We start from the raw sequence: 56,658 nt of genomic DNA, 5'->3' as shown, positions 1-56,658 counted from the left end.
CTACCGGTACATCGAGACGGACGTCCACGCCACGCGGGACGGCAAACTCGTCGCCTTCCACGACGCCACCCTGGACCGGGTGACGGACGGGACCGGCCGCATCGCGGACCTCACGTGGGAGCAGGTGCGCCGCGCGCGCGTGGCGGGCGTGGAGCCGGTGCCGCTCTTCGAGGAACTCCTGGAGACCTTCCCCCGGGTGCGCTGGAACATCGACGTGAAGGCGGAGCCGGCGCTGCTGCCGCTCCTGGACCTGATCGAGCGGACGGACACCTGGGACCGGATCTGCGTCGGCTCCTTCTCCGAGGCCCGCGTCGTCCGCGCCCAGCGCCTGGCCGGCCCGCGCCTGGCCACCTCGTACGGCACCCGGGGCGTCCTCGACCTGCGGCTGCGCTCCTGGGGCGTCCCGGCCGCGCCGCGCCGCTCTGCGGTGGCCGCACAGGTGCCCGAAGCCCAGTCGGGCATCCAGGTGGTGGATCACCGCTTCGTGCGCACCGCCCACGCGCGCGGGCTCCAGGTGCACGTCTGGACGGTGAACGACCCCGCCCGCATGCACCGGCTCCTCGACCTGGGCGTGGATGGCATCATGACCGATCACATCGACACACTGCGCAAGGTCATGGAGGACCGCGGCGTCTGGGTCTGAGACCGTCCGGGGACCGTCCGAGACCCGCCGAGCGGACCCCCGGGACGTCGCGCGTGCACGGGGAAGCGAGGGCACGGGTGGGCACCGACACCCTGCGGACGGACGAGGCCGACGGCGCCGACGACCGGCGACGCGAGCAGCGCGGCTGGTACTTCTACGACTGGGCGTGCTCCGTCTACTCGACGAGCGTGCTCACCGTGTTCCTGGGCCCCTATCTGACGTCGGTCGCCGAGTCGGCCGCGGATGCGGACGGGTACGTCCACCCGCTGGGCATACCCGTGCGGGCCGGGTCGTTCTTCGCGTACTCCGTGTCCCTCTCGGTGATCGCGGCGGTCCTGGTGATGCCCCTGGTGGGTGCCGCGGCCGACCGCTCGGGCCGCAAGAAGCCGCTGCTGGCCGCCGCCGCGTACACCGGAGCCGCGGCCACGACCGGCATGTTCTTCCTCGACGGCGACCGCTACCTGCTCGGCGGGCTGCTCCTGGTCGTCGCCAACGCCGCGCAGTCCGTCGCGATGATGCTCTACAACTCCTACCTGCCCCAGATCGCCCCGCCCGAGGAACGCGACGCGGTCTCCTCCCGCGGCTGGGCCTTCGGGTACGCGGCCGGGGCACTGGTCCTGATCGCGAACCTGGTCCTGTACACGGCCCACGACTCCTTCGGGCTGAGCGAGAGCGCGGCGGTCCGGGTCTGTCTGGCGTCGGCAGGCCTGTGGTGGGGCGCCTTCGCGCTCATCCCGCTGAGACGGCTGCGGGACCGCCGCGCTCCCGCGCGGGAGGCCACCCTGCCCGGGTTCCGGCAGCTCGCGGCGACCGTCCGCGACATGCGGCGCCGCCCGCTGACCCTGGCCTTCCTGCTGGCGTACCTCGTCTACAACGACGGCATCCAGACGGTGATCTCCCAGGCCTCGGTCTACGGCTCCGAGGAGCTGGGCCTCGGGCAGTCCACGCTCATCGTGGCCGTCCTGCTGGTCCAGTTGCTGGCGGTCGCGGGCGCACTGGCGCTGGGCCGGCTGGCGCGGACGTACGGGGCGAAGCGCACGATCCTCGGGTCGCTGGTCGCCTGGACGGTCACGCTCGCGGCCGGCTACTTCCTGCCGGCGGGAAAGCCGGCGTGGTTCTTCGTGCTGGCCGCCGGGATCGGACTCGTCCTGGGCGGCAGTCAGGCGCTGTCCCGCTCCCTGTTCTCCCACCTGGTCCCGCCCGGCAAGGAGGCGGAGTACTTCTCGGCGTACGAGCTGAGCGACCGCGGGATGAGCTGGCTCGGGCCGCTGCTGTTCGGGCTCACCTACCAGCTGACCGGGAGCTACCGCGACGCGATCATCTCGCTGGTGGCGTTCTTCGTCATCGGTTTCGTGCTGCTCGCGCGGGTCCCGGTACGGCGGGCCATCGGCGACGCGGGCAACCCGGTACCCGAAAGGATTTAGCACTTGGCGCGAAAGGCTGTAGTGTACGCGTTTGGCCTGCCAGGCGTACCGTTACTGCGCGTCAAAGGTGCCGAAACGCTATGCCACATCTGCTAGCAGAGGTGACAAACCGGACGTCGGCGGGTACTGCACTGGTTGCAAGGCTGCGACTGCGACGGCGACGCAGACGCCCGGAACGGGAGTCGGGACGGGAATCTTTACCGCCGCCCGGACGTTGACCGGATGACGACGACAGCGACACCTGTCCTGTGGGCGACAAGCCCGGGAGGCACGATTCATGAGTGAGCGAGCTCTTCGCGGCACGCGCCTCGTGGTGACCAGCTACGAGACGGACCGCGGCATCGACCTGGCCCCGCGCCAGGCCGTGGAGTACGCATGCGAGAAGGGGCATCGATTCGAGATGCCCTTCTCGGTCGAGGCGGAGATCCCGCCGGAGTGGGAGTGCAAGGTCTGCGGGGCCCAGGCACTCCTTGTGGACGGCGACGGCCCTGAGGAGAAGAAGGCCAAGCCCGCGCGTACGCACTGGGACATGCTGATGGAACGGCGCACCCGCGAGGAACTCGAAGAGGTCCTCGAGGAGCGACTGGCCGTTCTGCGCTCCGGCGCGATGAACATCGCGGTGCATCCGCGAGACAGTCGCAAGAGTGCGTAGCGGGAAACCGTAAGCAGCACAACCGAACACCGCGGGTGCCGTACGTGAAGTTCACGTACGGCACCCGCGGTTTTTGGCGGGTCCGGGTCGGCGGGAGCGGAGCTCAGCGCGTCAGCGGAGGACGCGGGTCCTGCGGTGCGCCGCCCGGGTCGTCCCGCACGACCTCGCCCTGGACGACCTTGCCGCCCGGCTGGTGCATGCGGGCCTGGCGGAACGCGTCGCCCAAGGTGCCGGGGCCGGCCTCGCGGAGCTTGCGTTCCACCGTCCGCTCCGCGTAGCGGCTCACGGCCTTCTGTACCGGGGGCAGCAGCATGAGCAGGCCCAGCGCGTCGGAGATCAGGCCGGGGAGTATCAGGAGGAGTCCACCCAGCATCATCAGGCCGTTGCCCTCGCTGTTCGGTCGGGCGGCCTCGGGCATCACGCCTGCCTGCTGCTGTTGCAGGGTCTCCGTGAGGTTCCTGAAGGCCCGGCGGCCCGCGCTCTTGATCACCACGGATCCGAGGACGATGCCCGCCACCAGCAGCAGGAAGACCACGAAGCCGCTGGAGGCGCCCGCGACCACGGTCAGCAGCCAGATCTCCAGCACGAGCCACGCGGCGATGCCCAGCGGCAGGAAGGTGCGCAGGCGGGAGCGCGGGGGCCGGGCGGGGGACCTGGGGGTCTGAGCGCCAGTCGTCATACCCCTAGTGTGCCTGGCCCCGGCTCAGCACGGCATAAGGGGACGATCAGGCGTTCTCGCCGGGCGTCTGTGTCGGCTTGTCGCCCGTCTCGGTCGCCTTCTCGGTCGCCTTCGCGGCAGACGGCGCAGCCGTCTCGGCAGAGCTCTCGGCCACCGTCCCGGCAGAGCCCTCAGCGACCTTCTCGGCAGAGTCTTCAGCCGCCTTCTCGGCCGGTTTGACGCCCGGCACGTCGTCCGGCGGCGCCTCGGCCGGTGCTCCGGTCGGCTTGCCGGCCGCCCTGCCCGGCTCTCTGCCGGGCTGCCTGTCGCGGCCCAGCACCTTGCCGACCCGCTCCCCCACACCCCAGGTGGTGACCCGCCAGAGCGCCTCCACCAGGATGTCGCGGCTCATCTTGGAGTCGCCGAATTCGCGCTCGACGAACGTGATCGGCACCTCGACGACGTGGTAGCCCGCCTTGATCGCCCGGCGGGCGAGGTCGACCTGGAAGCAGTAGCCCTGCGAGGAGACCTCGTCCAGGCCGAGCCCCTCCAGGGTCTCGCGGCGGAAGGCGCGGTAGCCACCGGTGACGTCGCGCAGCGGCAGGTCGAGCGCGAGGCGGGAGTACATGCTGCCGCCGCGGGAGATGAATTCGCGGGACCTGGGCCAGTTCACCACCCGGCCGCCGGGCACCCAGCGGGAGCCGAGCACCAGGTCGGCGCCCTTGAGGGCGGTCAGCAGACGGGGCAGTTCCTCGGGCTGGTGGGAGCCGTCGGCGTCCATCTCGATCAGTACGCCGTAGCCGTGCTCCAGGCCCCAGCGGAAGCCCGCGAGGTAGGCGGCGCCCAGGCCCTCCTTGCCCTTGCGGTGCAGGACCTGGACGTGGTCGTCCTCGGCGGCCAGTTCGTCGGCGAGCTTGCCGGTGCCGTCGGGGCTGTTGTCGTCGGCCACGAGAACGTGCGCCTGAGGGACCGCCTCGCGCACGCGCGCGACGATCGCCTTGATGTTCTCCGCCTCGTTGTAGGTCGGAACGATCACCAAGGCCGTGCCCAGGGGGCCGAACCGCCTCCCCCGCCCCGCTTCCGCGGGTGTCCCGTCGCCGTCGTTCACCGCTGCCCCTTCATGTCCGTACGCAGAGGACCACCATAATGGCCGCGGCCTGCGATGACGTGACAGGACGTTCGTATGGCGGTGTCATTTCCCGAGCATCGGGGTAGGGATGCACGGTTAAGGACCGTTTCCACTACGGATGGGGGCCCGGCGCCCTTCGGGCCGACCCGGGGCCCGCTGGCTGCGGGTCGACCGAAAGCCGTTGTCTACTGAGCGCCCGGGCCCCACCCGGGTCACACCTCCCGACCGGCCGGAATGTTCCCTCGTCGCGTCGCGAGCGCTGAGCCTGGCTCCCAGCGACGGTGCGCCGGTGCGGCACACCGTCCCTGACCCAGCGGCGCCGCGACGCGTGCGCGGAAGATTCCCCGGTCGGGCGTCCGGTGGTGGACCCGGCCGAACCTACCGGCCCCCCGCCGTCGCCTGTCAACAGTCGTTCGACCTGCGACTTCCATGTCAACGCGCAGGTCAGAGCGGAGGACGTGCAGGTGGCAGACGGAAGAAGATCATCGCTCCGTCGGCCGTGGAGATCACTCGCCCGGCCGTACGAACACCGTCCGTCCGCCCACCACGGTGCGCAGGCAGACGGGCAGGTCCCGGCCCGGAGTCAGATCGGGCAGGCCGGGGGTGCCGGAGCGCGGGTCGGTGGACCAGCGCGCGACCCGGTCGTCGGGGGCCTGGACGACGAGCTCGCCGGTGCGCCACACGGCGTAGTCAGCGGGTGCGCCCGGCACCAGGACGCCCGCGTCGTCGCGTCCGATCGCCCGCCAGCCGCCGCGCGTGTGCGCGGTGAAGGCCGCGCGTACGGAGACGCGGTGCTCGGGCGCACGGTGGAACGCTGCGGCCCGGACGGTACCCCACGGGTCGAGGGGCGTGACCGGGCTGTCGGAGCCGAAGGCGAGCGGGACGCCGGCCCGCAGCAGGGCCGCGAAGGGGTTGAGGGTGCGGGCCCGCTCGCCGCCCAGACGCTGGGCGTACATGCCGTCCTCGCCGCCCCACAGGGCGTCGAAGGCCGGCTGGACGGAGGCGGTCAGGCCCAGCTCGGCGAAGGCCGCGACGGTCTCGGGGGTGAGCATCTCGGCGTGCTCGACGCGGTGGCGGGCGGCGCGGACCCGGGCGAGGCCGAGCTCGTCGGCGGCGGCGCGCACTCCCTCCACCACGGCGGTCACGGCGGCGTCGCCGATGGCGTGGAAGCCCGCCTGGAGGCCGGCCTCGGTGCAGGCGACGACGTGGGCGGCGACGGCGGCGGCGTCCAGGTACGCGGTGCCGGTGTGGCCTGCGTCGGCGTACGGCTGGTGCAGGCAGGCGGTGTGCGAGCCGAGGGAGCCGTCGACGAAGAGGTCGCCCGCGGCACCTACGGCGCCCAGTTCCCTCGCCTTGTCGACGTCCTGTTCGGCCCAGTATCCGATCACTCGCGGGCCGCGCTCCCCTGCCGCGAGGCGCAGCAGGCCGGTGAGGTCGTCCTCGGAGGAGATCTCCGGGCCTGCGCACTCGTGAACGGTTCCGATGCCGAGGGAGGCCGCGTGCGCGAGGGCGGCACGCTGGGCCTCGGCGCGCTGGGCGGGGGCGACGGCCCCGAGTGCGGCGGCGCGTGCGGCGTGGTGGGCGTCGGCGGTGAGCGGGCCGTCCGGCCGGCCGACGCCTTGCGGGACCAGGTCGAGCAGGGCGGTGGTGACGACGGCCGAGTGGACGTCGATACGGCTGAGGTAGAGGGGGCGGCCGCCGGTGGCGTCGTCCAGCTCGGCGCGTGTCGGGGGCAGTCCGTCGGGCCAGCGGGAAGCGTCCCAGCCGTGGCCGAGGAGGACGCGGTCGTCCGGACGGGCCGCGGCGAAGTCCCGTACGAGGGCGAGGGCCGCCTCGCGGGTGGCGGCGCCGGACAGGTCGAGGCCGGTGAGGGCGAGGCCCGTGGACGTGGTGTGCACGTGTGCGTCGGTGAACGCCGGGGTCACCAGGGCGCCGTCCAGGTCGATCACCTCGTCCACGCTGTCCGCGAAGGCGTCCGCGGCACCCTCGGAGCCGACCCAGGCGACCTGGCCGCGTTCGACGACCATCGCCGTCGCGAAGGGGTCGGCGGGACTGTGGACCTCGCCGCGGCGCAGCAGGACGGTCGTGGACGGGGTGGTGGACTCACTCATGAACACCAGTCTCGCCCCTTGCCCGGACCACACGGCAGTCGGGGCGGCCGCGCCGGGCGTACGGGCGGTCGCGCCGGGCATGCGGGCGGTCGCGCCGGGCGTACGGGCGGTCGCGCCGGGCATGCGGGCGGCCGCGCCGGGCGTACGGGCGGTCGCGCCGGGCGTGCGGACAGGAGAGCCGGGCGCGCGGGGGAAAGCCGGGCGCCCGGGGAGAGACGGGCAGCTGAGCACGGACGTCACGGTGGCCGCCCGTCGTGCCACCGCACGCCGCGTGCGGGCCGAAGCCGGCCCCGGAAGACGTCGTTCCCGGCCGCCGACGGTGCCCCCGGCGCGGCGCGCCCCCGGGCGGCCCGTCGCCGCGCTCTCGACTCGTGCCTCCGCCCCGCAGCGGCCGGCCGTGCACCGCACGCCCCGACGCCCGAGGCGGCGCGGGGGCCCTGCCGACGGTCAGATCCGCGGCGGCCGGGACTCGTACGGCGTCGACAGCACCACGGTGGTCCGGGTCGACACCCCGGCGAGGGAGCGGACCCGGGCGAGCAGTTCCTCGAGCTCGTGCGGTGTGGACACGCGCACCTTGAGGATGTAGTTCTCGTCGCCCGCCACGCTGTGACAGGCTTCGATCTCGGGGACGACGGCCAAACGGTCGGCGATGTCGTCGGGGGCGCTGGGATCGAACGGTTTCACCGAGATGAAAGCGGTCATCGGCAGTCCGACGGCTTCCGGGTCGACGACCGCGGCGTAACCGCGGATGACGCCACGCTGCTCCAGCCGCCGCACCCGCTGGTGCACGGCCGACGTGGACAGGCCCGTGGCCTTGCCCAGGTCTGTGTAGCTCATCCGCCCGTCCTTGACGAGCAGCTGCACGATCTGTCGGTCCAGCTCCTCCATGGCGCAAGAACCTACAGGGCGGTTGATCTCCTCGGATACCTGAGCAGTCCAGGTCATGCCCGGTTCGTGATGTGACGGGGAGTCGGCCGACGGCCGAGAGGGGACAAATCCGCCGCACGGGGCACCTGCGAGCGGCATGTGACGAAGACCACATGCCTTGGACGGTCTCCGTGATGTTCTCGTGATTACCCCGCAAGGGGGACGGGAAGTGCTTGCTGTGGTCGAGGCCGCAGTGCCGTCACGGCCCAGCCCGAGGGGGAGAACCCAATGCAGAGTCTTAAGCGCCCTGGACGTACCACGCCCAAGCGGCAGCAGCCGGTCGTCGAGCTCGTATCGGAGGGCGTCGAACCCGACGCCTTCGACGAGGAGGAACTCGACACCTACGACACCTTCGAGATGTACCGGGTGATCTGCCCGGACTGCACGCAGCCCATCGCCCTGCTGGCGGACGAGGAGGTGCTGCCGGAGCACGCGCTGTGCGCCTCGCCGTGGGACCCGTTCGGCCTCTCGGTCTGCGCGGGCACCGGCCGCAGGGCCACCGAGGCCCGCCCCGCGGACGAGTCGTTCCAGCCCCTCGAGCAGGACACCGCCCTGCTGTTGACGCTCCCCCGGGGCCTCGACTGGCGGACCCAGCCCTTCTCCCACGTCGGCGGGCCGGGCTCGCGCCCGATGCGTGTGCCGAGGATGCGGCGCGAGGCGGCCTGAACCGCCCCGGGCGCCCACCGTCCGAGGCGGGGTGGCCCGAGTCCGTCGACCAGCCGTGCCACGGCTCACAGACCGCCGTGGCGCGGGGCGGCGTGTGCTGCTCCGGGGATCGTGCGGGCCGGTACGGGCGACGCCGTGTCAGGCCCGGCGCGGCAACGGTGACTCGGTGGCGGGCGTCCGCGAACTCACTCTCGATTCCGCGGGCCGGTGTCCTGTCCGCCTGTGCCGCGTTGCCCGGGTATGACCCCCACGTACTCGGCGGCCGGGCGTCGGCCCGGCATGTTCGTCCCGGTGCCCGCGGGACCGGTTCCGCAAGTCCCGGACCCGCCGATCTACCGTGAGCTGATGCGGACCTGGGCCGACCGCGGCCGCACCCTGCCCGGGCGCCACGACCCGGAGTGGGTCAGGCTCGCGGCGCCTCCGCGCGGGCAGGAGGACTTCTTCGCCACCGGTGACTTCCGCGTCACCGGCGGCTCCGGCGACTTCAGCGCCCCTCGGGCCCCGCGAGGTGACGGGCGATGACCATCCGCTGGATCTGGTTGGTGCCCTCGACGATCTGCAGCACCTTGGCCTCGCGCATGTACCGCTCCGCCGGGAAGTCCGCGGTGTAGCCGTACCCGCCGAGGATCTGCACGGCGTCGGTGGTGACCCGCATCGCCGTGTCGGTGCAGTGCAGTTTGGCCATGGCGGCCTGCTTGGCGAACGGCAGGCCGGCGTCGCGCAGCCGTGCCGCCGTCAGGTACAGCGCGCGGCCGGCCTCGATCTGGGTCGCCATGTCGGCGAGCATGAAGCGCAGCCCCTGGAAGTCGGAGATCGGCTTGCCGAACTGCCGTCGCTCGGCCGCGTAGGACACCGCCTCGTCCAGCGCCGCCTGGGCCACGCCGATCGCGCAGGCGGCGATGCCGAGCCGCCCGGAGTCGAGCGCGGACAGCGCGATCGCGAAGCCCTGGCCCTCCTCGCCGAGCCGCCGGGCGTCGGAGACCCGCACGCCGTCGAGGTGGACCTGTGCGGTGGGCGAGCCCTTGAGGCCCATCTTCTTCTCCGGCACCGCGGCGCTCAGCCCTTCGGCGTCGCCGGGGACCAGGAAGGCGGTGATCCCGCGCGGGCCGTCCTCACCGGTACGCGCCATCACGGTGTAGAAGTCGGCGATGCCGCCGTGCGTGATCCACGCCTTGGTCCCGGTGAGCACCCAGTCCTCCCCGGTCCCGGTCCCGGCTCCGCTCCGGCGGGAGGCGGCCCCGCCCTCGCGAACGGCTCTGGTGCGCAGGGACGCGGCGTCCGATCCCGAGGCGGGTTCGGAGAGGCAGTAGGCGCCGAGCAGGCCGCCGCCGAGCATCGCGGGCAGGTACTCGGCCTGCTGCTCCTTGGTGCCGTAGGCGGCGAGCGCGTAGGAGGCGAGCGTGTGCACGCTGACGCCGAGACCGACGGTGAGCCGGGCCGCGGCGAGCTCTTCGAGAACCTGGAGGTACACCTCGTACGGCTGCTCGCCGCCGCCGTACTCGGCGGCGTAGGGCAGACCGAGCAGGCCGGAGTCGGAGAGCAGGGTGAAGACCTCGCGCGGGAAGCGTCCGGCGTCCTCCTCCTCGGCCGCACTCGGGGCGATCTCACGCTGCGCGATGTCACGGACGAGCGAGATCAGATCCCGTGCCTCGTCCGTGGGCAGTTGCCGGTCCACCGGCTGCGGGGCGCGGTCGGGCATGGCGACGCTCTCCTCCCTGTCGGGCACATCGGCGGATGTGCGCCTTGGGTGGAGGCGGTTCCGCCGGGTCGTTCGGGCCTGGCCGATGCTCGCACTCCCGGGTCGCGGAAGCGGCTGACCAGCGGCTGTGCGCTGTGAGTATGCCCGATCGGAGGCATGGAGTCACCAGTTAACGACCGCTTACTTCGAGAAATGTTCCGGCCGGTGCCCGCGTGCCGGATCCGGCACGCGGGACCGCGAACGGTCCGGACCACTGCCCCTCGCCGCTCCGGTCCCCCTACGGTGGAGGACGCGCTCCGGGGCGCCCCCGCTCCGCGCTGTTTCCGCCGCCCCACCCGGTCGGCCCCGGCGGCGAGGATCCAGCACGGTCCGGCCGACACGTCCTTCTGGGAGCCGATCGGTGACCACACGAACGATGAGCCGATCCGTCGACCGGCCGACCCGGTGCGCGGAAACATGGGGGACGAAGGCGCCGAGGTCTGCTCGTGCCCTCCGTCGTCAGGCGTCCCGGCGGGCGGGGGCCGGGGCCGGGCAGGCGGGGTCGAGCTCCTCGATGGCGCGCAGGGTGCCACCGAGCGACTTCACCAGCAGGTCTCGCATGGTCTCGCGGGGCAGTTCGGGGCGGCCGATCCAGTCCAGGGTGGCGCCCTCGACGCTGCACACCCAGGAGAGCAGGCCCATACGGGCCAGTGGTCCGACGTCGGAACGCCCGTACGCCCCTTCGGCGATGGTGACGACGATCGCCTGGCGCACCCCGTCGCGGATGGCGTGCACCTCGGCGTCGAAGCCGACTCCGCCGCTGACGATCGTGCGATAGGCGGCCTGGTTGCGTTCGGCGTAGCGCAGGTAGCCGTCGACGGCGCGGTGGACACGGTCCACCTGCGGCAGGTCGCTGCCGCCCGCCGCGGTGGTGACGAGGTCGGCGACCGAGTCCTGGATGATCGCCAGGTAGTAGCCCCGCTTGGAACGGAAGTAGTAGTAGATCAGCCCTTTGGCGACCTGCGCCTGGCGGGCGATGTCATCCATCGAGAGAGCGTCGTACGACGTGTCGGCGAACAACCGCCGCCCGATGGTGATGAGTTCGGCGCGGCGGGTCAGCGAGCGCTCGGTGCCGCGCGCCCGGGGACGGGCGTCGGCACGCTGTTGACTGATATTCAATTTCGGCCCTGGTCTCCTGCGGGGGGGGGGGCGGGACATCCGCAGTATGGCAGGCCGGGTCGTGGGGCAGGTCACACGAGTGTCACGTCACAGCAGCCCCAACTGGACCACGAGCATCGCGACAACCACGACGAGGGTCCAGCCCATGACGTGCTCGAGGATCTTCGGGCCATCGTCCTTGGGGCCACCGGTACGGACACGGGTGGCGGTGGCGGTGTGTGCGCTCATGGCTTCTCACTGATCTCGACGTGCGTGGACTCCCCCGGCTCCCCCTGGCGGCAGCCGCCCTGTCCACCTTGCCACCGTGAGTGGCTTTTGCGGCGGAGACGTCGGTCACAGCGGGCCGGTGGGCCCCGGCGGACGGCCCCCGGGCCGCGGCCGCAGCGGACGGCCCCCGGGCCGCGGTGGAGCGGTGCCGGGGGCCGTCGCCGCGGTGCGGTGCGGTCAGCGCACGCCCACCGCGGCGAGGGCCTTGCGCTGGCGCGGGCTGGGGTGTGCCGGGAAGTACAGGTAGCAGACACCGCCGGTGCCGGAGGCGACCTTGCCACTGGCGTTGTACCGCTTGGTCCTGAGCCAGATGTTCTCCCACTCGCGCCGCTTGTAGACGCGGCGCACGGCCTCGTTGTCGTCCGAGGCAGGGTCGTTGGCGATCACGTCGCCGTCGGCGGTGAAGCCGATCACGGTCATCAGGTGGCCCGAGGTGCCGTAACCCGCCCCGGTCAGCTCCTCCTCCAGGAAGGACTGGGACGTGATGGCCGGAATGCCCGCCGCGATCAGCGTCTCCAGGTCGGTGAGGGAGCCGAGGCGGGTGACCACACCCTGGAGGCCCTCGAAGGTGGCCGCGTAGGCGGCGTTGAAGGGCCAGTTGCCGCAGCCCTCGTACTGGTGGTCGTACGTGTACCGGGCCGCGTGGCAGACCTGCGGGTCGGCGTAGGAGGGGTCGACCCAGGCGAGCTGCTCCTCGGTGAGCCGGCCGCCCCAGTACTCGATGATCATCTGCGAGGAGGTGGGGCTGCACCAGGCCTCGCCGCCGTTGTCGTACTCGGGGTACTGGCCCTTGTGGATCTCCTGCGAGTAGCGCGGGACGCGCAGTTCCTGGGCGAGCCCCGGGGTGGAGGCCGGGACGGTGAAGCGGTCGGGCACGTCGGAGCCCATCGCGCCGAGCCGCCATACGGTGGGGGTGGCCTTCGTCCCGGGGCGGCGGTACAGGGTGAGCCGGAGCCGGTAGGAGGCCAGGCGCAGGCCGGTGGAGGCGTCGTCGACGGCGAAGGTGTCCGTCCAGACACTGCTCCGGCCGTCGCCCTGGTCGTCGACCGAGGTCCGCTTGATGTCCTGGTCACCGGCCGCCCAGCGGCCCATCACGTACCAGGGAGTGTCCGTGCCGTCGGAGTAGGTGCCCTTGAGCTCGACCTGGAGCCAGGTGCCGCTCGGGGTGTGCGCGTTCCAGGATGCGACGACCTCCGTCGAGGGCACGGCGAGCCGGTGGACGGGCGAGGTCCAGGTCGCGTACTCCCAGGTCCCGGCCCTGCCGGTGTGCGGGTCGGTGTAGTCGGTGGTGCCGGCCGGGACGCCGATCGCGACACCGGGCCGGGCGCCGGCGACGGGGCGGGCCCCCCGCGCGGTGCCGCACCGCCAGTCGCGGAACGTGGTCCAGGCGTGGTAGTCGACCTGCCGGGCGGTCGCGCGGCCCGGCCCCGCGCCGTCTGCGTCCGTACCGGGTGCGGCTTCGGCGGTGGCCGGGATCGCGCTGCCCGCCACGGCGGCCGCGACGGCGGCGGCCAGGACGGTTCTGCGGGACGGCTGTTCGGCTCTGCTCATGGGCGGAAGACCCCCAGGTGTCCGAGTCGGGCGGGTCCGTTGCACGGTTGTGCGCCAACTATGGCCGCAGGCGCCCACTCCTGCCAGCACTTCCACGCACGCCGCGCCACGAATATTGGTGTCGACCAATGGCGTGGGAGGGAACCGGAACGGCGCGGCTAGAGTGCGGGGCGAACGCCGTCCGTCCCTTCGCGCCGCCCAGGACCCGCCATCGACGCCCTCGCAGCCCGGCTCCGCCGGCTTCCTCCCTCCTGCGGGCCCGTGCGCCTGATCGGCGTCGACGGGCACGCAGGCTCCGGCAAGTCCACGTTCGCCGGCCGGCTGGCCACCGAGCTGGGTGGCGCGCCGGTGCTGCACCTCGACGACATCGCCAGCCACGGCGAACTGTTCGACTGGACGGGGCGGCTGCTGAGCCAGGTGATCGAGCCCCTGCGGCGCGGCGACACCGCGCGGTACGCCCCCTACGACTGGCGCGCCCGGTCCTTCGGAGCACCCCGCCCACTGCCGCCGGCCCCGGTGGTCCTGCTGGAGGGGGTGGGCGCCGGCCGCGAGGCGCTGCGTCCGCACCTGGCCCAGCTGCTCTGGATGGAGCTCCCGCGCGAGGAGGCGTGGGCACGCGGACGGGCGCGCGACGGAGCGGAGCAGTGGGCGTTCTGGGACGGGTGGATCCCGGCGGAGCGCCGGCACTTCGCCGACGACCCCTCGCGCCCCTACGCGCACCTTCTGGTACGGCAGGGAGAGGAGGGGTACGAGGTACTCCCGGGACCCGCGGGAACCGCCTCCTCCGCCCACTTCCTCACGTAGGGTGACGGACCCTCCGCAATGTGCTGAACTCGTGAAGATCACTCCCCGACAGCCGGCCGGAGTGCCTCAACTCCGCTTGACCCGGGGGCCGTACAGGTCTTACGTTCTGAATGTGCGGCCGTGCGAAGCCGCCGACAGACGCGAAGCCCCCGGTTGTTCCCCCGTGATCGGGGGCTTCGTTCTGCCCTGAGCGCGTTTTCCTGCTGCTCCGTGACGCGATCCGCTCACTTTCGGTGACCGTCCCGCGTGTGCCCCGCTGCCCCCACCTCGCGGAACAGCCCGCCCCGGCACCCTTCGGAGGACAGACCGCCGCGGGTACGATGCCCTCGGTGCGACCTACGGGCGGTTGCCGCGCGCACCTTGCAACTCCGGTCCACGGCAAAGCCGTTGACCGAGGCGGTCGGCGGGCGACGGCTCGCCGGCATACCGACGGGGGCACGGTACGTGGGGGACGGGATGAATTTCGGCGCGCAGGGCCCGCAGGCCCCGGCCGACCTCGCCTGGCTGCGCGGCGTGGACGCCTACACCATGGGGGCCTATCCGCAGGCGGAGGAGGAGTTCCGGGCCGCGGTACGCATCGATCCGGCGATGGCCGACGGCTGGCTGGGGCTGCACGCGCTGCGCGTCGACACCACCAGCGCGCTGCTCAGGATGTTCCGGCACCGGGAGCGCTTCGGCGAGCAGCGCGCCCGCCACCGCCGCACGCTCAACTCCTGGTACTGGCTGGGCTGGTGGGTACAGCCGGTACTGGAGAGTCCCCGCGATCTGCTGCTGGCGCACGCCTCCCACTGGCTGGACGGCCGCCACGTGCCCGAACTGGACCGGGCGCTGGCCGGACTGCCGCCCGTGGACACCGACGCCCAGGTCCGTTTCCTGCACGCCTGCCGCGCCTACCTGGTCAAGGACTGGGAACAGCTCGTCCGGCACACCGACCCGCTGCTCGGCGATCCCCTGCTGGGCATCGAGGCCGGCCTGTTCAGCGGCATGGCCCGGGTACGCCTGGAGATGTACGGACAGGCCGAGCCGCTGCTGTCGGCGGCCCTCATGCGGTGCCGCAGCGAGCAGCCGCAGCGCAAGGAACTGCGGTACTGGCTGGCGCGGGCACACGAGGGAACGGGGCGCAGCGCCGCAGCGCTGCCGCTGTACCGGGCCGTGCACCGCGTCGACCCGGCCTTCATGGACACCTCGGCCCGGTTGGCGGCGATCGCCGAGAGCGACGGGTACGACGACTCCACCGACCTCGCGGGGCTCACGCAGGCCGGGACGGGAGTGGACGGCCTGGACGGCGCCGACGGACTCGACCCTCTGTTCGGCGCCGAGGAGCGCGGCCTCAAGCTGTCCGCCCCCGAGCCCCCGCTGACCACCCCGCTGCCCTCGCTGACCGGACCGCCGGTGCGCGAGAGGGCGGGCAGGCCGGACCCGTCCCTGCCCACCGGGCCCACCGACCCCGCGTTACTGGAGGAGGCACTCGCCGAGCTGGAGCGCATGGTGGGGCTGGATCCGGTGAAGCGGCAGGTCAAGGCCTTGTCCGCGCAGCTGAACATGGCGCGGTTGCGGGCCGGTCAGGGCCTGCCGGTCCAGCCGCCCAAACGGCACTTCGTCTTCTCCGGCCCCTCCGGCACCGGCAAGACCACCGTGGCCCGCATCCTGGGCCGCGTCTTCTACGCCCTCGGTCTGCTCGGCGGCGACCACCTCGTGGAGGCGCAGCGGGCCGACCTGGTCGGCGAGTACCTGGGCCAGACCGCCGTGAAGGCCAACGAACTGATCGACTCCGCACTCGGCGGCGTCCTCTTCGTCGACGAGGCGTACTCCCTGTCCAACTCCGGTTACGGCAAGGGCGACGCGTACGGCGACGAGGCACTCCAGGTGCTGCTGAAGCGGGCCGAGGACAACCGCGACCACCTGGTGGTGATCCTGGCCGGCTACCCGGAGGGCATGGACCGGCTGCTGGCCGCCAACCCGGGGCTGTCCTCCCGCTTCACCACACGGGTCGACTTCCCGTCGTACCGGCCGCTGGAGCTCACCGCGATCGGTGAGGTCCTCGCGGCCGAGAACGGGGACGCGTGGGACGAGGAGGCGCGCGACGAACTGCGCTCGATCGCCGGGCACGTGGTGGACCAGGGGTGGATCGACGAGCTGGGGAACGGTCGGTTCCTGCGGACGCTGTACGAGAAGAGCTGTGCGTACAGGGATCTGCGGTTGTCCGTGTGTCCCGGGGTGCTGACCCGGGACGACCTGGCGACGTTGCGGTTGCCGGATCTGATGCAGGCGTACGGCGAGGTGCTGTCGGGGAGGGGGCCACAGGACCCTGCGGGCTTGTGAGGCGCCGGCGTTCGAGGCCGGCGCCCCGGAGGGTCCGCTCGCCGCGCCGGCGGGTGGGCGCGGCCGGGGTCAGGGGGTGTCGTTCGGATCTTGCCGGGGTCGCGGGGTCCGATTGCAAGGCGCCGCTTCCCGGAGCCGACCTGATCCAAACGACACCCCCTACGTCGCCAGCGTCACCTCTCTGTGGGCCGGGTCCTTCACCTCGCCCACCAGCAGCTCCAGTACGTCCTCCAGGGCGACCAGTCCCAGCACCTTTCCGGACGCGTCCGCGACCTGGGCCAGGTGGGTCGCTGCCCGGCGCATCACGGTGAGGGCGTCGGAGAGCGGGAGTTCAGGGCGCAGAGTCGTCATCGGGCGCCAGAGGTGCTGCGGGACGGCCCGGTCGGATTCCTCCAGGTCGAGGACGTCCTTGACGTGGAGGTACCCCATGAACGCCCCCTCCCCCGCCGCGACCGGGAAGCGCGAGTACCCGGTGCGGGCCGTGAGCCCGACGACCTCGCCCGGTGTGGCCGAGGGGCTGACCGTGATCAGGGACTCACGCCCGAGGAGCACGTCGGTGACCGGGCGGGAGCCCAGTTCCAGGGCGTCCTCCAGGCGTTCCTGCTCCTCCGGGTCGAGCAGACCCGCCTGACCGGCGTCCTCCACCAGCCGGTTGAGCTGCTCGCTGGTGAAGACGGCCTCCACCTCGTCCTTGGGTTCGACGTGGAACAGCCGCAGGACGCCCTGGGCGCAGGCGCCGAGCGCGGCGGTGACCGGCCTGCAGAGGCGGGCGAAGGCGACCAGACCGGGGCTCAGCCACAGCGCGGCCTTCTCGGGGGCGGCCATCGCGAGGTTCTTCGGGACCATCTCGCCGATGACGAGGTGGCAGAAGACCACGGCGGCCAGCGCGATCACGTAGCCGAGGGGGTGGATGACGCCGTGCGGCAGGTGCATCCACGCGAAGACCGGCTCCAGCAGACGGGCGACCGTCGGCTCGGCGACCGCGCCGAGCGTCAGCGAGCAGACGGTGATGCCGAACTGGGCCGCGGCCATCATCTGCGGAAGCCGCTCCAGTCCGTACAGCACCTGCCGGGCCCGGGCGGTGCCGAGCGGTTCGATCTGGCTGCGGCGCACCGAGACGAGTGCGAACTCGGCGCCGACGAAGAAGCCGTTGGCCAGCACGAGCAGCGCGGCGAAGAGGAGTTGCAGGACGCTCATCGGGTGGCCTCCGGCACGGGCGCCGTCCGCACCAGGCGTATGCGCTCGGCGCGGTAGTGGCCGACCTGGCGGACGGAGAGCCGCCAGCCGGGCAGTTCCGCCCGGTCGCCGACGGCGGGGATGCGGCCGAGCAGGTCGGCGACGAGCCCGGCGACGGTCTCGTACGGCCCCTCGGGCGTCCGGAGGCCGATGCGCAGCAGGGCGTCGACGCGGCAGCTGCCGTCGACGTCCCAGGCGGGCCTGCCCTCCTCGGGCGGGGCGGGGGCCAGTTCGGGAAGGTCCAGGCCGTCGTGCTCGTCGCGGACCTCGCCGACGATCTCCTCGACGATGTCCTCCAGGGTGACGACGCCCGCCGTGCCGCCGTACTCGTCGACGACGACCGCGATGGGCTGCTCGCTGCGCAGGCGGGTGAGCAGCGGCCGGACGGGCAGTGTCTCGGGGACGAGCAGTGCCGGACGGGCGATCCGGCCGGCGGAGGTCCGCAGCCGGTCGTGCGCGGGGACCGCGAGGGCGTCCTTGAGGTGGACGATGCCGACGATCTCGTCGATCTTCTCCCGGTAGACGGGGAAGCGGGACAGGCCGGTGGCGCGGGTCAGGTTGACGACGTCCTGGGCGGTGGCCGAGGAGTGCAGTGCGCTGACCTTCACGCGCGGGGTCATGACGTGCTGCGCGGTCAGCCCGCCCAGCGACAGGGTCCGCACGAAGAGGTCGGCGGTGTCCTGTTCCAGGGCGCCGGCCCGGGCGGAGTGCCGGGCCAGAAAGACCAGTTCGCCGGGGGTGCGGGCGGAGGCCAGTTCTTCGGTGGGTTCGATGCCGAGAGCGCGGACGAGGCGGTTGGCCACGGCGTTCAGCGCGGCGATCACCGGGTGGAACAGCCGGGCGAAGGCGTGCTGCGGGCCCGCGACGAAGCGCGCGACCTGCAGGGGCCTGGACACCGCCCAGTTCTTGGGCACGAGCTCGCCGATCACCATCTGCACCGCCGAGGCCAGCAGCATGCCCACGACGACACAGACCCCGGGGACCGCGCCGTCGGGGATGCCGGTCGCCGTGAACGGGCCGTCCAGGAGCTGGGCGAGCGCCGGTTCGGCGAGCATGCCGACCACGAGGGAGGTGATGGTGATGCCGAGCTGGGTGCCGGAGAGCTGGAAGGACAGCTCCTTGAGGGACTCGACGACCCGGCGGGCACGCCGGTCGCCGTCGGCGGCGGCCCGCTCGGCGTCCGGCCGTTCGACGGTCACCAGACCGAACTCGGCGGCGACGAAGAACCCGTTGGCGAGAATCAGCAGGAACGCGGCTGCCAGGAGCAGCAGGGGGAGGGTCATGATGCCGCCGCCTGCGGGGTGTCACGGCAGGGGGCGGCGCAGGTACTGCAGGACGGTCCGTCCATCGCCGGAGGGAGTCACTCCTCGGGTAGCGGGAACCCCCGCGCACCGGGCGGAGCGACGGGGGCGAGGACGCGACGACCGCGTCCTCGTTCCCAGATTAATCACCAGGAGGGTGCCCGCGGCAGGGTCGCCGCACCCGCGTCAGGCGCGGGGCGCCTCGGGGGCGGCGGCGGAACGGGCCTCGACGAGCGCGCGCAGAGCGCGCGCGTCCTGGATGGCGCGCTTCCGGGCGATGCCCGGCTGGATCCCGAGCGCGGGCAGGCTGGTGCCGTCACTGAGGTCCAGGAAGGCCCAGGGGTCGCCCTGCCGGAGGTTGACCCGGAGAACCTCGGCCCAGGCGAGGCGCCGCTTGGTGGTGAGGTTGACGACGGTGACGCCCGCCTCGTCGGCGGTGACCCGGGGCCGGGCCAGCAGGAGCAGGACCCCGGCGAGGAGGAGGGCCGTCAGCACGAAGCTGAGGCGCTCCCCCGTGCCGAGGCCGCCCAACAGCATCCCGACCGCCGAGATGGTCACGAACGTGCCGGCGGCGAGGACGGACAGGACCACCCGGGTGCGGCCCGGCCGGAAGGTCACGGGCAGTGCGGGCAGGTCCGGTGTGGCGTCCGGCGTGGTGTCGGGCATGGCGTCGCTCCGGGTCGTGCTCAGAGATCAGAGACGGCAGGCGTGGATGGCGGTGGTCAGGATGGCCCGCGCGCCGATCTCGTACAGATCGTCCATGATCCGCTGGGCCTCCTTGGCCGGGACCATCGCCCGGACGGCGACCCAGCCCTCGTTGTGCAGCGGGGAGACGGTCGGGGACTCCAGGCCGGGCGTGAGCGCGACGGCCTTCTCCAACTGCTCCACACGGCAGTCGTAGTCCATCATCACGTACGTCCGGGCCACCAGGACACCCTGGAGGCGGCGCAGGAACTGCTGCACCTTGGGTTCCTCCGCGTCCGCGCCGGAGCTGGGGGCACCCCCGGACGAAGTCTGGGGGAGGATCACGATGGCCTCGGACTTCATGATGGGCTCGCCGAAGACCTCCAGGCCCGCGTTGCGCAGGGAGGTCCCGGTCTCGACGACGTCCGCGATGACCTCGGCGACGCCGAGCTCGATGGCGGTCTCGACGGCGCCGTCGAGGTGGACGACGGAGGCGTCGACGCCCCGGTCGGCCAGGTGCGCCGCGACGATGCCCTCGTAGGAGGTGGCGACGGTCCGGCCCTCCAGGTCCTCGATGCCGTTCGCGGTGCCCGGCTTGGCGGCGAAGCGGAAGGTGGAGCGGGCGAAGCCGAGCGGGAGGATCTCCTCGGCGTCGGCGCCGGAGTCGATCAGCAGGTCGCGGCCGGTGATGCCGATGTCGAGCTTGCCGGAGGAGACGTAGATCGCGATGTCGCGGGGGCGGAGGTAGAAGAACTCGACCTCGTTCGTCGGGTCGACGATCCGCAGTTCCTTGGACTCGCGGCGCTGCTGGTAGCCGGCCTCATGCAGCATCTCCCCCGCGGGGCCTGACAGGGAACCCTTGTTGGGGACGGCGATGCGCAGCATGAGGTCGGCTTCCTTTGTGTGAAGGGGTGAAGAAAAGGGGGGCTGGGCTTTACAGGTGGGCGTAGACGTCGTCCAGGGAGATCCCGCGGGCGACCATCATCACCTGGACGTGGTACAGCAGCTGGGAGATCTCCTCGGCCGCCGCCTCCTTGCCCTCGTACTCGGCGGCCATCCAGACCTCGGCGGCCTCCTCGACGACCTTCTTGCCGATGGCATGGACGCCCTTGTCGACCAGCTCGGCGGTGCGGGAGGTGGCGGGGTCGCCGTTGGCGGCCTTGTGCTGGAGCTCGGTGAAGAGCTCCTCGAAAGTCTTCTTGGACATGATGGCGCCCACTTTACGCGTAGTGCCGGGCGGGCTAACGCCACGGTTCGGATACCGAGCGGAGCGTGGCCGCCGTGGCGACGGCCGCGGTCACCGCCTCGTGGCCCTTGTCCTCGCTGGAACCCTCGATGCCGGCCCGGTCCAGGGCCTGCTCCTCGGTGTCGCAGGTGAGCACGCCGAAGCCGATGGGGACACCGGTGTCGACCGAGACCTGGGTGAGGCCCTGGGTCACTCCCTGGCACACGTAGTCGAAGTGGGGGGTGCCGCCGCGGATGACGACACCGAGGGCGACGATCGCGTCGTAGCCGCGGCCCGCGAGGACCTTGGCGACCACCGGGAGCTCGAAGCTGCCGGGGACCCGGAGCAGGGTCGGCTCGTCGATGCCCAGCTCGTGCAGGGCGCGCAGGGCGCCGTCCACGAGTCCGTCCATCACCTTGTCGTGCCACTGTGCCGCGATGACGGCGACCCTCAGGTCCCCCACGTTGCGTACGGACAGCTCCGGTGCACCCTTGCCGCTCACGTCTCTCCTCGGATCCCTTGCCTACGGGGTTTGCTGGGTTTGCTGGGTCTACTGCGTCTACTGGTTGCCGCAGGTGGACACGGGCGTCGCGTCCAGCCAGGGCAGGTCGTGTCCCATCCGGTCCCGCTTGGTGCGCAGGTAGCGGAGGTTGTGCTCGCCGGCCTGGACGGGCATCGGCTCGCGGCCGGTGACCTGGATGCCGTGCCGTTCGAGGGCGTCGCTCTTGTCCGGGTTGTTGGTCATCAGGCGGACGCCGCGGACGCCGAGGTCGGCGAGGATCTGCGCGCCGGCGCCGTAGTCGCGGGCGTCGGCGGGCAGGCCGAGTTCCAGGTTGGCGTCGAGGGTGTCCCGGCCGCGCTCCTGCAGTTCGTAGGCGCGCAGCTTGGACATCAGGCCGATGCCGCGTCCCTCGTGGCCGCGCAGGTAGACCACGACTCCGCGGCCCTCGGCCTGGATGCGGTCCAGGGAGGCGTCGAGCTGGGGGCCGCAGTCGCAGCGCTGGGAGCCGAAGACGTCTCCGGTGAGGCACTCGGAGTGGATGCGGACCAGAACGCCGGTGCCGTCGCCGATCTCGCCGTGCACGAGGGCGACGTGTTCGACGCCGTCGACGGTGGAGCGGTAGCCGTAGGCCGTGAACTCGCCGTGCCGGGTGGGCAGGTGGACCTCGGCCTCGCGGCGGACGGTGGGTTCGGCGGAGCGGCGGTAGGCGATCAGGTCCTCGATGGAGATGATCGTCAGGCCGTGCTTGCGGGCGAACGGGATCAGCTCGGGCAGGCGGAGCATGCGCCCGTCCTCGCCGGCGATCTCGACGATGGCGCCGGCCGGGCGCAGCCCCGCGAGGCGGGCGAGGTCGACGGCGGCCTCGGTGTGGCCGTTGCGCACGAGCACGCCGCCGGAGCGGGCGCGCAGCGGGAAGACGTGGCCGGGCCGGACCAGGTCGGCGGGCTCGGCGGCACCGCTCGCGAGGAGCTGCAGGGTGGTGGCCCGGTCGGAGGCGGAGATACCGGTGCTCACACCGTGAGCGGCGGTGGCGTCGACGGAGACCGTGAACGCGGTCTTCATCGACTCGGTGTTGTCGCCGACCATCTGCGGGAGCTGGAGGCGGTCCAGCTCGTCGCCCTCCATGGGGGCGCAGATCAGGCCGCGGCACTCGCTCATCATGAAGGCGACGATCTCCTCGGTCGCCTTCTCGGCGGCGACGACGAGGTCGCCCTCGTTCTCGCGGTTCTCGTCGTCGACGACGACGACCGGGCGTCCGGCGGCGATGTCCGCGATCGCCTGCTCGACGGGGTCGAGGCCGAGGTCGTCGACGCCGTCGGTGCTGTAGAGGATCGGTGCCGTGCTCATGCCGGCGCTCCTTCCGGGACGGGCCGCGCCGCGGTGCGGGAGCGCAGCCACCAGTCGCGCAGGCCCCACAGGACGAGCGCGCCGTAGATGACGTAGACGAAGCCGGAGAAGGCGAAGCCGTTGGCGAAGTTCAGCGGGACGCCGACCAGGTCGACCAGCAGCCAGGCGAACCAGAACTCGACCATGCCGCGGGCTTGGGCGTACATGGCGACGACGGTGCCGACGAAGATGTACGCGTCCGGCCAGGGGTCCCAGGACAGGGTGGGGAAGGCGGTGAACAGGCCGCCGACCGCGAGGGTGCCGACGGCGGCCGCGGCGAGCAGGGCGCCGCGCTCGCGCCAGGTGGCGAACCGGACGGCGATCGAGCCGTCCTGCGTCTGCTGCCGGCCGCGGTTCCACTGCCAGAAGCCCCAGGCGGCGACGATCATGACGACGATCTGCTTGCCCGCGCTGCCGGAGAGGTGGGCGGTGGCGAAGGCGGTGAAGAGGATGAGCCCGGAGACGAACTGCACGGGCCAGGTCCAGATCGAACGCCGCCAGCCGAGCGCGAGACCGAGCAGACCGATCACGTTGCCGATCATGTCCGACCACTTGATGTGCTGGTCGAAGAGCGTGAACGCCTCGGAGTTGAGCCAGTTCACCGGGTGCCCCCCTGGGTGCCGAGCAGCCGCTCGACGTACTTGGCGATGACGTCCACCTCGAGGTTGACCGGGTCGCCGGGCTGCTTGAGGCCGAGCGTGGTCAGGGCGAGGGTGGTGGGGATGAGGCTGACGGTGAAGAAGTCCGGTCCCGCGTCGACGACGGTGAGGCTGATGCCGTCGACGGTGATGGAGCCCTTCTCCACGACGTAGCGGGCGAGGTCGGCGGGGAGGGAGATCTTGACGATCTCCCAGTGCTCGGAGGGCTTGCGCTCCAGGATCTCGCCGGTGCCGTCGACGTGGCCCTGCACGATGTGCCCGCCGAGGCGGGCGCCGACGGCGGTGGGGCGCTCCAGGTTGACGCGGGAGCCGGTGGTGAGGGCGCCGAGGCTGGAGCGGTTCAGGGTCTCGGCCATCACGTCCGCGGTGAACTCGTCACCCTCGTGGTCGACGACCGTGAGGCAGACGCCGTTGACGGCGATGGAGTCGCCGTGCCGTGCCCCTTCGGTGACCACGGGGCCGCGCACGCGGAAGCGACAGGCGTCGTCGAGGGTCTCGACGGCGGTGATCTCGCCCAGCTCTTCGACGATTCCGGTGAACACTTCCCGGGTCCTCCTGCCTCTTCGGGCACGGACTCCGGGGCTGTCGAGAACGACAGAGATCGCGAGCGAGGGCACCGGGAGCGACGCCGGACGGGCCCACCCGTGACGGGCGGGCCCAGAGATCGGCGGCGCGCACGTGTGCTCGCCCGCGGCGCACTGCCTCCCATCCGGACTTTAACCGTCGGTCCAGGAATTTCACCTGGTCAACCGGTCGCTGGAGGCGACCGGGTCGCGGACTGTAACCGCCGGTTCGGACTTTCACCGACCCCGGAGTGCGCTGCTTCTGGTACACGGCCAGTGTGCCACGACTGATCCCGGTCCATGCGGACGGAGTGTGTGGAGTGGCTCACAGAGTGCTCACTCCCGGGCCCGGTCGCGCCATGGCCGCCCCCAACCGGGGTACCGTCCCTCCGCGTTGAGATTGGTCCATACCTATTGACTCACTGGTCTAGTCCTCTCTAGGGTCTGCGCAACTTCCGTGGAGAGGAACCGACTGTGCCTTCCCCGTCACGCTCCAGAACCCGCCACAGAGCGGGACCGGCCCTGTTCGCGGCGGCCGCCGCCGTCGCCGGCCTCCTGCTGGCCGGCCTCCCGGCGACCGCGTCACAGGCCGCCGGCCAGGAGACCTGTCGTCCCGACGGGCTCTACCGGACCCCGGGCGTCGATGTCCCCTACTGCTCGGCCTACGACTCGGCGGGCCGGGAGAAGATGGGCGCGGACCACCCGCGCCGGGTGATCGGCTACTTCACGGGCTGGCGCACCGGCAAGGACGGCAAGCCGGCGTATCTGGCCTCGGACATCCCGTGGGACAAGATCACCCACATCAACTACGCCTTCGCGCACGTGGACGGCGGCAACAAGCTCTCCGTCGGCCCGGACAGCGCGAAGAACCCCGCGACCGGCATGACGTGGCCGGGGGTCGAGGGCGCCGAGATGGACCCGGGCCTCCCCTACAAGGGTCACTTCAACCAGCTGAACAAGTTCAAGAAGCAGCACCCGGACGTCAAGACGATGATCTCGGTGGGCGGCTGGGCCGAGACCGGCGGCTACTTCGCCGACGACGGCACGCGCGTGGACTCGGGCGGCTTCTACTCGATGGCCACCAACGCCGACGGCTCGGTCAACCAGGCCGGCATCGACACCTTCGCCGACTCGGCGGTCGACTTCGTGCGGAAGTACGGCTTCAACGGCGTCGACATCGACTACGAGTACCCGACGACGATGAAGGACGCGGGCAACCCGCTCGACTGGTCCTTCGCGAACGGCCGCCGGGCCGGGCTGGTCAAGGGCTACGCGGCCCTGATGAAGACGCTGCGCGAGAGGCTCGACCGCGCGGGCGCCGCGGACGGCAGGCACTACCTCCTCTCCGTCGCCGCGCCCTCCTCCGGCTACCTGCTGCGCGGCATGGAGACCTTCCAGGTCCAGAAGTACCTGGACTACGTCAACATCATGTCCTACGACCTGCACGGCGCCTGGAACGAGCACGTCGGCCCGAACGCCTCCCTCTTCGACGACGGCAAGGACTCCGAACTCGCCGCCGCGAACGTCTACGGCAGCGCCCAGTACGGCGGCATCGGCTACCTCAACACCGACTGGGCCTACCACTACTTCCGCGGCTCCATGCCGGCCGGCCGCATCAACATCGGCCTGCCGTACTACACCCGCGGCCACAAGAACGTCCAGGGCGGAACCGACGGCCTGTGGGGCAGGGCGTCCGCCTCCTCCTGCCCGGCGGGCTCCGGCCTGACCAAGTGCGGTGACGGCGCCGTCGGCATCGACAACCTCTGGCACGACCTCGATACCAACGGCAAGGAGTCCCCGGCGGGCTCCAACCCGATGTGGCACGCCAAGAACCTCGAGAAGGGCATCGTCGGCGACTACGTCACCGACTACGGCTTCCCGGCGGACACGAAGCTGACGGGCACCTATGCCCGCAAGTACGACCCCACGCTGGTCGCGCCCTGGCTGTGGAACGCCGAGAAGAAGGTCTTCCTCTCCACCGAGGACGAGCAGTCGGTCGGGGCCAAGGCCGACTACGTGGTGGACCGCGGCATCGGCGGCACCATGATCTGGGAGCTGGCCGGCGACTACGACTGGAACGCCGCCAAGGGCCAGTACGAGACGGGCGACACGCTCACCTCGCTGATGTACGACACGTTCAAGTCGGCCGCGCCGTACGGCGCGAAGAAGTCGAACGCGGACCTGCCGACGGAGGCCGTGGACGTGGACGTGGAGTTCACGGACTTCAAGCTGGGTGACTCCAACTACCCGATCACTCCCAGGCTGCGGATCACGAACAACACGAAGACCGCGCTGCCGGGCGGCACCGAGTTCCAGTTCGACTACGCGACCTCGGCCCCGGGGAACGCCTCCGACCAGTCCGGTTTCGGCACCAAGGTCATCAGCAGCGACCACACGGGCGGCAACGCGGGCGGCCTGAAGGGCGACTTCCACCGGGTGTCGCTGAAGCTGCCGGCGTGGCAGTCGCTGGCGCCGGGCGCGACCGTAGACCTGTCGTTCAACTACTACCTGCCGGTGTCGACCCCGTCGAACTGGACGGTGACGATCGGCGGCAAGGCGTACGCCCTGGCCGGCGACCTCGCCCGGGGCACGACCGTGGTGGACCCGGGAACGCAGACACCGACCCCCACGCCGACGCCCACGGAGACCCCCGGTCCGAGCCCGAGTCCGACGGACGGCGCCGGGCAGTGCGCGGCCCCGGCCTGGGAAGCGGCCGCGGCGTACGGCGCCGGCGTCACGGTCTCCCACGAGGGGCACTCGTGGAAGTCCAAGTGGTGGACGAAGGGCGAGGAGCCCGGCACCACCGGTGAGTGGGGCGTCTGGCAGGACCTCGGCGCCTGCTGACCCCGACGAGACCGGCCCGGCGGCGGTGACGAAGGCCCTTGCCCGCCGCCGGGCCACCCAAGGTGCCGGCCCGTACCACCCCAGAGGCACCACCGCCACCGCCACGGAAGTGGCGTCGAGCGCCCCGCCGGCTACCGCTCCGGCGGGGCGAACAGCTCGTCCTGGGCACGGTCGCGGGCGGTCAGCAGTGCCCCGCGCAGTACGGCACCGCCGCCCAGCGTGCTGGGCCGCACCTCGGTGGCCAGCGGTGACATCCGGGTGAGGCGGTGCTGGACGCGGGCGGCGAGCGTGTCGGCGCCGGCCCGGCCCACCTCGCCGGCCAGCACCAGGCAGCCGGGGTCCAGGACGGAGACGACGGCGGCGGCCCCGAGGGCGATCCGGTCGGCGAGCTCGTCGAGGAACCGCTCCGCGGCCGGATCCGGGGCCGGGTGCCGGCCCCGGGACGTATCCGCCCGGCGTACCGCCTCCCGCACCAGCGCGGCGGCGTGCGGCTCGGGCCCCTCGGGCACTGCCGTCACCCCGTGCCGCGCCGCCAGGGCGGTCACCGCCGCCGCACCGGCCACGGAATGGAAGCCGCCGTCGCAGTCGGTGGCCGACGGCAGGCCCGGAGTGCCCGGCACCGGCAGGAAGCCGATCTCGCCCGCGCCGCCGGAGACACCCCGCCGCAGCGTGCCGTCGAGGACGACCGCGGCGCCGATGCCCAGGCCGAGCCAGAGCAGGACGAACGTGTCCCGGCCCCGGGCCGCCCCGTCGCGCTGCTCGGCCAGGGCGGCGAGGTTGGTCTCGTTCTCGACGCCGATCCGCGCCTCGGGGAACTTCTCCTGCAACGCGGCCACCAGCCGGCGGTGCCACTCGGGCAGCCCGGTGGAGTCGCGCAGCTCACCACTGGCCGGGTCGATCAGGCCGGGCGCGCCGATGCCGACGCTGTGCAGCCGGTCGGCCCCGGCCTCCTTCGCCGCGCGCTCGACCAGGCCCACCGCCTGTTCCACCGCGGGGCCCGTCCCGGTGTCGTCACCGATCGGCACGGACGCCTCGGCGAGCACCCGGCCGAGCAGGTCGGACACCAGCACGGCGACGCCCTCGGTACGTACGTCCAGGGCGGCGAGGTGGGCGCGTCCGGCGACGATGCCGTACAGCTTGGCGTTCGGTCCCCGGCGCTGCTCGCCCGACTCTCCCGCCACCTCGACCAGACCGGAGGCGGTGAGGCGTTCGACGAGGTCGGCCACGGTGGGCCGGGACAGGCCGGTCAGTTGCTTCAGCTGCCCTGCCGTCAACGGGCCCTCCTGCTGGAGCAGGTGCAGGGCGAGCCGGTCGTTGATGGCCCGGGCGGTGCTCGGGGATGCGGGCATGCCGGGATCCTTCCAGATCGGCGGCGCGGGGGCCCGCGCCCATACTCCCTATCTATCAGGCAGGGTTCCTGATAGTTTACGCGGCGCGGTGGGCGCAGTGAGCGCGGTGAGCGCCGTGACGCCAGGCAGTCGAACCGGTGCAGACCCGACGGAGGGGCCAGAGAATGAGCGCAGTGGTCTACGAGCAACGCACGGTGAGGCGCGCCCGGTACGCCGTGGCGGCCGTGTTCGCCGTGCACGGCGCCGTCACCGGCTCGTTCGCGACACGCGTGCCGTGGATCCAGGACCATGCCGGGGTGAGCGCGGGCCAGTTGGGTCTGGCGCTCGCGTTCCCGGCGATCGGCGCGTCGGTCGCCATGCCGCTGGCCGGCAGCGTCAGCCACCGCTTCGGCGCCCGCACCGCGCTGCGCGGTCTGCTGGCCCTGTGGACGCTGGCGCTCGTCCTGCCCTCCCTCGCCCCGAACCTGCTCACCCTCTGCCTCGCCCTGTTCGTCTACGGCGCCACGGCGGGCATGTCGGACGTGGCGATGAACGCGCTCGGCGTCGAGGTCGAGAACCGGCTCGACAAGTCGATCATGTCCGGGCTGCACGGCATGTGGAGCGCGGGCGCCCTGATCGGCTCGGCGGCCGGCACGCTCGCCGCCCACCTGGGCTCGGACGCCCGGCTGCACCACGCCCTCGCCGCCGCGGTGCTGACCGTGGCGGGCCTGGTGGCCTGCACCTGGGTGCTGGATCTCCAGCCCGCCGAGGACGAGGACCCGCCCCCGAGGTTCGCGCTGCCGCCCAGGTCGGCGCTGCTGATCGGCGCGGTCGGGTTCTGCGCGGTGTTCGCGGAGGGTGCGAGCCTGGACTGGTCGGCGGTCTACCTCCGGGACCAGTTGGAGGCCTCGGCCGGTCTGGCGGCGGCGTGCACGACGGGCTTCACGCTCACCATGGCGCTGGCCCGGTTCGCCGGTGACAGGGTGGTGGACCGGTTCGGCGCGGTGCGCACGGTCCGGGTGAGCGGCGTGCTGGCCACCCTCGGCGGTCTGCTCATCGTCCTCGGGAGCCACCCGGCGGTGGCGATGACCGGCTTCGCGCTGATGGGCCTCGGCATAGCCGTCGTCATCCCGCTCTGCTTCGCCGCGGCCGGCCGTGCCGGCTCCAACCCCAGTCTGGCCATCGCGGGCGTCGCCACCATCACGTACACCTCCGGCCTGGTCGCCCCGAGCGCGATCGGCGGTCTGGCCCAGGCGACCAGCCTGGTGGTGTCGTTCGGTCTGGTGACGGTGCTGGCCTGCTGCCTGGTGGTGTTCGCGAAGGTGCTGCGCGCCGGGGACCGGGAGCGCCCGAAGATCAGTCCGTCGAGCGCAGCAGTGCCCGACCGGCAGTCCTGAAGGTGTCGCTCCACGGCGCCGGGCGCAGCGTCTCGGAGTCCAGCCGGACCAGCACCCGGGTGCCGTGGGCGTACGTGGTGGTGCCGTCCGCCGAGCAGAAGCGGAAGCCGTACGTCAGCCCGGTCGTGCCGAGCCGGTCCAGCCAGAGGTGGACGGCGTACGCGCCCGGCCGGGTGACCGGCGCCTCATAGGTGATCGTCAGTTCCCTGACCGCGTTGCAGGCGTCGCCGGCCGCCGCCCAGTCGCCCTCGAACCGGAAGCCGTGCTCGGTCCACAGCTCGGCCCAGGCCCGCTCGGCCAGCACCGGGTAGCGGGCGTTGTGCAGCAGGCCGAGCGCGTCCAGGTCGTCGAAGTGGACGGTGACCGGGACGAGCCGGCCGTAGGAGAGGGCGGGGGCGGCGGGGGCTTCGGCGGTCACGGGTGGGCTCCTGGTCCTGCTCGGCTGTGCTCACGTACGGCGGATCCCCTCCATCCTAAGCGGACGCTCAGCAGCTACGGCCGGGGGAAGGTGCTGGTCAGCGGGGGCGCGGGACGTGGGACCCTCCGGTACCCCTGACAATGGTCCGGACAGTCATCACGTACAGAGAAAGCGAAACCTCACCATGGACCTCGGCGTGCGCTGGAAGCTGCACGGTGACGGGCGCACGCCCGCACCCGGAGCGGTGGTCCGCCCCGACGAACGGCTCTCGTGGCCCCGCACGGCCGGGCTCGGCGCCCAGCACGTGGTGGCCATGTTCGGGGCGTCCTTCGTGGCTCCGGTCCTGATGGGCCTGGACCCCAACCTCGCGATCATGATGTCGGGCGTGGCGACCGTCATCTTCCTGCTCGCCACCCGCGGCCGGGTGCCCAGCTACCTCGGCTGCTCGCTCTCCTTCGTCGGCGTAGCCGCGGTGATCCGGGCGCAGGGCGGCACGAGCGCCACGGTGACCGGCGCGGTGCTGGTCGTCGGCGCCGCGCTGTTCCTGGTGGGTCTCGCCGTGCAGCGGTTCGGGGCACGGATCATCCACGCCGCGATGCCGCCGATCGTCACCGGCGCGGTGGTGATGCTGATCGGCTTCAACCTGGCCCCCGTCACCGCGTCCACCTACTGGCCGCAGGACCAGTGGACGGCGCTGCTGGTGATGCTGTTCACCGGTCTGGCCGTGGTGTGCCTGCGCGGTTTCTGGTCCCGGATCGCGATCTTCCTGGGGCTGGTCTTCGGTTACGTGCTCTCCTGGGTCCTCGACCAGGTCTTCGGCAAGATCCACTCGGTGGACGGCAGCGGCAAGCTCACCGACCACTGGCGGCTGGACTTCTCCGCGGTGGGCCAGGCCGACTGGATCGGCCTGCCGTCCTTCCACGGACCGAGCTTCGAGTGGTCGGCGATCCTGGTCGCCCTGCCGGTCGTCATCGCGCTGGTCGCGGAGAACGCCGGGCACGTCAAGGCGGTCGGTGAGATGACCGGCGACAACCTCGACGACAAGCTCGGCACGGCGATCTCCGCGGACGGCGTCGGCTCGATGCTGTCCACCGCGGTCGGCGGCCCGCCGAACACGACGTACTCCGAGAACATCGGTGTGATGGCCGCGACCCGGGTCTACTCGACGGCCGCCTACTGGGCCGCCGCGGGCTTCGCCCTCCTCTTCGGCCTCTGCCCGAAGTTCGGCGCGGTCGTGGCAGCGATCCCCGGCGGTGTGCTGGGCGGCATCACGGTCATCCTCTACGGCATGATCGGGCTGCTCGGCGCGCAGATCTGGATCAACGCCAAGGTGGACCTGCGCAATCCGCTGAACCTGGTGCCGGCCGCCGCGGGCATCATCATCGGCGTCGGCAACGTCAGCATGGAGTTCACCGACACCTTCTCCCTCAGCGGCATCGCGCTCGGCACCGTCGTCGTCATCACCGGCTACCACGCCCTGCGGGTCTTCGCCCCGGCCCACCTCAAGACGCAGGCGCCGCTGCTGGACGAGGGCACGTCGTCGTACGACGAGCAGGTCGAGGAGGACGGTGACGACGGAGTTCAGCGCGCCAAGTCGTAGGCGTAGGACGGCGTGAACGTGCCCGGCTTCCCCTTGCAGCCGTCCGACTCCCCGGGCAGCTTGACCCACAGGTAGGCGTCGATGCGCCCCATGCCGGTGCTCAGGGTCGGTGCGCGGCCGAGCGTGCGGCCCGCCGGGTCGCACCACTCGCCGTCGGCGGGGGCGCCGTTGCCGTTGCGGCTGGTGTCGATGACGGCGCCCAGGCTCGCGGGGCCGCCGAGGGCGTCGAGGACCGCGCGGTCGTAGGCGACCTCGTCGGCGGTGACGTGGAAGTTGGAGACGTTGCTGAAGATGCCGTCGGAGGAGTCTGTCGAGGCGGCGCCGGCCTGCCTCAGCCAGCCCGCCTGCTTGGCGGGCGCGTGCCAGCCGGAGTGGCCCGCGTCGTAGTAGACCCGGGCGTTGGGGTTGGCGTCCTTCAGGACCCGGCCGGCGCGGGCCAGGGAGGCGAAGCGGTCGGCGCGCTCACCGGCGGACATGCACTCCGCCTGGGCCACCGAGTCGGGCTCCAGGACGACGATGACGTCACCGGAGCCGAGCCCGGCGGCGAAGCGGTCGATCCAGTCGTCGTACGCGTCGAGGTCGGGCGCCCCGCCCTGGGAATGGCCGCCGCAGTCCCGGTCGGGTATCGCGTACGGCACCACCACGGGCACCCGGCCCGCCTCGGCAGCGCCCGAGGTGACGGCGCGGACCCGGGAGGTGATCGTCCCGGGCGTGTAGTCGGCGAACCACACGGCGGCCGGGTGATCGGCGATGCGGGACTGGATGAGGTCCTGGCGCGGGTCGTCGGGGTGGGCCCGGACCCAGTCGAGGACCTGGGACTCGGGGTGCCGGTAGAGCCGGGTCGGGCCCGGGGCCGTCCGGGGCTCCTTCTTCTCGGTCTTCCCGGACTTCTCGGACGTATCGGGCTTCTTCGTCGGCGAAGGGCCGGGACTCGCCTTCTTCACCGGGGCGGAGGCCGAGGCGGACGCGGACGGTGTCGCCGACGACGGGGACGGTTGGACGGGCAGGGACTGCAGCCGCGGCGACCACGTCACTTCCGGACGGGCCTCGTCCGCACTGCCGCCGTCCTCGTCGCCGAACGCGGACAGCATGCCGGTCGCGGTGCCCACCGCGACCACGACGGACGCCGCCGCGACCATCGCGCTGCGGCGGGCGGCACGCCTGCGCTCGGCCCTGCGAGCGGCCAGGCGCCGGGCACGAAGGCCTGACACGTGTGGTTCCCCCTCCCCCGCACGGCGGGCGCGTTCCCCCGTTCTGGGGAAGCGTCGGGCCCGCCGGCACTCCCGCCAGCCTAGAGCTGCGACGCTGCCGCCATGGCGCACAGCGAACAAGTCACGGCGGCCGTCCGGTCGGTGGACGCGGTCCTCTCCCGGATGCGTGCCCTCGACACGACGCTGCCGGCCCGGGACGGGGTGGCGGTCTTCAACCGCGTCTACCTGACCGTCACCGAGGCGGTCGACCGGCACATCGACGGCGGTCGTTTCACGGACTCCAGGGCCGCGATCGCGCTGGATGTGCGGTTCGCGGAGCGCTATCTGGCCGCCGTCGACGCACTGGAGGACGGGCACCGTCCGCCCGCGTGCTGGCGGCCCCTGTTCCAGTTCCGCCGCCATCCCGGCGTACGGCCGTTGCAGTTCGCGCTGGCGGGCATCAATGCGCACATCGGCCACGATCTCGCGCTCTCCGTCGTGGACACGTGTCGTACGCTCGGCTGCGAACCCGTCGACCTGGAGGATGAGTTCGACCGGGTGGGTGATCTCCTCGTGTCGCTGGAGGAGCGCGTCCGCGACGAGCTGATGCCGGGTCCCGACCTCCTGAGGATCACCGACCCGCTGGCCCATCTGCTCGGCTCCTGGAGTCTGGAGCGCGCCCGCGACGCCGCCTGGGCGGCGGCCCGCGCGCTGTGGGCGCTGCGCCGGCTGCCCGACGTCGCCGGGGAGTTCACCGAGCGGCTGGACGAGGCGGTGGGCTTCGCGGGCCGCATGCTGCTCACGCCGCTACCGGACTGATCCGCCGAGTGTTCCCGCGGGGCGCTCGCTCCCGGAAGTGCCCCACGCGGCCGTACGACCTCGGCGGGGACGTTCCCGCCGTGTCCCGCGCGGCGGAACGGATGGGCTACGAGAAGGCCTGACCTGCCGGGGTCCGGCCGGCCAGGCACGTGCGGCGGGCTGCTAGGGGGTGTCGTTCGGATCTTGCCGGGGTCGCGGTCGATCGCAAGGCACCGTTGCCTGGAGCCGACCTGATCCAAACGGCACCCCCTAGTCCTCGGGGAGCTCGACCGGTGCGATCTCGTCGTAGACGTCACCCGGGCCGGGGTTGGTCGCGTCGGTCTCACCGCCGAAGTGGTGCATGACGCCCCAGACCGCGTTGAGCGCGGTCTGGACGGCTCCCTCGGCCCAGCCGGCCGTCCAGGAGATGTCGTCGCCGGCGAGGAAGATGCCCCGCTTGTCCTCGGGCAGCTCCTCCTGCATGAAATGCGTGAACAGGCGCCGCTGGTAGCGGTAGTGACCGGGGAGGTTGGCCTTGAACGCGCCCATGAAGTAGGGCTCGTTCTCCCAGGAGACGGTCACCGGGTTGCCGATGATGTGCTTCCTGATGTCGACCTTCGGGTAGATCTCGCCGAGCGACTTCAGCATGACCTCCATCCGCTCGTTCGCGGACAGCGGCAGCCACTTCAGGCTGTCGTCGCACCAGGTGTAGGAGAGGCAGATGACGGCGGGCTTGTCGGGTCCGTCGTCGAGGAGGTAGGTGCCGCGGGTCATGCGGTCGGTGAGCGTCATCGACATGACGTCCCGCCCCGTGTCCTCGTCCTTGTCCAGCCAGAACGGCCGGTCGACGGGCACGAAGAGCTTGGAGCTCTCCATGTAGTGGGTGCGCTCGATCGCGGTCCAGTGGTCGATCGGGAAGAGCGAGTCGTCGCAGGCGATCTTCGACAGCAGCATCCAGGACTGGGCGGTGAAGATCGCCGCCCGGTACGTACGGATGTCGCCGTCGGCGTCGGTCACGGTGATGCGGTTGCCGGCGGTGCGGGTGAGGCGGGTCACCGCCGGGCGCGGGTCGCCGCCCACGTGCAGGGACTTCAGCGAGGTGCCGTGGGGCCAGTGGACGATCTTCTCCGGCTCGCGTTCCCAGAGCCTCAGCGGCAGCTGTTGGGAGCCGCCGACGATACCGCGGTGGTGGTCGTCGGCCTCGGTGTAGACGACGCGGAGGATCTCCAGGATGGAGTTGGGGAAGTCGGTGTCCCAGCCGCCGGTGCCGAAGCCGACCTGGCCGAAGATCTCGCGGTGCCGGAAGGACTTGAAGGCCTCGGAGTCGCAGAGGAAGCCGTAGAAGGTCTGGTTGTCGAGCTTCTCGACCAGCTTCGCCCAGATCTCGCGGATGCGGGGGACGTCGCGCTCGCGCAGGGCGCGGTTCATGTCGGAGAAGTCGGCGCCCTCTTCGAGGCACTTCGCCCAGGCGTCCGCGACGTCGCGGTAGACCTGGGGGAGGTCGTCCAGCGTCTCGGCGTAGTGCGACTCGCCCTTGAGGTCGACGACGGTGGAGGGCGTGGCCTCGGCGAGCGGGTTGGGGAAGGGGCGGGTCGTCAGCCCGACCAGGTCGATGTAGTGCTGGAGGGCGGTGGAGGAGGGCGGGAAGCGCATCGCGCCCATCTCGGCGGTCAAGGACTCGTCGCAGCCGTCGAAGCCGACGGTCCGCAGCCGTCCGCCGATCCTGTCGGCCTCGTAGACGACGGGCTTGAGCCCCATCTTCATCAGCTCGTAGGCGGCGACGACGCCGGACAGGCCGCCGCCGATGACGGCGACCTCGGTGCCGTGCTCGGTCGCGGGTATCTGGCCGATACCGGCGGGGTGCGCGAGGAAGTCGTCGTACGCGTACGGGAAGTCCGGCCCGAACATGGTGATCGGCGGCTGCTGCTCGTCTGCGTGCTCGATCGCGTTGGGCACGGTGGACGTCATGGGGTACGGACTCCTTGCACAGGTGGAACGGGGGCGTGGCGGTGGGGGAGGTCAGGCGAGGGAGCCGTACAGGCCGGGCCGGCGGTCCTCCAGGTACGGGTTGGTCTCGCGGGACGCGGCGAGGAAGACGGGGTCGGCGTCGGCGAGGACCAGTTCCTCGGCACGCCCGGCGCGGGCGCGGGCGGTCCCGTCGGGGCCGGCGAGGGTGGAGAGCCCGACGAACTCGAACTCGCCCTCCCGGCCGACTCGGTTGACGTACGCCACGTACATCTGGTTCTCGAAGGCCCGCACCGGCACGACGGACTCGGCGACGAACTGGAACGGGTGCATCTGCGCGGTCGGGACGAGCAGCAGGTCGGTGCCGGCCAGCGCGTGCGCGCGGACGTTCTCCGGGAACTCCACGTCGTAGCAGATCATCAGGCCGACGGTCAGCCCGTCGAGCTCCGCCTGGACGACCGGCTGTTCGCCCGGCGTGAAGTGGTCGCGCTCGAAGCAGCCGAAGAGGTGGGTCTTGCGGTAGCCCGCGAGGCGGGTGCCGTCGGCGGAGATCAGCTGGACGGAGTTGAAGACGCTGTCGCCGGCCCGCTCCGGGTAGCCGTACGCGACGGCCAGGCCGTGCCGCCCGGCGATCTCCGCGACGGCGTCGGCCGAGTCGCCGTCGGCGGGCTCGGCGAGGACGGCGATGTCGTCGCCGATCGCGTACCCGGTCAGGAACAGTTCGGCGGTGACCAGCAGCCCGGCGCCCGCTGCGGCGGCCCGGCCGGCGGCCTCGTCGAGGACCTTGAGGTTCTCGACGGTGGAGCCGGGCCGGCCGGAGCTCTGGAGCAGGGCGGTGCGCATGCGTGTTCCTCACCGGTGGGACGGGGGTCGGGGGGTCAGATAGACGGTACGGTCGGCGCCCCGGCCGGACAAGAAGGACCCGTTGCGCGTCCGTGGGCGGATCGTTGCGTCCGGGGCGCGTCTCGCGGCGATTCGTTGTCCGTCCGGTCCCGCTCCGGCGGCCCGGTGGTCCGCCGTCGGACGGGGGCCGAGCCGGGCACGCGGTACGGAGGCGCTCCAGTGGCGGACGGCGGGTCGGTGCCGCCGCCCGCATGCCACGCGGCGATTCGTTGCGCGCTCGCGCCCCGGTCGTGTGCCCGGCTCCTCCCTGGGGCACGCACGCGGGCCCTGCCCGCCCTGCGTCGGGGGCCGCTCCCTTCCCCGGTGCGAGGTGACGGGGGCGCGGTGCCGGAACAGTGGTGGCCGGCAGGCGCCTTCGTCACCTCCGGGCCGCAAGCCGTCACCTCCGGGCCGCAAGCCGTCGCCTCCGGGCCGCACGAGGAGCGGCCCCCGGGGGAGGCCGCCGCGCTCACCGGCAGCGCCAGGCGCCACCGCATCGCCGGGGACGACATCACCTCGCCTCCGACCCGAGGTGACCGACGACTATCGAGGTCGTGCCCGGTCAGCCGCCGCTGCGGTAGGGGCGACGGTGACCAGCAGCAGGGCCGTCAGCAGGTACGGCGCCGCGGACCACGCGAAGGCGGTGCCGTGCCCCGTCACCGTGGCCGCCGCCGTGTAGGCACCGAAGGTGACGAGGGTGCCCAGCTCCGTACCCAGGCCCGCGACCGAGGTCAGCGTCGCCCGCCTGGTGTCGTCGATACGCCGCTGGAGGCGCGCGTCGGCCAGCACGGTCGCCAGTTGGAAGCCGCCGAAGGCCAACGCGACCAGGACCAGGGCGACCGGGGTGCCCGCCGCGGCGCCGACCGCCAGAGCGAGCGCGGAGCCCGTGAGCAGGGCGGCGAACCCGGTCGTGGTCAGGCGTTCGGCCACGCCGGCGAGCAGGCTGCCGACCGTGGCGCCGGCCCAGATCACCAGCAGCAGCCAGGGGACGGTCTCCTGCGCGACGCCGGTGTCGCGCACCAGCAGCGGCGTGTACTCGTCGAGCGCGCCCCACACCGCCGTCACGGCCGGTACGAGCAGCAGCGCGCCGCGTACGGAGCGGTCGGTGCGGGCCTCGGCGAGTCCGGCGCGCAGCGTCGCGGTCCAGCCGTCGCCGGCGGCGGACGGTTCGCGGTGTTCGGGGAACCGTGTCGCCACGGCCGCCCCGACCAGGCAGATCAGCACGCTCGCCGCGCCCACCGCCTCGTAGCCGCCCCAGTCGAACACCGGACCGGCCAGGCCCATCGCGGTCATCGTCGCGGCGATTCCGATCGCCCGCGCCCGGCCCATGACGCGGGCGTACCGGTCGGCCGAGCCGGCCCGGTCCAGTTCGTCGTGGACCAGCGCCTCCAGCGCGCCCGAGCCGAGCGCTCCGCCGGCGCCCCACAGCACGAAGCCGAGAGCGAAGGCACCGTAGGAGGGCACGAGCACCCACAGGGCGAAGCCGGCGGCGGTGAGCAGCGGGCCGAGCACCAGCAGCAGTCGCCGGGAGACGGCGTCGGCCCAGACGCCGGAGGGCACCTCCAGAACCACGTTGGTCAACGACCACAGGGCGAACAGGGAGGAGATCTGCCAGACCGAGAGTCCGGTGTCGCTGAAGAGCAGCGCGTACACCGGGTAGAGCAGGACGAACTCGTCGCAGAACGCGGAGGCGTACAGCGTGCGCGTCAGCCGCCGGGTACCGGCGGTGGCGGGGGCACGCTCGGGTGAGAGAGTCATGAGGCCTTCCCGAGGGGGCGGATCGGACACCGGTGGTACGGCGTCCGAGGCGGCCCTCGGGAGGAGGCACGGCTGGTGGATCAATGTCGCCAGGTCATGCCACCGATGCTAGCCGGGAGACCGTGTCCCGGTCTCCCGATCGCGCGGGCCGGCCCGGACTCTGGGGGACCGCGACCGCCTGGGCGACCCCGATCGCGGGGACAGGCCCGATCACGGGGACAGGCCCGATCGCGGAGACGGGCCCGATCGCGGGGACAGGCCCGATCGCGGAGACGGGTCCGATCGCGAGGCGGTCCGGCTTATGCGGGCGGCCCCGTTTACGCGGGCGACCCCGACGAGAAGCGGCGCAGCAGCGGCGAGAGCACCAGCACCGACTTGGTCCGCTCCACGAACGGCTCCCCCGCGATGCGTTCCAGGACCCGCTCGAAGTGCCGCATGTCGGAGGCGAAGACCTGGGCGACCGCGTCCGCGTCCCCGGTGACGGTGGACGCGGCGACGATCTCCTGGTAGCGCTCCAGGCCCCGCTGGATGGTCTCCGGCGAGGTGTTGCGGCGGCAGAAGATCTCGACGAATCCCTCGGTCTCCCAGCCGAGCGCGGCGGGGTCGACCCGTACGGTGAATCCGGTGATGGCTCCGGTGGCGCGCAGCCTGTCCACGCGCCGTTTCACGGCGGGGGCGGACAGGCCGACCGACTGCCCGATGTCCGCGTAGGAGCGGCGGGCGTCCTCGGCGAGGGCGTGCACGATGCGTTCGTCGAGATCGTTCAGCACTGCGGGTCGTTCACTTCACTTCTGGAGCTACTGGGCTTCTGGGGTGTCCGGCGTGTTGAGCCGGGAACGGCGGTGGCCGTATACGAAGTAGAACACGAGCCCGACCGCCATCCAGACACCGAAGACCACCCAGGTGACGGTGGACAGGCTGCCCATCATCCAGACGCAGAAGGCGAAGCCCAGCGCCGGCAGGACCGGCGACAGCGGCACCCGGAAGGTGCGGCGCATGTCCGGACGGGTCCGGCGCAGCACCACGACGGCCACGTTGACCAGGGCGAAGGCGAAGAGGGTGCCGATGCTGGTGGCGTCGGCCAGCTGCCCGAGCGGGATGGCGGCGGCGAGGACGCCGCAGAACAGGGAGACGATCAGCGTGTTGGCGCGGGGCGCGCCGGTCTTCGGGTGGACCCGGGAGAACACCTTGGGCACCAGCCCGTCGCGGGACATGGCGAACAGGACGCGGGTCTGGCCGTACAGCACGGTCAGGACGACGCTCGCGATGGCGACGACCGCGCAGAAGGCCAGCAGGGTGCCCCAGAAGTCCTGGCCGGTGACGTCGGTCATGATCTGGGCGAGGGATGCCTCGGAGTCGGTGAAGGTCCGCCAGGGCCTGGCACCGACGGCGACGGCCGCGACGAGGACGTACAGCACCGTGACGATGACCAGGGACAGCATGATCGCGCGGGGCAGGTCGCGCTGGGCGTTCTTGGCCTCCTCGCCGGCGGTGGAGGCGGCGTCGAAGCCGATGTACGAGAAGAAGAGCGTCGCGCCGGCCGCGCTGACGCCGGCCATGCCGAGCGGCATGAAGTTCTCGTAGTTGCCGGAGCGGAAGCCCTGCACGCCGATCGCGCAGAACAGCACCAGTGCGGCGATCTTGACGATGACCATGACGGTGTTGGCCCGGGCGGACTCGCGGGCGCCGCCCAGCAGGAAGGTCATGGCGAGGAGCACCACGATCAGCGCGGGCAGGTTGAAGATGCCGCCGTCGCCGGGCGGGGCCGACAGGGCGGCCGGGATGGTGACACCGATGGTGCCGTCGAGGAGTTCGTTGAGGTACTCGCCCCAGCCGACGGCGACGGCGGCCACCGAGACGCCGTACTCCAGGACGAGGCACCAGCCGCAGACCCAGGCGACCAGCTCGCCCATCGTCGCGTAGGCGTAGGAGTAGGAGGACCCGGCGACCGGGATGGTGCCCGCCAGTTCGGCGTAGGACAGGGCCGAGAAGAGCGCCGTCAGGCCGGCGATGACGAAGGAGAGCGTGACGGCCGGGCCGGCCTTGGGGACGGCTTCGCCGAGGACGACGAAGATGCCGGTGCCGAGCGTGGCACCGATGCTGATCATCGTGAGCTGCCACAGGCCGAGGGAGCGACGGAGGGTGCCGCCCTCGCCCTGGCCGCCCTCCGCCACCAGGCGTTCGACGGGCTTGCGGCGCATGAGGCGCGCGGCCAGGCCCGGGGACGTCGGGGTGGCCGATGTGTCGTGGTGCGAGGGTGCGCCTGGGTCGAGCACGCGTTGACTCCTTTGTCGCTGCCGGTCGCCGCCGGTCGGGGTGAGCGGACGGGCTCCCGGCGGGCTTCTGGAGCGGCGGGGACCGGCGGCGTTCCTCGCGGAAGCGGGAACCCACCGAGCGGGGTCCCCGCCACGCCACGTACAGCGCAGAACACTACGAGCGGGGCGGTGCCCCGGTAATGCAGCAACCTTGCGCGTGTCCGCACGATCGTTGCGTTGACCGGGGCCGGGCGCGTATTCGTTGCGCGGAGGCTGCGCAGCGTTGCGCACGGGGTCGGCGAGCGGTGGTTCGCCCTGGTCAGCGGTTGTCCGGCCCGCCCGCGACGGCTCGCGCCCCGGCGGCCTCCCGCCGGGGCGCACCCGGTCTTTCCGGGCCGGCCCCGGGCGGCGTTTCCGGGCCTCGATCCAGCGGCTCGATCCAGCGTGGGTGCGCATCCCGGGCCGCCTGCCTGCCGGTGCCCGGCGCGGCGCCGGTCCGCGACCAGGGCGCACCGGCCTCGCGGGCCACCCGACGGAGGGGCGACGGTCGCCGCGACGGTGGTCCCGGCGGTGGTCCCGGCAGGGGTCGCGGCAGGGGTCCGCCGCCGGGAACGGCACACGGCCCCTGGTCCTCCCGGGGGACGGGACGATCAGGGGCCGGGCGGAAGGGGTGCGGGCTCAGCTCCAGCTGGCGTGCAGCGGCTTGCCCTCGGCGTAGCCGGCGGCGCTCTGGATGCCGACGACGGCCTTCTCGGCGAACTCCTCCAGGGAGGCGGCACCGGCGTAGGTGCAGGAGGAGCGGACACCGGCGATGATCGAGTCGATCAGGTCCTCGACGCCGGGGCGGGTCGGGTCGAGGAACATCCGGGAGGTGGAGATGCCCTCCTCGAAGAGCCCCTTGCGGGCCCGGTCGTAGGCCGACTCCTCGGAGGTGCGGTTGCGCACCGCACGGGCGGAGGCCATGCCGAACGACTCCTTGTAGGGGCGCCCGTCGGCGTCGTGCTGGAGGTCGCCCGGGGACTCGTAGGTCCCGGCGAACCAGGAGCCGACCATCACGTTGGACGCGCCGGCCGCGAGGGCCATCGCCACGTCGCGCGGGTGCCGGATGCCGCCGTCGGCCCACACGTGCTTGCCGTACTTCTTCGCCTCGGCGGCACACTCCAGGACCGCGGAGAACTGCGGCCGGCCGACACCGGTCATCATGCGGGTGGTGCACATCGCGCCGGGGCCGACACCGACCTTGATGATGTCGGCGCCCGCCTCGATCAGGTCGCGCACGCCCTCGGCGGAGACGATGTTGCCCGCGACGATCGGGACCTGCGGGTCGAGGTCGCGCACCAGCTTGACGGCGCTGATCATCGACTCCTGGTGGCCGTGCGCGGTGTCGATGACGAGGGTGTCCACGCCTGCGGCCAGCAGCTGCTCGGCCTTGCCGGCCACGTCGCCGTTGATACCGACGGCGGCGGCGATGCGGAGCCGGCCCCGCGCGTCGACGGCCGGCGTGTACAGCGTGGCACGCAGGGCGCCCTTGCGGGTGAGGATGCCGGCCAGGCGGCCGTCCTTGTCCACGGCGGGCGCGTAGCGGCGGTTGGCGGCGTCGAGGGTGTTGAAGGCCTCGCGCGGGTCCATGTCCGCGTCGATGAGGATGAGGTCCTTGGACATGACCTCTTCGAGCTGGGTGAAGCGGTCCACGCCGCTCAGGTCGGCGTCGGTGACCACGCCGACCGGCTTGTGGTCCCCGTCGACGACGACACCGGCGTTGTGCGCGCGCTTGGGCAGCAGGGACAGCGCGTCGGCGACGGTCTGGTGCGGGGCGAGCACGATCGGGGTGTCGAGGACGTGGTGGCGGCTCTTCACCCAGGAGACGACGTCGGTGACGACCTCGATCGGGATGTCCTGCGGGATGACCACGAGGCCGCCGCGGCGGGCCACCGTCTCGGCCATGCGGCGCCCCGCGATGGCGGTCATGTTGGCGACGACGAGCGGGATGGTGGTGCCCGTGCCGTCCGGGGAGCCGAGGTCCACGCCCTGCCGGGAGCCCACGGCGGAGCGGCTCGGCACCATGAACACGTCGTCGTACGTCAGGTCGTACGAGGGCTGGATGTCATTCAGGAAACGCACGTGCTGCACATCCCAGTCGATCAGAGGTGGCCCCCGGACAGGTCAGCCAGGGGGAAAGAGCACGTACTTCATTCTCCCATGGCCGCACGCCGGTAAGCCCCGGGCAGATCATCCAGGCTGGTCGGCGGCCTGCTTGGAGGATCCTCCAGGGCCGAGGGTCACGAAGAGCCCCGGGCCGCGGTCCGTCGCCTCGGCGAAGACCTCCTCGGCGACGGCCCACTCCTCCGGCCGCTCCCGCGCGTACGCGCCCCACCCCCGCACGACGAGCAGCAGCCCCTGGTCCGCCGCGCCCTCGGGCCAGACGGAGGGGTCGGCGAGGGAGTCGGCGAGCGCGTCCCAGTTGCGGCCGAACCAGTCGGGCAGCGCCAGGTCACGGGCACAGCGGTCCATCAGGGCCGCCTTGTCCGTGACCCCGTCGAGGTCCAGCGTGATCACGAGCCGCCCTGCGGCGTCCTCGGTCATGTCGCCCTCTTCTCTTCCTCTCCTGCCCCCGACAGTGCCCCCGGCGGTTCCCCCGGCGGTTCCCCCGATCACGCCCCCGATCGCCTGATCAGATTGCCTGATCCGATCGCCTGACCTGCCGTCAGATGCCGTCCGGGTCGGTCCGGTTGAGCGTCGACTTCGGTGCCGAGCCCACCGTCATCAGGTAGTCCGCGGCCGACGTGTCCGTCACCAGGCTGGTGACCAGCCCGGAGCGCAGCACCGCGTCGATGGCCGCCGCCTTGCGCTGCCCGCCCGCGATCGCCACGACCTCGGGGATACGCCGGAGCTGGTCGGCCTTGACCGTGATGCACCGCTCCCCCAGATCCCGCCCGACCCGGCGCCCCTCGGCGTCGAAGAGGTGCGCGGACATCTCGGCGGCGACGCCGAGCGAGGCGTAGTGCGCGCGCTCCTCGTCGCTGAGCATGTCGTGCACCGTCGAGATGCCCGGCTCCCAGGAGCCGATGGAGACGCAGGCGACCGTGACCTTGTCGAAGTACTCGAAGGCCCGGGCGATCCCGGTCTGGTGACGCAGCGCCTGCGCGGTGGCCGCGTCCGGCAGCAGCATCGGCGCGTAGATGGGGTGGGCGTCGCCGCCCGACACCTGGGCGGCGCGGCGCACGGCCTCCACCGAGCCGCGCTCGGCGGTCCCGGCGTCGTACACGCCCGTCAGCTGCACCACCGTGCACGGCGGCAGCCGGTCGAGCGCCGCCGCCATGTGGATGGTGGACCGGCCCCAGGCCAGCCCCAGCACGTCACCCTCGTTGACCAGCTCGCCGAGCAGGTCTGCGGCCACCTCTCCCAGGTTCTCCGGGTCGGGTGTCTCCTCGGCGTCGGCCGGGGACTCCACCACGACGGCGTGCCGGAGGCCGTAGCGGGCCCGCAGGGCGTCCGAACGCTCGGCGTCCAGCTCGGCCGGCACCCGGATCTCGATTCGTACAAGGTCTCGCTCGAGGGCTGTCTCAAGGACCCGGGCCACCTTGAAGCGGCTGACGCCGAACTCCTCGGCGATCTGGATCTTGGACTTGCCCTCGAGGTAGAAGCGGCGGGCCATGGCCGCCGCCTGGACCAGCTCAGCGGGTCCCATCCGCATGGCTGAGCGGCCCGCCGACATACCCGACACGGCGATCTCCTCACTGCTGTTCACACTCTGGATTCGCCGTTCATCCTTGCAGATTCGGCGCACTTGATCAGCCCTGATGGGCGCCGTTCATGTTCTGTTCCTCAGTGGGCACACGCCCAGGACGCCTTGGCGGTCGCCGCCTCGGCCTGCGTGCGCAGTGCACGTACCGCCTCGGCCGGGTCGGACGCCCCGTACACGGCGGAACCCGCGACGAAGACGTCCGCGCCGGCGTCGGCGCACTGCTCGATCGTCGATGCCGACACCCCGCCGTCGACCTGGAGCCACAGCTCCAGACCGTGCTTCTTGATCAGCTCTCGGGTGCGCCGGATCTTCGGCAGCATGATGTCGAGGAACGCCTGCCCGCCGAAGCCCGGCTCAACCGTCATGATCAGCAGCATGTCGAGTTCGGGGAGGAGATCCTCGTACGGCTCGACGGGCGTCGCGGGCCGCAGCGCCATGGACGCGCGGGCCCCCTTGGCCCGGATCTCCCGTGCGAGCCGCACCGGCGCGGCGGCCGCCTCGACGTGGAAGGTGACGGAACCGGCGCCCGCCTCCACGTACTGGGGCGCCCAGCGGTCGGGGGCCTCGATCATCAGGTGGCAGTCCAGCGGGGTGTCCGTCGCCCGGGCCAGGGACTCCACGACCGGCACGCCGAGCGTGAGGTTCGGGACGAAGTGGTTGTCCATGACGTCGACGTGGAGCCAGTCGGCTCCCTCGACCGCCTTGGCCTCGTCCGCGAGGCGGGCGAAGTCGGCGGACAGGATGCTGGGGTTGATCTGCGCGGCCATGCCCCAAGACTGCCATGCCCCGCGGGGCGGGGCGGCAGGGGTCCCGGGTGGCCGGGGTTGTTCGTCGCCCGCGGGCCGGTCGTGGGGTGCCCGCGGCCCGGCGGAGCCGCGTAGGTCACCGCCCCGCGGTAGGTCACCGCCCCGCGGTGTGTCACCACCCCGCGCCCCTGCGGGGCGCGTCCGGCGGACGTGGGCAGCGGGTACCCCCCAGCCGGTTCAGTCGGTACCGCACACCGGCAGGTCCTGTTCCTCGCGGAGGCGTTCCAGTTCCGCCAGCCGCTCGTCGAGTTCCTCCGGAGCCGCGAAGTGGCGCAGCACCGCCTGGTGGAAGGCGTCCCGGGTGGTACGCGGCATCGCGTCGGAGGCGTCCCAGCAGCGGGCCCGGCCGGGCTCACGCAGGACGGCCCCGATCTCACGCTCGGTCGGGTCCTGCTCACCGTCCGCCTTCGCGGCCCTGTTCGCCGTGTACTCCGGCAGAGCGGTGCCGGGGTCGGCCAGATAACGGATCAGCCGCTCGGCCTCCGGGGTGGGGTTCAGGACGGCCGCGAGGTCACCGGAGACCTCCCATGCACCGGCGTCCGGCCCGGCCTCGGGCACGACCTCCGAAAAGTGGACGTGGTCGCCGCCCGCCTGCCGCCAGTGCCCGGCGCGGAAGGACCCCTGGTGCTCCAGGCGGCCCGGCGCGCAGTCGGCGCCGAACCCGGTGGTCAGCGCCTGCTCGACACGCTCACCGGCGCCCGCGCCCACCATGTCGGCCCAGGTCGTCCAGGCCTTGCGTACGGCGTCGTCGGTCCACGGCAGCCTGCCGTTGGCCCACTCCTCGTACACCCGTGGTCCGGCCTGCTGGAGCAGGATGTCCTCCACCCAGTCGGTACCGGGCCAGCCCGAGGTCGCGCCGGACTCCATGCCGAGGCACCAGCGGTCGGGAGACGCCGCCGACTGCACGGTGGGCCGTTGTCCCGTGTACCACACCATGCTCTTCAGGCCGGTCTTCACGGGCAGCCAGTACGTGTGGGGGGCCTCCCCCGGCACGGTGACCTCGGGGGCCCAGAACCGGTCGTAGTGTCCGGGGTCGAACAGCCCGTCCAGCGGGTGGAGCCGGTCGTCGACGGCGTAGGCGAGCAGTTCGCCGGGCCCGGGCAGCACCGCCACGTCGGGCGGGTTGCCGGCCGCTATGTCGGCGGCCAGCACCTGGCTGAGCGCGGAGCTGCCCTGGTAGACGACGTCGATCCGGTACTCCTCCTCGAACGGCTCGATGACCCGCTCCTCGAACTGCTCGCGCTCGTCGCCGCTCCAGTTGGCGAGCAGGGTGACGGAGCCCTGCCAGTCGCGCGCCCAGCGCACCCCGGCGAACACACCGGCTCCGAGCAGGACCAGACAGGCGCAGAGGATGCCGAGCGTCCGGGCCCCGGGGCGGGTCATCGCTGTCCCCGGAACCGGTACTCGGCGATACGCGGCCACAGTCCCCACGCCGTCAGCGCCACCACCACGGCTCCTCCCAGCAGTATCCAGTCGGACAACGAGGCCCAGAACCCGGCGTCCGCGAGCGCGCGCTGCACCTCGTCGGCCACGTCGGGGATGGTGTCCGGGTCGTCGCGCGGCACCCTTACCTCGGCGAGGGAGCCGGTCATCGCGCGGTGCGCCGAAACCGTGTGCCAGGCCAGCACCGGCACGCCGAGCGCGCCCACCGCGGTGGCGGCCAGCAGCCGCAGCTGCACGGGCCGCCGGAAGCGGCGCCGTACGAACCGCTGGGTCTCCAGCAGCGCACCGCCCAGCACCGCGTACAGCACCGCGACCGTGCCCCAGCCCAGCCACAGCTGCCAGGGGAAGGCGGCCTGCCGCCCGGCTTCCTCCAGCTGTTCGGCGCGCAGGGCGTCGAGGCGGCTCATGATGTCGCCGTCGGTTCCGGTGTCTTCCGGGAGGCCGAGGACCTTCTCGGCGTAGTGGAGGTAGGCGGTGCGCAGCGGTGAGTCGTCCTGTTCGCGGCCCCGGCGCTCCACCCAGGCCGAGTAGACGGCTATCAGCCCGGTGACGGTCTGGAGGTCGTGCCGCCCCGCCAGGCCGGTGACGTCCTCGGACGCGGCCAGGGCGAGGCTCTGCTGGGCGACCGAGATCTGGGTGTGGAACTCGCCGCTGATGTCTCCCTCGGGGCCGCTGTCACGGACCACCTCGTTGGCCTCGCGCATCGCGCTCCGCGCGGTGTCGACGGCGAGGATGCCGGGCGTGCTCGCGGTGGACAGCGGCACGGTGTCGTCGTGCACGCCCCGGTAGGCGAAGAACAGCACGAGGGTGGTGGCGGCCTGGAGGACCAGCAGCAGCCTGAGTCTTCGGGTCAGGTCCCGGCCGGTGGTGCTCACCGCCGCTCCTCGAAGCGGTGGCGGCAGCTGGGGCAGAACCGGGCGGCCGCCGGCGCCTTGCGCGAGCAGGCCGGGCAGGACACGGTGGCCCCGCCGCCCGGCGCGGCGCCCGCCGCGCTGCCGGACGCGGGGCCTGACGCGGGGCCTGACGCGGGGCCGTAGGTGCTGTGGCTGCTCGCGGTGATCAGATGCTCGAAGTCGACGGCCGCCACGTCGGGGCGCAGGGTGACCCGGCCCGCCTGCGCGTCGTCGATGTTCACCAGCCGGGCCAGTCGGGCGAGCTGCTCGTCGGCGCCCATCTCGTGGGCGAGTCGCGCGGCCCGGCCGAGCTGCTGCTCGGCCAGGTCGCGCTGTCCGCGCCGGTGGGCGTCGGTGGCGGCGGCGACGGCCTCGCCGAGCCGCTGATGCCGCTCGAAGTGGTCGACCTGGGCATCGGTGTGCCGGGACAGGGCCGGGTTGTCGGTCCAGTGCACCAGGCAGGGCTGTGGCGGCGGCAGCCGCACCTCGCCGCCCGGTACGTCGACGGCGACCACGGCGAGCTGGAGGTCCTCACGGTGCGGGCGGCCGGACGGGTCGGCGGACAGGCACAGCTGGTAGCGGCGGGTCTCGTCGCCCCAGGCCCGGGTGACGAAGCGGCCGGTGCCCTCCTGCGCGGTCAGCTCCGCCTCGGTGGGGAAGACCTGCTTGAGATAGCGCACCGCGCCCCCGGGCATCGCGGTCACCGAGATCGCCAGTTCGGGGACGGTCTTGGTGAGGAGCCGGCTCATCAGCTGCTCGTACTCCGCGGGCAGGGCCGCCTCCTCACGCACCGAGGAGGCACTGCCGTGCAGCCGACGGGTGATGCGCAGCAGTTCCCGGCCGTCCCAGCCGTCACCGATGCCCCAGGCGTCGCAGACGAACCGGCCCGCGCACTGCTCCAGCACCTGGGCGAGCGGCATCTCCTCGTCGTGCTGGTTCTTGCCGTCGGTGAGCAGCAGGACGTGCCCGATGGGCGCGTCCTGTTCGGTCAGCAGCCGGCGGCTCAGGTCCAGCCAGGCGCCGATGCAGGTACCGCCGCCCGCGACCAGCCCGTGCACGGCCCGCTCGGCCCGCGCCCGGGAGCGGGCCGAGGCCCGGACCATGCGCGGGGTGTCCGGGTACGCCATGGCCGCCCGCTCGCTGCCCCGGACCACCGCGAACGGTGTGCCGTCCGGCAGTTTGCGGATCGCCGCCACCGCTGCCTGCTGGGCGGCGTGCAGCTTCTCCACCGGCCAGGTCATCGAGCTGGAGCAGTCCACGGCGAGGACCTGCGCCAGGACCGGGCCGCGCGGGCCGCCGCCGCGCCCGGTGCCGTCCACCCGCACGCTGAGGATGGCGTGCATCTGCGGGTCGCCCGCCTCGCTGGACAGGTACTTCTCCTGGCTGATCTCCAGCCCGACGGTGACCCGCCCGGCCGCCTCGCCCGTCCGGGGCGTTCCTGTCTCCACGCTGTCCGTGCCCCCTCGGCCTCGTCGTCGATTCCCCGCACCGCCGCGTGCTCACCCCGTACGCCGCCACCCCCGCAGCAACTCCCCCAGACCTGCCGGTTCCGGGAGCACCGCGTACGCCCGGTCCAGCAGGTCGCCGCGCTCGCCGGGGCTGCCCGCCTGGTCGGCGAGCCGCTTCAGCGACCGGGACAGCAGCCTGCGCAGTGCCTCCTCGGTGTCCTGCCGGCCGAACAGCTCACCGGCGGGGAAGCCGCTCCCCCAGCCGCCGGGCGGGCGGCAGGCGAGCGCCTGCTCCCGCAGTTCGGTCACCAGCCGGTCCCAGGCCCCGCTGCCGTCCAGGTGCAGCCCGGCCAGCCGTTCGGCGGCCTCGCGCAGGTCGGCGGCGAGCGGCGCGGGCCCGCCGGGCGACCGGCCGGCCAGCACCCGCACCGCGGCGACGCGCGCGGCGTCGTAGTGCCGGGAGGTGGTCGGCACCTCGTCCAGTACGGCGACGGCCTCGCGGCGACCGCCGCGGCGCAGCCGGATGCGGGCCAGCCCGAAGGCGGCGCTGCCCTGCGTGGGGTCGCGCCGCCGTACGGCCTCGTAGTACTCCTCGGCCTGCAGCTCGCGCGCCTGCGCCCGCTCCGCCTGCTGCTGCCCGGCGCGCCGGATCCGCCCCGGCACCGGACCGGCCTCGCGCAGGCCGGTCCGCCGCACGGCGGCGGGCTCATGCGCCTCGGTCCCCTGTATCCCGGTCTCGCGTACCTCGGTCTCGCGTACGCCGGTCTCGCGTACGCCGGACTCGCGCAGTCGCTCGGCCAAGTACTCGGCGCAGTATCCGAGTGCCAGCTTCGGTGCCGCCTCGCCGGGCAGCGCGGCGTAGGTGGCGGCGAACTCGTCCTCCGCCTCGTCCACCGCACCGCGCACGAGACGGACCAGGCCCTGGTGCCAGAAGATCCGCCAGTCGTAGTCGCCGCTCCACCCCTTGGCCCGGGCCACCCACGCCTCGGCCCGCGCGGCGTCCCCGGCGTCCAGGTAGGCGCGGCACAACCACAGCGCGGTCTCCACGGTGCGCAGCGCCGGGTCGCCCTCCGCCCGGTCCGCGATGCGGTCGGGGGTGTCGGCGGCGAGTCCGCCGAGCAGTACGGCCGCCTCGTCGGAGGCTTCGGGCAGGGGGACCGGCAGCGCGCGGGCCGCCGCCCGGGGGTCCGGGGCCCCGGCCGGCAACCCCGGTGCCCCGGTGCCGAAGCGGTGCGTCCACCTGTCCAGCGTGGGGACCGTGCCGAGGGCGGCGCCGAAGACCGCCGCGGTCGGCTCGAACCGGGTCGAGCGCTCCGGGTACGGCTCGTGCCCACCGAGCGCCTGGTGCTCGCGCAACACCTCCCACAGCTGACGTGACATCTCGGCCGCGGAGCGGAACCGGGCGGCGGGCTCCGCGTGGGTGGCGCGGCGGATCAGCGCCTCGAAGGAGCGGGCGGCCAGCCCGGCGGGCGGGGCGGCCCGCTCGGCGAGCACCTTCAGGGTCCGGCCGACGGTGTAGAGGTCGCTGTCGACGTCGAGCCCGCGTTCGTCGCGCTCCTTCTTCGGCGGCGAGTAACCGTGGGTGTGGACGAGCCCGGAGGAACGGTCGTCGATCCGGCGGATGGCCCCCAGGTCGATGACCTTGATCTCACGGCCGTAGTGGATGACGTTCTCGGGTTTCATGTCGCAGTAGAGCAGGCCCTGGTCGTGCAGGTACTCCAGGGCGCCGAGGATCTTGCAGCCGTACGTGATGACGTGGCCGAACTCGAAGCCGCCGTCGCCGAACAGCCGCGCCAGCTCCTCTTCGGGGGCGAACCGGATCCAGGCGAGGGAGCGGCCGCCGACGTACTCCATCACGATGTACCCGGTCGGTTCGGCGTCGCCGGGCGCTTGGTGCTGGACGTGGGTGACGATGCGGACGATGTCCCGGTGGTGGAGCGTGGTGAGCGAGCGACGCTCCTCGACGGCCGCCCGCCGGGCCATGGCGTCCCCTGTGTTGATCAGCCCCTTGAGGGCGACGCGCAGACCGGGCACCCGGGTGTCCTCGGCCAGGTAGACCCAGCCGTGGCCGCCGACCGCGAGGTAGCCGAGCACCTCGTAGTGGTCGCCGACCCGGTCACCGGGACGCAGTTTCGGCCGGAAGGAGTACTCCGCGCCGCACAGCGGGCAGAACCCGTGGTCGGGCGCGGGGCCGCCGTCGTACGAGACACCGATGGTCCCGGTGCAGTTCCTGACGCCGCAGCGCCGGCCGCCGGTGGGGGGACGGGCGGTGGTGGCGGCGGTCTCGGAGGGGTCCGGGGAGGGCAGATGGGGCAGCACCAGCAGCCCGTCGCGGTCCAGTTCGCCGACGGGCTGGGCGACGGGCCGCTGCGAAGGCGGCGCCGGTACGCCGGAGGTGCCCGAGTCGGCGGCGGGGCCGGGCGAGGAAGGGCCGGGCGAGGAGGGGGAGGGCGAGGAGGGGGAGGGCTCGGGGGCGAGGGGCCGGCGCGAGCAGGTGTCGCAGAAGCCGGTGACCATGATGCGGCCGCCCTGGCAGCCGGGTCTGACGCAGGCCGTCTCACTCATGCCGGGGGCTCCCTCTCGGGGTCGGGCCGTAGGATCGCCGGGGACTGCCCGTCCGGCCGTGGGCTCGGCCGGGGGTGTCCGTCCGGCCCCGAGACCGTCCAACGCTCCCCGTCGGAGCCACGAGACCGTCCAGGCGTTCTCGGCGTCATCGCGCGTCTCCTCCGCCCTGGCCGTCGACGCGGCGGATGTAGGCGTCCACCGCCGCTTCCGCCGCGCGCACGTCGCACGGCCTCGCCCGGAGCAGGCCGTGGGCCCTGACGTAGAGGGCGTCCACCGCCGGGTCCTCCTCGCCCTGCGTGGCGCGCTGGTGCAGGACGCGGTAGCTGCGCAGGCGGCCGGTGAGTTCGTCGCGCCGGTCGCGGAGCCGGTCGAGCCGGCCGACATCCACCGCCAGCCGGCCGGCGACCCGGTCGGCCAGCCGCTCGTACCGGGCCGGGTCCGGGCCGTGACCGGGGTCTCGGTCCTGGGCGCGCAGCAGGTCGGCCAGTGCGGCGTGCGCGGCCACCATGTCCGAGTCGAGGGACCTCACGCCCTCCGGCAGCACGGCCGCGCGGCGTTCGTACAGCGTCCGGGCGAGTGGCCCGGTGATCTCTCTCAGCCGCTCGACGAGCCGGGCGCGGCGCTCCCTCGCGGGCCGGACGAGCAGCTGGTCGCGGGCGCGGCGGTAGCAGTCGTCGGCCGCGCGGAAGACCAGCAGCAGGCGGCTGCCGCCGGCGCGCAGCACGTCCAGCAGGTCCAGCAGCGCCGGCGGGTCGGCCGCCTCGTCGACACCGACGACGACCAGGTTGAGGGTGACCTTCGCGGCGCGGATGCGGTCGAGCGGGGGGTCCTCCGGGTGCTGCCACAGCCCCATGCGTTCGGCGATCCGCTCGGCGATCTCCGTGGCGGTCAGTCCGCCCGTGTGCACGGCGAGGTCGTGACCGCCGGCCGACGGGACGGTGCCGGGCGGATCGAGGGAGGCGCGGTCGACGGAGACCGGAGTACGTAACTCCCGGTCGGCGAGGGTGATGGCGCGAAGCAGCGTGGCGTCGCGCGCGGCATCGTCGTGCCGGACGACGCTGATCTTCACCTGGCTGCCGTCGTCGCGCAGCCAGGCGGCGAGGCGCTGGGCGAACGGCTCGTCGAGCAGGGCCTCCGAGGCGGCGTCGCCGGAGGGGAGCAGCCTCTCGTCGACGGCGGTGGGCCCCACGATGTACGGCTTGAGCCGGGGCAGATGGCGGGCGATGGTCTCGGCGGGGCTGATGAAGGAGAACCGGTTGCCGTGCTGGTCCCGCTGACCGCTGAGCACCATGCCGATGACCTCGCCGGTCAGGCTGTCGGCGACGCCCGCGCCACTGCATCCGGGGGTGGCCAGTTCACCGGGGCCGGCCGGGCTGAGCTGCAGTTGTCCGTCGCGTCCGCAGCCGCCGACGACGTCGGCGCGGAACCAGATGCCGCCGTTGTGGTCGTACGGGAAGCCGTACATCCGCACCTCGCGGTGGGGTGCGGACAGCCGGTGCAGCCGTACCGTTTCCTCCACGGGCCGGGGACGCTCCAGCCGCAGCAGCGCCACGTCCCCGCTGGGGTCGCCGTCGGCGTCCCGCGTCTCCGGCACGTAGGCGTCACCGTCCACCCGGGCGGGGACCGCGGGCACGCCGTGGCCGGGCGCGCCGACGAACTCCGCGGTGATCCGGGCGGCCGCACGGTCCACCACGTGCGCGCAGGTGAGTACCTGGTCGGGGCTCAGCAGAATGCCGGCCCCCGCGATCTCACCATCCGCTCCCCGGATGCGCACCGCCCAGCTCGGCGTGCGCGTCAGCGAGGCGGCCAGGACTCCCCCGCCAGCAGCCATGGACGAAACTATACGGACGTGTGCTCCTGCCGCATACTGATGCGGCAAGAGACGAACGAGCCTTGTGCGGAGGAGACTTGACGAACGAGCCGGACTTCGTGGGGCTGGCCGAGGTGGTCCGTCAGATCCGGGGCGAACTCGAGGAGGCCCGCGCCGAGGCGGCGGGCCGGGCCCTCGGTTTCACCGTGGAGAACGTGAGCCTGACCTTCACGGTGCAGGTCCACCGCGCCGGCAGCGGCCGCGGCGGCGTCCGGATCGGCGTGGTGACGGCCGAACTGGGCGGCAGCGTCGACCACCAGACCACCCATCAGGTCCAGGTCGACCTCACGCCGGAGCTGGCGGGCGGGGAACGCGTACGGGTGAACCGGGGCTAGTTCTGGCGGGTCTGCCGGAACGGGCGCCCGTCACGCGGTCCGGCGGACGAGTGCCAGATACATGGCGTCGGTCCCGTGCAGGTGCGGCCACAGCTGTACGTCGGGGCCCTCGCCCAGGTCCGGTACGCCGGGCAGCAGCGGCCGGGCATCGAGCAGTTCGGCACCGGTGAACTGCTTGAGCACGTCGGCGACGACGGCCCGGGTCTCGGCGAGGTGCGGCGAGCAGGTCGCGTAGCCGACGACGCCGCCGATCCGTACGGCCTCCAGGGCTCCGCGCAGCAGCCCGCGCTGGAGCGGGGCGAATCCGTCGAGGTCCTCCGGGCGGCGCCGCCAGCGTGCCTCGGGGCGGCGGCGCAGCGCGCCGAGCCCGGTGCACGGCACGTCGACCAGGACACGGTCGAAGCTGCCGGGCCGCCACGCCGGGCGGGTCCCGTCGGCCGCGATCACCTGGTAGGGCCCCGGATTCCCGTCCAGTGCCCTGGCCACCAGGCCGGCCCGGTGCGGCTGCTTCTCGGAGGCGAGCAGGAAGGCGCCCCGCTCGGCGGCCAGCGCGCCGAGGAGCGCGGCCTTCCCGCCCGGCCCGGCGCACCCGTCCAGCCAGCGCCGGTCCGGCCCCTCCAGGGGCGCGTTGGCGAGGGCGAGCGCGACGAGCTGGCTGCCCTCGTCCTGCACGCCGGCCCGGTTCTCCCGTACGGCCTCGACGGCGCCGGGCTCGCCGCCCTCGCTCAGGCGCACGGCGTACGGCGACCAGCGCCCCGGTACGGCGGCCTCCTCGTCCAGCAGTTCGCCGGCCGTGGCCCGCCCGGGGCGGGCGACCAGGGTGACCTCGGGCCGCTCGTTGTCGGCGGCCAGCAGTTCCTCGATGCCGGCCCGGCCGCCGCCGAGCGAGTCCCACAGCGCGGAGACGACCCAGCGGGGGTGCGAGTGGACGACGGCGAGGTGGTCCTCGGGGTCCTCGTCGTAGGGCGGGGCGACCCGCTCCAGCCACCCGTCGAGATCGTCCCGCGCGACCTTTCGCAGCACGGCGTTGACGAACTTGGCCCGCCCGTCGCCGAGCACGACCCGCGCCAGCTCCACGGAGGCGGACACGGCGGCATGGGTGGGGATCCGGGTCCCGAGCAACTGGTGGACGCCGAGGCTGAGCACGTCCAGCACCGGCGGGTCGACCTCCCGCAGCGGCCGGTCGACGCAGTCGGCGATGATCGCGTCGTACGTCCCCTGGCGGCGCAGCGTCCCGTACACCAGCTCGGTCGCGAGGGCCGCGTCCCGGGCGTCGAACTTCTCGGGACCCTCCTTCTCCCGGGCCTTGCGCAGCAGCGGCGGCAGGACGAGGTTGGCGTACGCGTCCCGCTCGTCCACGGCCCTGAGCGCCTCGAAGGCGAGGAAGCGGACGGGGTCCTTCTGGGGCCTGCGGTAGGGCTTGCCGGGTTTGCGGGGACGACGAGGCTGATCGCTCACGAAAAAGGTGCTCCGGATGTGGGGTGAAGTGCGCTCACCAGCGTACGCCGAACCGGTGAGCGGTGATACGGAGGCGCAGGTCAGCCGCCGAGCAGCTCACCCTCGGTGATCCGCACGCCGCGCGCCCAGTCCGCGGCCCGCATCGGCTTCTTGCCCTGGGCCTGTACCCACAGCAGCTCGACGGCGTACGAGCCGGTGCCGACGTACACGTTGTTCTTGCCGGCGGCGAGCTGCCCCGGGGCGAGATCCGTCCGGTCGGGCACGGGGCGGGCCTGCACGAGCTTGAGCCGCTCGCCCCGGAAGGTGGTCCAGGCGCCCGGGGCCGGGGTGCAGCCGCGCACCACCCGGTCGACGCGCAGCGCCGGGGCGGCCCAGTCGACCCGGGCGTCCTCGACGGTGATCTTCGGGGCGAGGGTGACTCCGTCGGCCGGCTGCGGTACGGCCTTGAGGCTGCCGTCCTCGATGCCGTCCATGGTGGCGGCGAGCAGCCCGGCGCCGGCGAGGGCGAGCCGGGTGAGCAGGTCACCGCTGGTGTCGGTGGGCCGGACGGTCTCGGTGACCGTCCCGTAGACGGGGCCGGAGTCCAGGCCCTCCTCGATGAGGAAGGTGGATGCACCGGTCATCTCGTCCCCCGCCATGAGCGCGTGCTGCACGGGAGCGGCCCCGCGCCAGGCGGGCAGCAGCGAGAAGTGCAGGTTGACCCAGCCGTGGGCGGGGACGTCCAGGGCGACGCGGGGCAGCAGGGCCCCGTAGGCGACGACGGGACAGCAGTCGGGCGCGATCTGGCGCAGCCGCTCCAGGAACTCGGGGTCGCGCGGCTTCGCGGGCCTGAGCACCTCGATCCCGGCCTCCTGTGCGCGCTCGGCCACGGGAGAGGCGACCAGCCGGCGCCCGCGCCCGGCCGGAGCGTCGGGCCGCGTGACGACGGCGGCCACCTCGTGGCGCCCGGAGGCGATCAGGGCGTCCAGGGCGGGAACGGCGACCTCGGGGGTACCGGCGAAGACGAGCTTCATGGGTGGGACGGGCCTCTCGGGCGGGGGCGGATGCGGGCGACGCACCAGTCTACGAGCCCGCACGCGCCGGAAAGCCGCCGCCGGCGCGGCACCCCCGCAGCAGAGCCCCACGCGGGCGGGAGACCGCCGAGGCCACAGGCCGAGGGGCCACAGGCCGAGGGGCCACAGGCCGAGGGGCCACAGATCGAGGGGGACATAACCCGAGGGGGACATAGCCCGAGGCGCTACAGGCCGAGGGCCACAGGCCCAGAGGCCGCAGTCCAGCAGCACGCAGCCCCTAGGACGCAGCCCACGAGGACGCAAACCAAAGGGGCGCACGCATATGCCGCCACGCCCCCACCCCGTGACCAGCGGAGCGCCCACGCGTTGGTCAAGGAAGAGTTGACCACCGGGCCGCCCGCGCGGCCCGATTCCTTTCAACGCCGGTTCGAGAGGCTTGTTCATGGCCGACCACGCAACCCACGACGCCCAGGCTCGGGCCAGCCTGCACTTGCTGGTGCGGGACATCGAGCGGGTCCGCCGGCAGGTGGACGCACTGCGCACCCTCACCGCCCAGCTGGGCAACGTCTACCGCCCGCGCCGCTCCGGCCCCTCCACGGGCTTCGTCGTCTACGGACGCGCCCCCGCCCCGACGGTCCGTCTCGCCCAGGAACTGCGGGACAGTGTCGAGACCCTGGTCACGGCCGCCGTGGACTTCGACCGTTCGCTCGGCTTCTCGTGGGACGCGGTGGGCTCCGCGCTCGGCGTCACCAAGCAGGCGGTGCACCGTCGCTACGGCTCGCGCCGCGCCACTGCCCAGGTCGCGCCCGCCGCCGAGTCCCCCGAGCACGCTCCGGAGCCGACGGGCCCGCGCGCGGTCAACGTGGGCTCCGCCCTGCCCACCGTGCCCACGGTCCCGGCGGCCCGTGCCATGCCGACCCAGCCGACGGCGGGCAGTCCGGCCCTGCGCGACGACGTCCGGCCGACGGCCTTCCCCGGCCCGCGCAACGGCTGAACCGCGACGGCGCGGGGGGGGGGGGGGGGGGGGGGGGGGGGGGGGCGGCGGCGTGAGAGTGGCGGCTGAGGGGCGCCGTGCCGGCG

Annotated in this window: 48 protein-coding genes, 1 pseudogene and 1 riboswitch (1 of these 50 only partly in view); of the genes and pseudogenes, 13 read left to right on the top strand and 36 right to left on the bottom strand. The window is 72.8% G+C overall.

Features of this window, described 5'->3' with window-relative positions; genetic code table 11:
• The 3 genes from ACZ7G3_RS30030 to ACZ7G3_RS30020 all read left to right on the top strand — a co-directional run.
• On the top strand, positions 1-643 hold the 3' portion of the coding sequence (locus tag ACZ7G3_RS30030; RefSeq protein ID WP_470929258.1) for a glycerophosphodiester phosphodiesterase. 125 nt of this gene lie to the left of the window's left edge; only the last 643 of its 768 coding nucleotides appear in the window; its start codon lies beyond the left edge, outside the window; its stop codon occupies positions 641-643.
• Between the two features lie 77 nt (positions 644-720).
• Positions 721-2,067, top strand: coding sequence for an MFS transporter (locus tag ACZ7G3_RS30025; RefSeq protein ID WP_470929256.1), 1,347 nt, complete (start codon positions 721-723; stop codon positions 2,065-2,067).
• Positions 2,068-2,344: 277 nt separating this feature from the next.
• Positions 2,345-2,719, top strand: a complete 375-nt coding sequence (locus tag ACZ7G3_RS30020) for an RNA polymerase-binding protein RbpA (protein ID WP_003977404.1) — start codon at positions 2,345-2,347, stop codon at positions 2,717-2,719.
• Positions 2,720-2,822: 103 nt separating this feature from the next.
• Here ACZ7G3_RS30020 and fxsA read toward each other — a convergent pair whose 3' ends face one another.
• From fxsA to ACZ7G3_RS30000, 4 genes and pseudogenes are all read right to left on the bottom strand, one after another.
• Positions 2,823-3,398, bottom strand: coding sequence for an FxsA family membrane protein (gene fxsA / locus ACZ7G3_RS30015; protein WP_470929254.1), 576 nt, complete (start codon positions 3,396-3,398; stop codon positions 2,823-2,825).
• Between the two features lie 292 nt (positions 3,399-3,690).
• Positions 3,691-4,485: pseudogene (locus tag ACZ7G3_RS30010) on the bottom strand (polyprenol monophosphomannose synthase); the annotation flags it as partial.
• Positions 4,486-5,012: 527 nt separating this feature from the next.
• Positions 5,013-6,617 carry an amidohydrolase gene (locus ACZ7G3_RS30005; RefSeq protein WP_470929252.1) on the bottom strand — a complete coding sequence of 535 codons (1,605 nt, stop codon included), beginning with the start codon at positions 6,615-6,617 and terminating at the stop codon, positions 5,013-5,015.
• Positions 6,618-7,064: 447 nt separating this feature from the next.
• Positions 7,065-7,505 (bottom strand): Lrp/AsnC family transcriptional regulator, encoded by a 441-nt coding sequence (locus ACZ7G3_RS30000; RefSeq protein ID WP_426523101.1) that lies wholly within the window; start codon positions 7,503-7,505, stop codon positions 7,065-7,067.
• Positions 7,506-7,772: 267 nt separating this feature from the next.
• On the opposite strand from ACZ7G3_RS30000, the gene ACZ7G3_RS29995 reads away from it, so the two are divergent.
• Together ACZ7G3_RS29995 and ACZ7G3_RS29990 are read left to right on the top strand one after the other, a co-directional pair.
• Positions 7,773-8,210, top strand: a complete 438-nt coding sequence (locus ACZ7G3_RS29995) for a hypothetical protein (protein WP_426556794.1) — start codon at positions 7,773-7,775, stop codon at positions 8,208-8,210.
• 240 nt (positions 8,211-8,450) lie between these two features.
• Complete coding sequence (locus ACZ7G3_RS29990; RefSeq protein ID WP_426600433.1) at positions 8,451-8,732, top strand: hypothetical protein; 282 nt, start codon at positions 8,451-8,453, stop codon at positions 8,730-8,732.
• Here ACZ7G3_RS29990 and ACZ7G3_RS29985 read toward each other — a convergent pair.
• The 4 genes from ACZ7G3_RS29985 to ACZ7G3_RS29970 all read right to left on the bottom strand — a co-directional run bounded on the left by ACZ7G3_RS29985 (position 8,695) and on the right by ACZ7G3_RS29970 (position 12,885).
• Positions 8,695-9,909, bottom strand: a complete 1,215-nt coding sequence (locus tag ACZ7G3_RS29985; RefSeq protein ID WP_470929249.1) for an acyl-CoA dehydrogenase family protein — start codon at positions 9,907-9,909, stop codon at positions 8,695-8,697. The genes ACZ7G3_RS29990 and ACZ7G3_RS29985 overlap by 38 nt on opposite strands.
• 498 nt (positions 9,910-10,407) lie before the next feature.
• On the bottom strand, positions 10,408-11,067 hold the full coding sequence (locus ACZ7G3_RS29980; protein WP_426600435.1) for a TetR/AcrR family transcriptional regulator: 660 nt from the start codon (positions 11,065-11,067) through the stop codon (positions 10,408-10,410).
• Between the two features lie 87 nt (positions 11,068-11,154).
• The gene (locus ACZ7G3_RS29975; protein ID WP_426600436.1) at positions 11,155-11,295 is read right to left on the bottom strand and encodes an SCO1431 family membrane protein; all 141 of its coding nucleotides are present in this window, start codon (positions 11,293-11,295) and stop codon (positions 11,155-11,157) included.
• Positions 11,296-11,511: 216 nt separating this feature from the next.
• Positions 11,512-12,885, bottom strand: a complete 1,374-nt coding sequence (locus tag ACZ7G3_RS29970) for a peptidase C39 family protein (RefSeq protein ID WP_470929246.1) — start codon at positions 12,883-12,885, stop codon at positions 11,512-11,514.
• A gap of 210 nt (positions 12,886-13,095) precedes the next feature.
• On the opposite strand from ACZ7G3_RS29970, the gene ACZ7G3_RS29965 reads away from it, so the two are divergent.
• Together ACZ7G3_RS29965 and ACZ7G3_RS29960 are read left to right on the top strand one after the other, a co-directional pair.
• Positions 13,096-13,689: a uridine kinase family protein gene (locus tag ACZ7G3_RS29965; RefSeq protein WP_470929312.1), complete on the top strand. Its 594-nt coding sequence runs from the start codon at positions 13,096-13,098 to the stop codon at positions 13,687-13,689.
• A 456-nt stretch (positions 13,690-14,145) separates the two neighbouring features.
• On the top strand, positions 14,146-16,011 hold the full coding sequence (locus ACZ7G3_RS29960; protein ID WP_470929244.1) for an AAA family ATPase: 1,866 nt from the start codon (positions 14,146-14,148) through the stop codon (positions 16,009-16,011).
• A 159-nt stretch (positions 16,012-16,170) separates the two neighbouring features.
• Here ACZ7G3_RS29960 and ACZ7G3_RS29955 read toward each other — a convergent pair whose 3' ends face one another.
• The 9 genes from ACZ7G3_RS29955 to ACZ7G3_RS29915 all read right to left on the bottom strand — a co-directional run bounded on the left by ACZ7G3_RS29955 (position 16,171) and on the right by ACZ7G3_RS29915 (position 23,546).
• Positions 16,171-17,208, bottom strand: coding sequence for a hemolysin family protein (locus ACZ7G3_RS29955; protein ID WP_470929242.1), 1,038 nt, complete (start codon positions 17,206-17,208; stop codon positions 16,171-16,173).
• Positions 17,205-18,530, bottom strand: coding sequence for a hemolysin family protein (locus ACZ7G3_RS29950; RefSeq protein WP_426600440.1), 1,326 nt, complete (start codon positions 18,528-18,530; stop codon positions 17,205-17,207). Before ACZ7G3_RS29950 ends, ACZ7G3_RS29955 begins: the two co-directional genes overlap by 4 nt.
• Positions 18,531-18,734: 204 nt before the next feature.
• Positions 18,735-19,214 (bottom strand): PH domain-containing protein, encoded by a 480-nt coding sequence (locus ACZ7G3_RS29945; protein WP_470929238.1) that lies wholly within the window; start codon positions 19,212-19,214, stop codon positions 18,735-18,737.
• Between the two features lie 27 nt (positions 19,215-19,241).
• Positions 19,242-20,117: an ATP phosphoribosyltransferase gene (gene hisG, locus ACZ7G3_RS29940; protein ID WP_470929235.1), complete on the bottom strand. Its 876-nt coding sequence runs from the start codon at positions 20,115-20,117 to the stop codon at positions 19,242-19,244.
• Positions 20,118-20,166: 49 nt separating this feature from the next.
• Positions 20,167-20,439: a phosphoribosyl-ATP diphosphatase gene (locus ACZ7G3_RS29935; protein WP_030951748.1), complete on the bottom strand. Its 273-nt coding sequence runs from the start codon at positions 20,437-20,439 to the stop codon at positions 20,167-20,169.
• A gap of 34 nt (positions 20,440-20,473) precedes the next feature.
• Positions 20,474-20,959 (bottom strand): 6,7-dimethyl-8-ribityllumazine synthase, encoded by a 486-nt coding sequence (gene ribH, locus ACZ7G3_RS29930; RefSeq protein ID WP_398132049.1) that lies wholly within the window; start codon positions 20,957-20,959, stop codon positions 20,474-20,476.
• A gap of 57 nt (positions 20,960-21,016) precedes the next feature.
• A complete protein-coding gene (locus ACZ7G3_RS29925) occupies positions 21,017-22,306 on the bottom strand; it encodes a bifunctional 3,4-dihydroxy-2-butanone-4-phosphate synthase/GTP cyclohydrolase II (protein WP_470929233.1) in 1,290 nt (429 codons plus the stop codon).
• The gene (locus tag ACZ7G3_RS29920; protein WP_100046377.1) at positions 22,303-22,947 is read right to left on the bottom strand and encodes a nicotinamide mononucleotide transporter family protein; all 645 of its coding nucleotides are present in this window, start codon (positions 22,945-22,947) and stop codon (positions 22,303-22,305) included. The genes ACZ7G3_RS29925 and ACZ7G3_RS29920 overlap by 4 nt, the downstream gene beginning before the upstream one ends.
• Positions 22,944-23,546: a riboflavin synthase gene (locus tag ACZ7G3_RS29915; RefSeq protein ID WP_470929231.1), complete on the bottom strand. Its 603-nt coding sequence runs from the start codon at positions 23,544-23,546 to the stop codon at positions 22,944-22,946. Before ACZ7G3_RS29915 ends, ACZ7G3_RS29920 begins: the two co-directional genes overlap by 4 nt.
• Positions 23,547-23,695: 149 nt before the next feature.
• Positions 23,696-23,826, bottom strand: a riboswitch (FMN riboswitch).
• Positions 23,827-24,041: 215 nt separating this feature from the next.
• Between ACZ7G3_RS29915 and ACZ7G3_RS29910 the strand changes: the two genes are divergently transcribed.
• The gene (locus ACZ7G3_RS29910) at positions 24,042-26,411 is read left to right on the top strand and encodes a chitinase C-terminal domain-containing protein (RefSeq protein WP_470929229.1); all 2,370 of its coding nucleotides are present in this window, start codon (positions 24,042-24,044) and stop codon (positions 26,409-26,411) included.
• A 131-nt stretch (positions 26,412-26,542) separates the two neighbouring features.
• Here ACZ7G3_RS29910 and ACZ7G3_RS29905 read toward each other — a convergent pair whose 3' ends face one another.
• Positions 26,543-27,760: an ROK family transcriptional regulator gene (locus ACZ7G3_RS29905; protein ID WP_470929227.1), complete on the bottom strand. Its 1,218-nt coding sequence runs from the start codon at positions 27,758-27,760 to the stop codon at positions 26,543-26,545.
• Between the two features lie 164 nt (positions 27,761-27,924).
• Here ACZ7G3_RS29905 and ACZ7G3_RS29900 point away from each other — a divergent pair, with 164 nt between their 5' ends.
• Complete coding sequence (locus tag ACZ7G3_RS29900; protein WP_426600448.1) at positions 27,925-29,136, top strand: MFS transporter; 1,212 nt, start codon at positions 27,925-27,927, stop codon at positions 29,134-29,136.
• Here ACZ7G3_RS29900 and ACZ7G3_RS29895 read toward each other — a convergent pair.
• On the bottom strand, positions 29,096-29,554 hold the full coding sequence (locus ACZ7G3_RS29895; RefSeq protein WP_470929225.1) for an acyl-CoA thioesterase: 459 nt from the start codon (positions 29,552-29,554) through the stop codon (positions 29,096-29,098). The genes ACZ7G3_RS29900 and ACZ7G3_RS29895 overlap by 41 nt on opposite strands.
• A 184-nt stretch (positions 29,555-29,738) precedes the next feature.
• On the opposite strand from ACZ7G3_RS29895, the gene ACZ7G3_RS29890 reads away from it, so the two are divergent.
• Complete coding sequence (locus tag ACZ7G3_RS29890) at positions 29,739-31,154, top strand: uracil-xanthine permease family protein (RefSeq protein WP_426600450.1); 1,416 nt, start codon at positions 29,739-29,741, stop codon at positions 31,152-31,154.
• Here the strand turns inward: ACZ7G3_RS29890 and ACZ7G3_RS29885 are convergent.
• Positions 31,136-32,293, bottom strand: a complete 1,158-nt coding sequence (locus ACZ7G3_RS29885; protein ID WP_470929310.1) for a glycoside hydrolase family 6 protein — start codon at positions 32,291-32,293, stop codon at positions 31,136-31,138. The two genes, ACZ7G3_RS29890 and ACZ7G3_RS29885, sit on opposite strands and share 19 nt — an antisense overlap.
• 174 nt (positions 32,294-32,467) lie before the next feature.
• Here ACZ7G3_RS29885 and ACZ7G3_RS29880 point away from each other — a divergent pair, with 174 nt between their 5' ends.
• Positions 32,468-33,163 carry a DUF5995 family protein gene (locus ACZ7G3_RS29880; protein ID WP_426600451.1) on the top strand — a complete coding sequence of 232 codons (696 nt, stop codon included), beginning with the start codon at positions 32,468-32,470 and terminating at the stop codon, positions 33,161-33,163.
• A gap of 249 nt (positions 33,164-33,412) precedes the next feature.
• Here the strand turns inward: ACZ7G3_RS29880 and ACZ7G3_RS29875 are convergent, their stop codons facing one another.
• The 14 genes from ACZ7G3_RS29875 to ACZ7G3_RS29810 form a co-directional block, all read right to left on the bottom strand.
• Positions 33,413-35,110, bottom strand: coding sequence for a flavin monoamine oxidase family protein (locus ACZ7G3_RS29875; RefSeq protein WP_470929223.1), 1,698 nt, complete (start codon positions 35,108-35,110; stop codon positions 33,413-33,415).
• 51 nt (positions 35,111-35,161) lie between these two features.
• A complete protein-coding gene (locus ACZ7G3_RS29870; RefSeq protein ID WP_470929221.1) occupies positions 35,162-35,950 on the bottom strand; it encodes a carbon-nitrogen hydrolase family protein in 789 nt (262 codons plus the stop codon).
• 582 nt (positions 35,951-36,532) lie between these two features.
• Positions 36,533-37,747, bottom strand: coding sequence for an MFS transporter (locus ACZ7G3_RS29865; protein WP_470929219.1), 1,215 nt, complete (start codon positions 37,745-37,747; stop codon positions 36,533-36,535).
• Between the two features lie 317 nt (positions 37,748-38,064).
• Positions 38,065-38,517, bottom strand: a complete 453-nt coding sequence (locus ACZ7G3_RS29860; RefSeq protein ID WP_426600455.1) for an Lrp/AsnC family transcriptional regulator — start codon at positions 38,515-38,517, stop codon at positions 38,065-38,067.
• Positions 38,518-38,544: 27 nt separating this feature from the next.
• Entirely contained in the window at positions 38,545-40,023 is a 1,479-nt protein-coding gene (locus tag ACZ7G3_RS29855) for an amino acid permease (RefSeq protein ID WP_470929217.1), read from the bottom strand.
• A gap of 657 nt (positions 40,024-40,680) precedes the next feature.
• A complete protein-coding gene (locus ACZ7G3_RS29850) occupies positions 40,681-42,123 on the bottom strand; it encodes a GuaB1 family IMP dehydrogenase-related protein (protein ID WP_470929215.1) in 1,443 nt (480 codons plus the stop codon).
• Between the two features lie 108 nt (positions 42,124-42,231).
• Positions 42,232-42,585 (bottom strand): barstar family protein, encoded by a 354-nt coding sequence (locus tag ACZ7G3_RS29845; RefSeq protein WP_470929213.1) that lies wholly within the window; start codon positions 42,583-42,585, stop codon positions 42,232-42,234.
• Between the two features lie 121 nt (positions 42,586-42,706).
• On the bottom strand, positions 42,707-43,750 hold the full coding sequence (locus tag ACZ7G3_RS29840; protein ID WP_003977362.1) for a sugar-binding transcriptional regulator: 1,044 nt from the start codon (positions 43,748-43,750) through the stop codon (positions 42,707-42,709).
• Positions 43,751-43,827: 77 nt separating this feature from the next.
• Positions 43,828-44,514 (bottom strand): ribulose-phosphate 3-epimerase, encoded by a 687-nt coding sequence (gene rpe / locus ACZ7G3_RS29835; RefSeq protein WP_470929211.1) that lies wholly within the window; start codon positions 44,512-44,514, stop codon positions 43,828-43,830.
• Between the two features lie 216 nt (positions 44,515-44,730).
• Positions 44,731-45,936, bottom strand: a complete 1,206-nt coding sequence (locus ACZ7G3_RS29830) for an ABC transporter substrate-binding protein (RefSeq protein WP_470929209.1) — start codon at positions 45,934-45,936, stop codon at positions 44,731-44,733.
• Positions 45,933-46,871, bottom strand: a complete 939-nt coding sequence (locus tag ACZ7G3_RS29825) for a hypothetical protein (RefSeq protein ID WP_470929207.1) — start codon at positions 46,869-46,871, stop codon at positions 45,933-45,935. The genes ACZ7G3_RS29830 and ACZ7G3_RS29825 overlap by 4 nt, the downstream gene beginning before the upstream one ends.
• Positions 46,868-48,337 (bottom strand): VWA domain-containing protein, encoded by a 1,470-nt coding sequence (locus ACZ7G3_RS29820; RefSeq protein WP_470929205.1) that lies wholly within the window; start codon positions 48,335-48,337, stop codon positions 46,868-46,870. Before ACZ7G3_RS29820 ends, ACZ7G3_RS29825 begins: the two co-directional genes overlap by 4 nt.
• Before the next feature lie 51 nt (positions 48,338-48,388).
• Positions 48,389-50,902: a tetratricopeptide repeat protein gene (locus tag ACZ7G3_RS29815; RefSeq protein ID WP_470929203.1), complete on the bottom strand. Its 2,514-nt coding sequence runs from the start codon at positions 50,900-50,902 to the stop codon at positions 48,389-48,391.
• Positions 50,903-51,047: 145 nt separating this feature from the next.
• Positions 51,048-52,733: a trypsin-like serine peptidase gene (locus ACZ7G3_RS29810; RefSeq protein WP_470929201.1), complete on the bottom strand. Its 1,686-nt coding sequence runs from the start codon at positions 52,731-52,733 to the stop codon at positions 51,048-51,050.
• A gap of 77 nt (positions 52,734-52,810) precedes the next feature.
• On the opposite strand from ACZ7G3_RS29810, the gene ACZ7G3_RS29805 reads away from it, so the two are divergent.
• On the top strand, positions 52,811-53,107 hold the full coding sequence (locus ACZ7G3_RS29805) for a trypco2 family protein (RefSeq protein ID WP_426600465.1): 297 nt from the start codon (positions 52,811-52,813) through the stop codon (positions 53,105-53,107).
• A 30-nt stretch (positions 53,108-53,137) separates the two neighbouring features.
• On the opposite strand, the gene ACZ7G3_RS29800 is transcribed toward ACZ7G3_RS29805, so the two are convergent.
• Complete coding sequence (locus ACZ7G3_RS29800; RefSeq protein ID WP_470929199.1) at positions 53,138-54,565, bottom strand: RsmB/NOP family class I SAM-dependent RNA methyltransferase; 1,428 nt, start codon at positions 54,563-54,565, stop codon at positions 53,138-53,140.
• A gap of 80 nt (positions 54,566-54,645) precedes the next feature.
• On the bottom strand, positions 54,646-55,578 hold the full coding sequence (gene fmt / locus ACZ7G3_RS29795; RefSeq protein WP_470929197.1) for a methionyl-tRNA formyltransferase: 933 nt from the start codon (positions 55,576-55,578) through the stop codon (positions 54,646-54,648).
• Positions 55,579-56,020: 442 nt separating this feature from the next.
• Between fmt and ACZ7G3_RS29790 the strand changes: the two genes are divergently transcribed.
• The gene (locus tag ACZ7G3_RS29790; protein ID WP_426600468.1) at positions 56,021-56,572 is read left to right on the top strand and encodes a hypothetical protein; all 552 of its coding nucleotides are present in this window, start codon (positions 56,021-56,023) and stop codon (positions 56,570-56,572) included.
• Positions 56,573-56,658: the final 86 nt, after the last annotated feature.

The sequence above is a fragment of the Streptomyces sp. NPDC037271 genome, assembly GCF_055603605.1.
Note: the sequence above shows the minus strand (reverse complement) of the source record. Positions and strands in the feature narration are given on the sequence as shown.

What these genes read in the sequence shown, in the direction of transcription:
- ACZ7G3_RS30020 (WP_003977404.1), top strand. Translation starts at nt 2,345, where the DNA reads ATGAGTGAGCGAGCTCTTCGCGGCACGCGCCTCGTGGTGACCAGCTAC.
- fxsA (WP_470929254.1), bottom strand. Translation starts at nt 3,398, where the DNA reads ATGACGACTGGCGCTCAGACCCCCAGGTCCCCCGCCCGGCCCCCGCGC.
- ACZ7G3_RS30005 (WP_470929252.1), bottom strand. Translation starts at nt 6,617, where the DNA reads ATGAGTGAGTCCACCACCCCGTCCACGACCGTCCTGCTGCGCCGCGGC.
- ACZ7G3_RS30000 (WP_426523101.1), bottom strand. Translation starts at nt 7,505, where the DNA reads ATGGAGGAGCTGGACCGACAGATCGTGCAGCTGCTCGTCAAGGACGGG.
- ACZ7G3_RS29995 (WP_426556794.1), top strand. Translation starts at nt 7,773, where the DNA reads ATGCAGAGTCTTAAGCGCCCTGGACGTACCACGCCCAAGCGGCAGCAG.
- ACZ7G3_RS29990 (WP_426600433.1), top strand. Translation starts at nt 8,451, where the DNA reads ATGACCCCCACGTACTCGGCGGCCGGGCGTCGGCCCGGCATGTTCGTC.
- ACZ7G3_RS29985 (WP_470929249.1), bottom strand. Translation starts at nt 9,909, where the DNA reads ATGCCCGACCGCGCCCCGCAGCCGGTGGACCGGCAACTGCCCACGGAC.
- ACZ7G3_RS29975 (WP_426600436.1), bottom strand. Translation starts at nt 11,295, where the DNA reads ATGAGCGCACACACCGCCACCGCCACCCGTGTCCGTACCGGTGGCCCC.
- ACZ7G3_RS29970 (WP_470929246.1), bottom strand. Translation starts at nt 12,885, where the DNA reads ATGAGCAGAGCCGAACAGCCGTCCCGCAGAACCGTCCTGGCCGCCGCC.
- ACZ7G3_RS29960 (WP_470929244.1), top strand. Translation starts at nt 14,146, where the DNA reads ATGAATTTCGGCGCGCAGGGCCCGCAGGCCCCGGCCGACCTCGCCTGG.
- ACZ7G3_RS29955 (WP_470929242.1), bottom strand. Translation starts at nt 17,208, where the DNA reads ATGAGCGTCCTGCAACTCCTCTTCGCCGCGCTGCTCGTGCTGGCCAAC.
- ACZ7G3_RS29950 (WP_426600440.1), bottom strand. Translation starts at nt 18,530, where the DNA reads ATGACCCTCCCCCTGCTGCTCCTGGCAGCCGCGTTCCTGCTGATTCTC.
- ACZ7G3_RS29945 (WP_470929238.1), bottom strand. Translation starts at nt 19,214, where the DNA reads ATGCCCGACACCACGCCGGACGCCACACCGGACCTGCCCGCACTGCCC.
- hisG (WP_470929235.1), bottom strand. Translation starts at nt 20,117, where the DNA reads ATGCTGCGCATCGCCGTCCCCAACAAGGGTTCCCTGTCAGGCCCCGCG.
- ACZ7G3_RS29935 (WP_030951748.1), bottom strand. Translation starts at nt 20,439, where the DNA reads ATGTCCAAGAAGACTTTCGAGGAGCTCTTCACCGAGCTCCAGCACAAG.
- ACZ7G3_RS29925 (WP_470929233.1), bottom strand. Translation starts at nt 22,306, where the DNA reads ATGAGCACGGCACCGATCCTCTACAGCACCGACGGCGTCGACGACCTC.
- ACZ7G3_RS29905 (WP_470929227.1), bottom strand. Translation starts at nt 27,760, where the DNA reads ATGCCCGCATCCCCGAGCACCGCCCGGGCCATCAACGACCGGCTCGCC.
- ACZ7G3_RS29900 (WP_426600448.1), top strand. Translation starts at nt 27,925, where the DNA reads ATGAGCGCAGTGGTCTACGAGCAACGCACGGTGAGGCGCGCCCGGTAC.
- ACZ7G3_RS29890 (WP_426600450.1), top strand. Translation starts at nt 29,739, where the DNA reads ATGGACCTCGGCGTGCGCTGGAAGCTGCACGGTGACGGGCGCACGCCC.
- ACZ7G3_RS29885 (WP_470929310.1), bottom strand. Translation starts at nt 32,293, where the DNA reads ATGGTCGCGGCGGCGTCCGTCGTGGTCGCGGTGGGCACCGCGACCGGC.
- ACZ7G3_RS29880 (WP_426600451.1), top strand. Translation starts at nt 32,468, where the DNA reads ATGGCGCACAGCGAACAAGTCACGGCGGCCGTCCGGTCGGTGGACGCG.
- ACZ7G3_RS29875 (WP_470929223.1), bottom strand. Translation starts at nt 35,110, where the DNA reads ATGACGTCCACCGTGCCCAACGCGATCGAGCACGCAGACGAGCAGCAG.
- ACZ7G3_RS29870 (WP_470929221.1), bottom strand. Translation starts at nt 35,950, where the DNA reads ATGCGCACCGCCCTGCTCCAGAGCTCCGGCCGGCCCGGCTCCACCGTC.
- ACZ7G3_RS29865 (WP_470929219.1), bottom strand. Translation starts at nt 37,747, where the DNA reads ATGACTCTCTCACCCGAGCGTGCCCCCGCCACCGCCGGTACCCGGCGG.
- ACZ7G3_RS29845 (WP_470929213.1), bottom strand. Translation starts at nt 42,585, where the DNA reads ATGACCGAGGACGCCGCAGGGCGGCTCGTGATCACGCTGGACCTCGAC.
- rpe (WP_470929211.1), bottom strand. Translation starts at nt 44,514, where the DNA reads ATGGCCGCGCAGATCAACCCCAGCATCCTGTCCGCCGACTTCGCCCGC.
- ACZ7G3_RS29830 (WP_470929209.1), bottom strand. Translation starts at nt 45,936, where the DNA reads ATGACCCGCCCCGGGGCCCGGACGCTCGGCATCCTCTGCGCCTGTCTG.
- ACZ7G3_RS29815 (WP_470929203.1), bottom strand. Translation starts at nt 50,902, where the DNA reads ATGAGTGAGACGGCCTGCGTCAGACCCGGCTGCCAGGGCGGCCGCATC.
- ACZ7G3_RS29810 (WP_470929201.1), bottom strand. Translation starts at nt 52,733, where the DNA reads ATGGCTGCTGGCGGGGGAGTCCTGGCCGCCTCGCTGACGCGCACGCCG.
- fmt (WP_470929197.1), bottom strand. Translation starts at nt 55,578, where the DNA reads ATGAAGCTCGTCTTCGCCGGTACCCCCGAGGTCGCCGTTCCCGCCCTG.
- ACZ7G3_RS29790 (WP_426600468.1), top strand. Translation starts at nt 56,021, where the DNA reads ATGGCCGACCACGCAACCCACGACGCCCAGGCTCGGGCCAGCCTGCAC.